Origin of the sequence: Streptomyces sp. P9-A4 (genome assembly GCF_036634195.1) — a bacterium.
Lineage (GTDB): Bacteria > Actinomycetota > Actinomycetes > Streptomycetales > Streptomycetaceae > Streptomyces.
In genome coordinates this window covers 4,860,254-4,917,924 of record NZ_JAZIFY010000001.1, presented here as the reverse complement: position 1 = coordinate 4,917,924, position 57,671 = coordinate 4,860,254, and the positions used below count along the sequence as shown (strand labels likewise).

Here is a 57,671-nt window from a genome sequence, read left to right as displayed (position 1 = left end):
TGGTCCTCGTCCGCGTCCAGGTCCAGGAACAGGTCGTAGGTCTCGTTGACGACCTCGTCGATCCGGGAGTCCGGGCGGTCCGTCTTGTTGATGCAGAGGATGACGGGCAGGCGCTGCTGGAGCGCCTTGCGCAGCACGAAGCGGGTCTGCGGGAGCGGACCCTCGGAGGCGTCCACGAGCAGGACGACCGCGTCCACCATCGAAAGGCCGCGCTCGACCTCGCCGCCGAAGTCGGCGTGGCCGGGGGTGTCGATGATGTTGATCGTGATCGGGGCCCCGCCGTCCTTGGGGTGATACTTCACCGCCGTGTTCTTGGCGAGGATCGTGATGCCCTTCTCACGCTCCAGGTCGTTCGAGTCCATCATGCGGTCGTCGAGCTGCTGGTGGGCGGCGAAGGCACCGGCCTGCTTGAGCATGGCGTCGACGATGGTCGTCTTGCCATGGTCGACGTGGGCGACGATGGCGACGTTACGGATGTCGTGGCGCGTGGGCATGGGTGCTTGCGCTTCTCTCGGATCGTGGGATGCGGCGTCAGTTCCTCGTACGCCCACCGGGCGGACGCGCCACGGCTATGTCCTATGGTACGGGGCTGCCGCGCAAGGGGCTTCCCCGGTCAAGATCCGAGAGGTCTGGTGCGGTGCCGCAAGGGTGTGGGGGGCTTGGTGCGACCGGGTCAAGGGGCCGACGCGATCCTGCCCGCCGGGGTTACCGGCGGGCAAGGATTTTGAGCTGCTTCTGAGGTTGTGACCTGTGGTTTCAGAGGTTTCAGCGATTTCGTTCGGCGCCCTTGGAGGATTCGGGCTTCTTGAAGCCGATGTCCTGGTAGCGCGGGCCCCCGAGCCCCCAGGCTCCGGCGTTCACCAGATCGGCCTTGGCGGCCACCAGCTGGGGGCGCTGGTAGAGGGGGATGGAGCCGGCGGCGGCCCAGATCCGGGCGTCGGCCTGGCGCACCAGGTCGCGGGCCTCCTCCTCGTCGAGGGTCCCCGCCGCCTGGTCGAAGAGCTGGTCGATGCGGTCGGTGCCGACCCGCGAGTAGTTCTGTTCGACCAGCAGGGAGCCGTCCGAGGCGGGCTCGGGCTTGGCGAAGATCGGCCGGGCGTCGGTCGCCGGGAAGGCGGAGGCGGGCCAGGAGTAGAGGGCCAGGTCGTAGTCGCCGGAGGCCACGTGGTCCTTGAAGAAGCTGTCGTCGGACACCTTGGTGACCTCGGTGCGGATGCCGACGGCGTCGAGCATCCGGACGATCCGGTCGCCGACCGCGCGCAGCGACTCGGAGCCGGGGCCGGAGGGCAGGACGAAGCGGAGGCTGAGCGCCTTGCCGTCCTTGCCGAGGGCCTGGGTGGCCTCGGGAGCGGTGACGGGGGCGGCGGTGCCGCGCGGGGCGTAGGCACCGGCGACGCCCTTGTCCGTCCTGGCGACCGTCTGGGCGGCGTGGGCGGCGGCGCCCGTACCGGTGTCGAGCGCCTCGGCGCGGGCGAGGAGCGCCGCGCTCTGGCGGGCGGCGGCGGGGACCGGGGCGAGGATGTTCGTACCGTTCTCGGGGCCGTTCGCGCCGATGGCGGTGGTCCGGCGGTGGCCCGGCTTGTCGTCGCCGACGATGTAGAGGCCCTCGTCGGAGGCGGTGTCGCTGTCGCTCCCCTTCTTCTTGGCGTCGGTGGAGCCCGCGTCCTTGGCACCCTCCTCCTTCTCCGCCTTCCCCTTCTCCCCCTTGCTTCCCCTCTCCTTCTCCTTCTCCGCCTTCTCCTTCTCCGCCTCGCTGCCCGCCTTGGTGCCGGTGCCCGGGGGCTTCCTGGCGGCGCCGCCGGGGACCCAGCCCGCGTCGGCGAGGAGTGCCCGCGCCTCCTTGGTGTCCTGGCCGCCCAGCGCGTCGCTGCCGTCCGCGTACGCGGCCTGTCCCGCGAGGGCCAGGTGGCTGCCGGGGGGCCGGGCCGGGAGGCCGAGCGGCTTGAGTACGGATTCGGCCAGTTCCTGGCGGTTGATGGCGCGGGCCACCGCCCTGCGCACCCGCTCGTCGGCGAGGGGGCCGGACTCGCCGTTCAGCGAGAGCTGGGTGTAGGCGGGTTCCAGTGACTTGCGGACCACGTACTTCGCGAGGGTGTCCTGCGCGCTCGCGTAGGTGGCCATGGCCTGCTGGTTCTTCTTGCGGGCGGCCTGGACCTCCTCCGCCTTCTCCTCGTCGGAGCCGTGGGCGAGGGCCCAGGACTTCAGCGCCTTGGAGGACGTGATCTGCGATCCGGGGCCGTGGGCGAGGGCGGCCTGCGCGCCGTTGCGTCCGGCTCGGGCGTCGCGGAGCGCGAGGGAGATCCGCTCGGCGGTGGACCGGTCGATCTCGGCCAGGTCGAGGGTGCCGGCGGCGAGGGCCTCCGCGCGGTCGGCGCGGGGGACGGCCTTGAGGACGAGGCTGTCGAGCTTGGCGGGCTGCCCCCACCAGCGGGGGTTGCGGGTGAGGGTGACGTCGCCGCCCTTGCGGTCGATCGTCTTCAGCAGGAACGGTCCCGCGGTGGCCTTGAGGGTGGTGCGGGCCCCGTCGTTGAAGGCGTTCGGGGAGCCCATCACCTGCTTCGGGTAGAGCGGGGTGAAGAGGGACTGCCAGTCGGCGTACGGCTTGGAGAAGGTGACCCGGACCTCCAGGTCGTTCTTGCCGCGCTCGATCTTCTCGATCCGCTCGTAGCCGGAGTTCCGGGCGGTCCAGTACGCCGTGTCCCGGCCGCTCAGGGCCCGCCACTGGGCCACGAAGTCGGGGGCGCCGATCTCGCGCCCGTCGCTCCACACGGCCTGCTGGTTGAGCTTGTAGAGGACGACCTGCTTGGGCTCCGTCTCGACGACCTGCGCGGACTCCAGGTAGTCGGGGTTCCGCTGCGCCCTGCCCCGCTCGTCGAGCGTGTAGAGGGAGGGGAGCACGGCCCCGGCGATCCGGGTGGTGGTGCCGTCGGCGTCGGCCTGGAAGGTGTTGAGGGTGGTGGGCAGTGCGTCGACGGCCCAGCGGAGGGTGCCTCCGTCGGCGACCTTGTCGCGGGTGGCGGGCGCGTTGTCCTGGGCCGCGGCCGGGGCTTCGTCACCCTCGTCGCCGGAACTGCAGCCGGCGAGGACGGTGACCGCGAGGACGGCGCTGGTGAGGGTGGCGACGGAGCGGAGCGTGCGGGAGCGGGGGCTCCTGGAGCATGTCCTCCCGCGAGGGGCGCCGATCTGGGACATGACGTGTACCCCTTCGTCCAGATTTATTCCATTTGGAGATGATCACACCTATTGCTCATACACTGAAAAGGACGGAACAGATCCGGCCACGGCGACACGGCGGCACGTCCGGAGAACCCCACTCGTGCGGCCCAACCGCCCCTGCGCACGACTTCCCAAGCGGGATGTGACGCGCGACACTCACGAAGGTGAGGCAACCATGTCCGTCCAGGACGATCTGGCGGCCGTCAAGCGCCGCCTGCAGGACCTTGAACACACGGTCGAAGAGCTGGAACACCGCGTCGGAACGGAGCGGGGCGCGCCCCACGCGCCGAGCACCGGCCGCGCCGAGAGCATGGTGACCATCCCCGACACCCCGTACGACGCCGGGAAGTGGACCGACGTCGACGACGAGGGCCTGGGAGCACGCGACCACCACGCGCCGTAGAGCCGTAGAGAGCCGAGGAGCCGAGGAGGCCCTGTTGGCCACAGGTACGGAACCGCCCGGGTCCGCGACGGGCGTGCGCTCCCCGGGGCGCGCCGCCATCGCCGCCCGCCATCTGCGCACCGACCGCTGGTGGCTGGCCCCGGCCGCCACCGCCGCCGGACTCCTCGCCTTCGTCGTGTACTCGACCTGGCGGGCCTTCTCCAACGCCGACTACTACTCCGCCCCCTACGTCTCCCCGTTCTACTCGCCCTGTCTGGCGGAGAACTGCGTGCCCATGCGGGGCGGGCCGAACTGGGAGCTGTTCGGCAGCTGGTGGGGGCTCTCCCCCGCCCTGCTGATCCTGGTCTTCCCGCTGGGCTTCCGGCTCACCTGCTACTACTACCGGAAGGCGTACTACCGGGGGTTCTGGGCCGCTCCCCCGGCCTGCGCGGTCGCCGAACCCCACAGCGCGTACACCGGCGAGACCCGCTTCCCGCTGATCCTGCAGAACCTCCACCGGTACTTCTTCTACGCGGCGCTGCCGGTGGCCGGAATCCTCACGTACGACACCGTCCTGACCTTCCGGGACACCCACTACGCCTGGGGCCACGCCGGTCTCGGGACGGTCCTCTTCCTGGTCAACATCACCCTCATCTGGGCGTACACCCTCTCCTGCCACTCCTGCCGGCACATCGTCGGCGGACGGCTGAAGCACTTCTCGAAGCATCCCGTCCGCTACCGGCTGTGGACCTGGGTGGGCCGGCTGAACGCCCGCCACATGCTCCTCGCCTGGGCCTCCCTCGTCAGCGTCGCGCTCTGCGACCTGTACGTGTACCTGCTCGCCACCGGCACCTTCGACGACCCGAGGTTCTTCTGAGATGACGCACGTCGAGCGACAGCAGTGGGACGTGGTCGTGATCGGCGCGGGCGGCGCCGGGCTGCGGGCCGCGATCGAGGCGCGCCGCGCGGGCGCCCGTACCGCCGTGATCTGCAAGTCCCTCTTCGGCAAGGCGCACACCGTGATGGCCGAGGGCGGCATCGCCGCCTCCATGGCCAACGTCCACCCGCAGGACGACTGGAAGACGCACTTCCGCGACACCATGCGCGGCGGGAAGTTCCTCAACCAGTGGCGGATGGCCGAGCTGCACGCCCAGGAGGCCCCCGAGCGGGTCTGGGAGCTGGAGACCTGGGGTGCGCTCTTCGACCGCACCCCGGACGGCCGGATCTCGCAGCGCAACTTCGGCGGCCACGAGTACCCGAGGCTCGCGCACGTCGGCGACCGCACCGGGCTCGAACTGCTCCGCACCCTCCAGCAGAAGGCCGTCGGGCTCCAGCAGGAGGACCACCGCGAGACCGGAGACCACGAGGCCCGGCTGAAGGTCTTCCAGGAGTTCACCGTCACCCGCGTCCTGAAGGACGGTGACGGGCGGGTCTCCGGGGTCTTCTGCTACGAGCGGGAGAGCGGGCGCTTCCTCGTCCTGGAGGCGCCCGCCGTCGTCCTCGCGACCGGCGGCATCGGCAAGTCCTTCAAGGTGACCTCGAACTCCTGGGAGTACACCGGCGACGGGCACGCGCTCGCCCTGCTCGCCGGGGCGCCCCTGGTGAACATGGAGTTCGTGCAGTTCCACCCGACCGGCATGGTCTGGCCGCCGTCGGTGAAGGGCATCCTCGTCACCGAGTCGGTACGCGGGGACGGCGGCGTGCTGCGGAACTCCGACGGCCGGCGCTTCATGTTCGACTACGTCCCCGAGGTCTTCAAGGAGAAGTACGCGGAGACGGAGGAGGAGGGCGACCGCTGGTACGAGGACCCCGACCGCAACCGGCGACCGCCCGAGCTGCTGCCCCGCGACGAGGTGGCGCGGGCCATCAACTCCGAGGTGAAGGAAGGGCGGGGCTCCCCGCACGGCGGGGTGTTCCTCGATGTGTCGACGCGGATGCCGGCCGAGACGATCCGGCGCCGGCTGCCGTCGATGTACCACCAGTTCAAGGAGCTGGCCGATGTCGACATCACGGCGGAGGCGATGGAGGTCGGGCCGACCTGCCACTACGTGATGGGCGGGGTCGCCGTCGACTCGGAGACGGCCGCCACCGTCGGCGTTCCCGGGCTGTTCGCGGCCGGTGAGGTGGCCGGCGGCATGCACGGCTCCAACCGCCTCGGCGGGAACTCGCTCTCCGACCTGCTGGTCTTCGGGCGCCGGGCCGGTCTCCACGCGGCCCAGTACGCGTTCTCGGGGGCGGGCGGCGGGATCGTGGCCGCCGATGTGGAGGCGGCGGCGGCCGAGGCACTGGCCCCGTTCGCCGGACCGGAGCCGGGGACGGTGCCGGGGGGCGCGTCGGGGGGCGCGTCGGGGGGCGCGTCGGGGGCCGCGGAGAATCCGTACACCCTTCACCAGGAGCTCCAGCAGACGATGAACGACCTCGTCGGGATCATCCGGCGGGCGGGCGAGATGACCGAGGCGCTGGAGCGGATCGCTGCCCTGCGGGCCCGCGCCCGCCGGATCTCCGTCGAGGGCCACCGGCAGTTCAACCCCGGCTGGCACCTCGCCCTCGACCTGCGGAACATGCTGCTCGTCGGCGAGTGCGTGGCCCGCGCCGCCCTGGAGCGCACCGAGTCCCGGGGCGGGCACACCCGCGAGGACCACCCGGCGATGGACCGCGAGTGGCGCCCGGTGAACCTGCTGTGCCACGCCGAGGACGACGGCGTCCGGCTGGAACGGACCCGTACCGAACCCGTACGCCCGGACCTCCTCGCGCTGTTCGAGCGGGAGGAACTCGCCAAGTACCTCGCGGACGACGAACTGGAAGGGGGTCCCGGCGCATGAGCACCTACGACGCGCGGTTCCGGGTGTGGCGGGGAGACCCCGGCGGCGGCGCACTGACCGACTACACGGTGGAGGTCCACGACGGGGAGGTCGTCCTCGACGTCGTGCACCGCCTCCAGGCCACCCAGGCGCCGGACCTCGCGGTGCGCTGGAACTGCAAGGCGGGCAAGTGCGGTTCGTGCTCGGCCGAGATCAACGGCCGGCCACGGCTGCTCTGCATGACCCGGATGTCGGTGTTCGCCCGGGACGAGGTGATCACCGTGACCCCGATGCGCGCCTTCCCCGTCGTCCGCGACCTCGTCACGGACGTCTCCTTCAACTACGCGAAGGCCCGCGAGATCCCGGCGTTCGTGCCGCCCGCCGGGGTCGGTCCCGGCGAGTACCGGATGCGGCAGGAGGACGTGGACCGCTCCCAGGAGTTCAGGAAGTGCATCGAGTGCTTCCTCTGCCAGGACACCTGCCATGTCGTGCGCGACCACGAGGAGAACAAGGAGGCCTTCGCCGGGCCCCGCTTCCTCATGCGGATCGCGGAGCTCGACATGCACCCGCTGGACGCGGCGGAGGAGGCCGGGATCGACCGGCGGCGGACGGCGCAGGACGAACACGGGCTCGGCTACTGCAACATCACCAAGTGCTGCACGGAGGTGTGCCCGGAGTCCATCCGCATCACCGACAACGCCCTGATCCCGATGAAGGAGCGGGTCGTGGACCGGAAGTACGACCCGCTGGTGTGGCTGGGGAGGACGATCGGCCGCCGGAAAGGCTGACGGCGGACCGGTGACGTGGCGCCCCCCGGCGCGCGAGCTCCGGCCTCCGCCCGTCAGTTCCAGTCGGCGCGGTAGGCCGCCCAGTCGCCCTCCTCGGCCGCGAAGTCGACGTACAGGGCGACGCCGAACCGCTCCCGGCCGGGGTCGGTGCGTCCGAGGCCGAGTCCGGTGCCCCGGACGGCCGCCTTCACGGTCTCCGCGTTCTCGTGGTGGCCGAGGTCGTCCTCGTGGAAGAAGGGCAGTCCCATGAGCAGGTCGGTGGTCTCGGGGGTCACTTCGAGGGCCAGGCTGGTCTGCTGGGCGACGTACCCGCCGTAGAGGCCCTCCAGCGGCATCCAGGTGTCGTACGACATGACGGCGATCTGGTCGACCCGCCGGGCGACCTCGCCGAAGAACTCCTGCGACCACCACTTCTCGCTGCCGCTCACCACGCCATTCACCGTGTGCAGGCCCGGTAGCGGGTCTATCTGGTGGGCGGCGACGGAGAGCGGCGCCTTCCGTGCCCGGGTGAGCTTCCCGAGGTCGTCGAGGAGGGAGAGGTAGTGGGGGTCGTCGGAGAGCAGCGGCTCCAGGTCGAAGTGGACCCCGTCGAATCCGGTGTCCAGGATCTGCCGGGCCGAGGTGACCACGGCCACCCGGGAGCCGGCGTCCTCCAGGCGCAGCCCGTCGGGCCCCTCGGTCGCCAGGACGTCACCGAGCCAGGCCTGCACCCGTATCCCCGGCATCGTGCGGTGGACGGCGTCGATGAACCACTTGGCGCGGGGGTACCGGGCGGCGGGCAGGGTGCCGTCGTGCTCCAGGGGTCCGGCGTGGACGTACAGGTCGCGTATGCCCGTGCCCTTGATCCGCGCGGCGAACGCGGCGACGTCCGCGTCCTTCTTCCGCCCGTCGACCCAGGCGTGTCCGAGCCAGACGGCGTCCTTGCCCCGGGTCCTGGCGTCCTCCCTGACGTCCCCCGCGTAGTTGACGCGCAGGGCGAGCGCCCCGAACAGCGGAGGCACCACCAGCACCAGGACGAGGCCGAGCACGAACCAGCGCCCCCGTCGCCACATACTCCTCAGCCGTCCACTCACCCGAGCCCCCCGAGAGTCGTCGTGTCACTGTCGTCGTGTCACTGTTCCCACCGCTCCCCACCGTAGCGGTGACTACTGACAGTGACGCTTGCCTGTGGAGAATGGTTTCGCTCCGGCTCGGGTCCGGTCGCGGAGCGACATACCCGGACATAGCCTCCCCTTTGTGACGCGAATAGCCACCCGAACCCTTCTCGCGGTGCTGGTGGCGGCGTGGTGGCTCCTCGTGCCCGCCGTCGCCCACGCCGACGACCCCGTCGAACTGTCCCGCGACGGGCAGATCACCGACCGGGTGAACGCCCTCGGCGACCGCCGCGCCTCCGTGGTCCGGGCCCTCGACCGGCTCTACGACGACCGCCGGATCCAGCTGTTCGTCGTCTACGTACGGGACTTCTCCGGCCGCACCGGCCAGTCCTGGGCCGACGCCACCGCCGAGCGCAACGGCCTCGGTGTCGACGACGTGCTGCTCGCCGTCGCCACCCACGACCGCCGGTACGGCTACTCCGCCGACCCGGACGCCCGCCTCACCCAGGCCCAGCTGAACGACGTCGCCCAAACCGCGATCGAACCGGCGCTGAGGCAGAACGACTGGGCCGGCGCCGCGATCGGCGCCGCCGACGGGTACTCCGCCGTGCTCGCCGGCCGCCCCGTGCCCGCCCCGGCCATCACCCCCGGGCCCGCCGATCCCGGCGGCGCGGCCGGCGACGGCACCTCGGCGAGCGATCTGGTCCTGCCCGTGGTCCTGGTCGGCGGCGCCGGAGCCGTGGCGGCCTACGCGTACACCAAACGGCGCAGGCGGACCGAGACCCGCACCACCCCCCAGGGCGGACAAGGCTGGGGCCCGCCGAAGGAGCCCGCGCCGCCGTCCCTCGACGAACTCGACGGGGAGGCCCGCCGGACGCTCGTCGCCACCGACGATGCCGTCCGCACCAGCCAGGAGGAACTCGGCTTCGCGTCCGCCCAGTACGACGCGGAGACGGTGCGCCCCTTCACCGAGGCCGTCGCCTTCGCCGAGGAACAGCTGACGGCCTCCTTCCGGCTGCGGCAGAAGCTCGACGACTCCTTCCCCGAGGACGACTCCACCCGCCGGAGCATGCTGGAGGAGATCCTGCGCCGCTGCGCGCAGGCGAACGCGCGCCTCGACGCCGAGAGCGAGGACTTCGACCGGCTCCGGGCCCTGGAGCACACCGCGCCCGAGGCGCTCGAATCCGTGGAGACCGCGTTCCGGGAGCAGACCGGCCGGGTCGGCACGGCCGAGGCCGCCCTCACCGCCATGCGCGAGCGGTACGCCGAGACGGCCGCCTCCCCCGTCGCCGGCGACGTCGAACAGGCGAAGGACCGGCTGGTCTTCGCGACGGCCCACGTCAACCAGGCCCGCCAGCGGATCGACACGGGTGACAACGCCGGGGCAGCCGTGCACATCCGGGCGGCCGAGGGCGCGGTGGACCAGGCCGCCCGGCTGATCGAGGCGGTGGACCGGAGGGCGCGGGAACTGGCGGAGGCGGTCGGCAAGCTGCCGGGCGCCCTCTCGGAGACGGACGCGGACCTGGCGGACGCCCGGGGCCTGCTGAAGGGAACCGCCGAAGGCGTGTCCACGGCCGATCTCCAGGGCCGGATCGCCCGCGCCGAATCGGTGGTCGCGGAGGTACGGCGGGCCGTGGACACGGGGCGGTACGACCCGATCGACGCGCTCCGCCGGGTCGAGGTGGCCGACACGGCGCTCGACGAGGCACTGGAGGGCGCGCGGGAGCGCGAGTCCGGCAGCCGGCGGGCCCGCGGGCTCCTCGACCAGGCGATGCTGACGGCCCGTTCGGCGATCGGGGCGGCCTCGGACTACATCACCACGCACCGGGGCGCGGTGGGCAGTGAGGCCCGTACCCGCCTGGCCGAGGCCCAGCGGCGCTGGGAGAAGGCGCGGGCGCTCGCCGAGGCCGACGACCCGACGGCCGCGCTCGCCGAGGCACAGCAGGCGGACTCCCTCGCCCGGCGCGCCCAGGACCTCGCCGAGCAGGACGTACGGACGTACGGGAACCCGAACGGGCTGGGCGGTGCGACAGGGGCCGGAGGAAGCGGTGGCGGCGGGCTCGGCGGCGCGGTGCTCGGCGGCATCGTCCTCGGCGGACTGTTCGGCGGGGGAAGGGGCGGCGGACCCGGGGGGTACGGCGGGGATTCGGGTGGCGGGGGGTTCGGGGGCGGTGGCTTCGGCGGCGGGCCCGGCAGCTTCGGCGGCAGTGGCACGCGCGGCCGGCGGGGCGGCGGCGGCCGCTTCTGATACCGGCGCGTTCCGCGCCCTCCCCCTCTCTTTCCGTCCCTCTCAAGGAGAAGAGCCATGAGCAAGCAGACGATCCTCGGCCGGGTCACCCAGCTGGCGAAGGCCAACATCAACGCCCTGCTGGACCAGGCGGAGGATCCGCAGAAGATGCTGGACCAGCTGATGCGCGACTACTCGAACAACATCGCGGAGGCGGAGGAGGCGGTGGCCGCGACCATCGGGAACCTCCGGCTGATGGAGCAGGACCACCAGGAGGACGTGGCGGCGGCGAAGGAGTGGGGCGGCAAGGCCCTCGCCGCCAGCCGGAAGGCCGACGAGCTGCGGAGCGGCGGGCAGCAGGCGGAGGCGGACCGCTTCGACAACCTCGCGAAGGTGGCGCTGGGCCGGCAGCTCCAGTCGGAGAAGGAGGCGCGCACGGCGGAGCCGACGATCGCCGCGCAGACCGAGGTGGTGGCGAAGCTCAGGACAGGCCTCGACCAGATGAGGGCCAAGCTGGGCGAGCTCCGGGCGAAGCGCGACGAGCTGGTGGCCCGTGCCAGGTCGGCGCAGGCGCAGAACACGATGATGGACGCGGTGAAGAACATCGACGTGCTCGACCCGACCAGCGAGCTGAGCCGGTTCGAGGACAAGGTGCGCCGGGAGGAGGCGCGGGCGATGGGCAAGCAGGAGCTCGCCGCCTCGTCCCTGGACGCCCAGTTCGAGCAGTTGGACGCGCTGGGCGACAGCGCCGAGATCGAGGCCAGGCTGGCCGCGCTCAAGGGCTGACCGGGCGGCTCCTCTCAGAACATGCTGAGCAGCTGTTCCACCGTGGGTTCCGCCGTGCCCTCGCCGTCCGGAAGGTCCAGTTCGAACCAGACGGTCTTCCCGCGCGGGGTGCGGCGCGACCCCCAGGAGGAGCTGAGCAGCCCGACCAGCTGGAGGCCCCGGCCGCCCTCGTCGGTGTCCTTGGCGCGGCGGCGGCGCGGCTGGACGAGGCCGGCGTCCCAGACCTCGCAGACGAGGGTGCGGTCGCGGAGCAGCCGCAGCCGGATCTCGCCCTCGCCGTAGCGGAGGGCGTTGGTGACGAGTTCGCTGACGAGGAGTTCGACGGTGTCGACGAGCGCTTCGAGGCCCCAGGCTCCCAGCTGGGCGCGGGCGAGTTCCCGCGCCCGGCCGACCGAGCGGGGTTCCCTGGGCAGCCGCCAGTCGCCGACGGCCTCGCTGGGCAGGCCCTGGATCCTGGCCAAGAGGAGGGCGATGTCGTCCTCGCCGTGCCCGGTGTCCAGGGTGTTCAGGACCCGGTCGCAGACGTCTTCGAGCGGTCGGGCCGGGTCGGTGAGGGCGCGCCGGAAGGCGGACAGGCCCTCGTCGAGGGGGTGGTCGCGGGACTCGACGAGCCCGTCGGTGTAGAGGGCGAGGAGAGCGCCCTCGGGCAGTTCGAGCTCCACCTCCTCGAACGGTTCGCCGCCGACGCCGAGCGGCATCCCCGGGGGTACGTCGAGCAGCAGGGCCTCTTCGCCGGGCTCGACGAGCACCGGCGGGAGGTGCCCGGCGTTGGCGAACGTGCAGCGGCGGGTGACCGGGTCGTAGACGGCGTAGACGCAGGTGGCGAGGTAGACCTCGGAGAGTTCGGGGCCGCGGGACTTGTGGGTGCGGGACTGCTGGGCGCCGATGGGGGCGCCGAGTCCGCGGGCGATCTCGTCGAGGTGGGAGAGGACTTCGGCGGGTTCCAGGTCGAGCTGGGCGAGGGTGCGGACGGCGGTGCGCAGTTCGCCCATGGCGACGGCGGCGCGCAGTCCCCGGCCCATGACGTCCCCGATGACGAGGGCAGTGCGGTGTCCGGGGAGTTCGATGACGTCGAACCAGTCGCCGCCGACCTCGGTGGCGGTGGTGCCGGGGAGGTAGCGGCAGGCGATGTCGAGTCCGGCGGCCTCGGGGTCGCCGGGCGGCAGCAGGCTGCGCTGGAGGATCAGGGCCCGCTCGTGCTCGCGGCGGTAGAGGCGGGCGTTGTCGATGCAGACGGCGGCGCGGGCGGCGAGTTCGACGGCGAGGGCGCGGTCGCGGTCGCCGAAGGGTTCGCTGCCCTTGGTGCGGGAGAACTGGACGAGGCCGACGACGATGTCGTGGGCGACCATCGGGACGACCAGGGTGCTCTGGACGAGATCGCCGTCGACGCCGGGCACGGTACGGAGGCGGCCGGTGCGCAGGGCTCCGGCGCAGGGCGAGTTGAAGGGGTAGCGGTGGACGGCCCCGACCGCGATTCGTTCGGGTCCGCAACAGCCGCTGTCGGGCTCCTGCCGTTCGTCGGTTCTGCGGGGGGTGTCGGATACGGCGCTGGCGACGGCGACCCGGCGGAGTTCGGCGCTTCCGGCCCCGTAGCCGACGTCGTGGGAGCTGCCCCAGCGGCCGGGCGGTGCCTCGTCGCCGGTCAGCAGCCCCTGGTAGAGGTCGACGGAGGCCAGGTCGCAGAAGCCGGGGACGGCGACGTCGAGCAGTTCGCGGGCGGTGGCCTCCAGGTCGAGGGTGGTGCCGATGCGGGCTCCGGCCTCGTTGAGGAGGGCGAGGTTGCGGCGGGCGCTGGCGGCTTCCCTGGCGGCGTTGTGACGGCGGGTGATGTCGATGCCGAGGCCGGCGACGCCGATCGGGCGGCCGGAGCCGCTGTGCACGCGGTAGAGGTTGACGGCCCAGTGGCGGCGGTCCCTGGCGCCGGGCGCGGCGCCGATGATCTCGAGGTCGGTGACGGACTCCCCGGTCTCCAGGACGCTCCGGAGGGCGGCGGTCATCCGGTCGGCCTCGGCCCGGCCGAGGTAGTCGTGGACGGTGCGGCCCCGGTGGTCGTCGGCGGAGCCGCCGAAGACGGTGGCGAAGCGCCGGTTGGCCCGCTTCACGGTGAGGTCCGTGCCGAAGAGGAGGAACCCGAAGGGCGATTGGCCGAATATCGCCTGGGAGGCGGCGAGGTCGGTCTCGATCCGGCGCAGGGCGCGTACGTCGACGACGATGCAGAGCGCGGCCCGTTCGCCGGACTGGGTCTCGCTGGGCATGACGTACATCTCGGCGATCCCGTGGGCCCGGTCCTCGCCGGGGACGCGGAACGGGACGAGGCCCGTCCACTCCTTGCCGTCGAGGATCTCCCGGACCTTCCGGTGGCCCCGCTCGCGCAGCTCGGTGGGCATGAAGGCCTCGACGGGGTCCTTGCCCCTGGCCTCGTCGGCGGTGACCCCGAAGAGGTCCACGGCACGTCGGCTCCACTGCTCGACGAGGCCGTCGGGCCCGATCGAGAAGGAGGCCACCCGGATGTAGTCGTAGATGGAGCCGGGCGGGCTGCTGTGCCACACGACGCCGCCACTCGCCGTCTCAGGTATCTCGCTCACGCGACCGTCCCCTCCAGCTCACCGCACCGGACCGGCCATGCCCGCAGTATTCAATACAGCGGGCCCCGACGGCACGACGTTCACGATCACAGGGTGGTCTCGTTCGTCCCGCGGCGAGTACCGGTGATCGTTGTCCCTCCCTGTTTACTCACCAGGCAGAGCCAGCTCGAACCATACGGTTTTGCCCGTCCTTCCCTTACGGGTCCCCCAGCGGCGGGCGGAACAGGCCACGAGACCGAGGCCGCGGCCCCCTTCGTCCTCGGGTCCCGGGGCCCTTTCGGTCGGCGGATCCGGAAGCGGATCGGAAACCTCCACCAGCAGCGCGGGCGGGTGCGCGGGGTCCGTTCCTTCGGGGCGGGGGCGGACGAGGCGGACCCCGATGGGTCCGGAGGCGTACCGCAGGGAGTTGGTCACCAGCTCGCTGACCAGCAGGACGGTCAGATCACCGAGGGCCGAGTCGAGTTCCCAGGACCGCAGGGTCTCGCGCACGGCATGGCGCGCCGTGCGCACGGCGTTCGCCTCCGCCGGGAAGTTCCACTCGGCGCGGTCGCCGTCGGTGTCGATCACAGCCGATCACTTCCCCAGCCGTGCGTCAGCAGGAAGGCCCACGTCCTCTTTCAACGGGTCAATCAGGACATACCCGATATTTGGGGTGGGATATCGCGCTGGGCGCAGCAGCGGGCGCACGGTGGCACGAACGGCGTAGGGAATCAGTCGCGTGCGCCCGCACCAGGGGTCGCCGGAAGCCTCAGGGCGGCCTCGGCGACGGCGGGCCGGTCCTGGTCGAGCCAGTCGACCGAGTCCAGCTCCGAGCGGGCGAGCCAGCGCAGCTCGTCGTGGTCCTCCAGCGGGCGGGGCTCGCCGGAGAGCAGCCGGGCGGTCCACACCTGGAGGACGTAACCCGGCTTGAGCGGCCATTCCCCGGGGATGCGCTCGCCCGGCTCGACCCGCACGCCGAGTTCCTCGCGGAGTTCGCGCACGAGGGCGTCTTCGGCGCTCTCGCCCGGTTCGAGCTTGCCGCCGGGCAGTTCCCAGCGGCCGGCGAGTTCGGCGGGGGCGCTGCGGCGGGCGGCGAGCAGTCGCCCCCGGTCGTACAGCGCGCCGGCGACGACGACCACGACGCTGGAGCCGGGGCCTGTGCCGGGGTCGGACCCGTGCGGTACGGCGGGTTCGGTGGTGCGTTCCGTCATGGACGCGAGCGTAGCCCGGCCGGGGAGGCGTCCGCCGGGGTCAGAGGGCGGGGCTGCCGATGCGCTCGACCAGGTAGAGCTGCTTGTGGCCGCGGTCGTCGAGACTGTCCGCGATCTTCTGCGCCTCGTCCTTGGTCGCGTACCGCCCCACCCGGTAGCGGTTGCCGTTGTCGTCCTGCCGGATGACGAGCCAGGCGAGGTCGGAGCCGCTGTCGGTCATCAGACTTCCCCTTCCGCCGGTCCGGGCGCCACCAAGCATCTCCGGGAAACCGCAATCCGCATATGCCGGAGCTTACGCCTGACCTTCACACAGCGGATACGGAATCGTACAAAGAGATACGGATCGGCCGGGAACCGACGGGGGGAGGCCGAAGGTCACACCCCGGGCACCCGCGCGGGCACGGTCGGCACCGGCATCAGGACGGGCGCGCCCGCGCCCCCGGGGTCCTTGCGGCAGACGTCACCGCAGGTGGCGTCGAGCGAGCAGCAGAGGGAGCAGACCGGCCCGGACCGTACGGGGCAGTCGGCGATGTCCGGCAGTTCGTAGGCGGTCTCGCACTCCGCGCAGAGGTGGGTGGCGCGCTCGTCGACGGCGCCGGCCGCCGGGCCGTTCACGGTGTTGGGGCGGGCCAGGTAGTAGCGCCCCTTGGTCGCCCAGGCGATCAGCGGGCAGAGGACGACGGCGAGACCGGCGGCGATGAAGGTGGAGAAGGCCTGCGCGTAGGCGCCGAAGAGACCGAAGAAGGCGAGGATCGAGACGACGGAGGCGATGACCATGGCACCGAATCCGGCCGGGTTCACGGCGTACAGGTAGGCGCGCTTGAACTCGATGTACGGGGGGCTCCAGCCGGCCCGCTTGTTGATGACGAGATCGGCGGCGACGGCCGCGATCCAGGCGATGCCGACGTTGGAGTAGAAGCCGAGCAGCTTGTTCAGGGCGGCGAACATGTTCATCTCCATCAGCGTCAGCGCGATGGCGAGGTTGAGGAAGATGTACCAGACGCGCCCGGGGTGCCGGTGGGTGACGCGGGAGAAGAAGTTCGACCAGGACAGCGAACCGCTGTAGGCGTTGGTGACGTTGATCTTGACCTGGGAGACGATCACGAAGAGCGCGGCGGCGGGCAGGGCGAAGGAGCCAAGCCAGGGCCTGAGCGCTTCGATCTGCGGGGCGATCGGCTCCAGGGCGTGGGTCCTGCCGACGGCCTCCAGGGCGACGAAGGCGAGGAAGGCGCCGCCGAGTTGCTTCGCCGCGCCGATGACGACCCAGCCGGGCCCCGCGGCGAGCACGGCGAGGTTCCACCGGCGCGCGGTGGCCTCGGTCTTCGCGGGCATGAAGCGCAGATAGTCGGCCTGTTCGCCGATCTGGGCGATCAGCGAGAGCGCGACGCCAGTGCCGAGGCCGAAGCCGAGCCAGGAGAAGCCGGCGCCCGCCCCCTCCGTACCGCCGAAGGAGGCGAAGGCGCCCCAGGCGTCGGGGGCTTCGAAGGCGAGGACGACGAAGGGCAGCACCATGCCGACGATCCAGACCGGCTGTGTCCAGGCCTGCACCTTGGCGAGCGCGCCCATGCCGCGGAAGACGATCGGGATGACGATCAGGGTCGTGAGGAGGTAGCCGAGCTCGACCGGCAGCCCGACGGCCTGGTGCATGGCCTGGGCCATGATCGAGCCTTCGAGGGCGAAGAAGATGAAGGTGAAGGAGGCGTAGATCAGCGAGGTGAGCGTCGAGCCGAAGTAGCCGAAGCCGGCACCGCGCGTGATCAGGTCCATGTCCAGGCCGTACTTCGCGCAGGCGCGGGCGATGGGGATGCCGGTGAGGAAGATGAGCGTCGCGGCGGTGAGGATCGAGGCGAGGCCGCTGCCGAATCCGTAGGTGAAGACGATCGAGGCGCCGATCGCGAAGTCGGCGAGGTAGGCGATGCCGCCGAGGGCGGTCCCGGCCACGGTCGCGGGCGACCAGCGCCGGAAGGAGTGCGGGGCGTAGCGCAGCGAGTAGTCCTCGCGGCTCTCGTCCGCGGCCAGCCTGGCGTAGCTGCGGCGCGGCCCGGGTGGCGGGGCGGCCTCCCCCGGTGCGCCGTAGGCCGGGGCGGGACTTTCGCCCGGCTCCGGGGTGGGGGTGGTGATCGTGTCCGTCATGGGGGTTCCTGTCGTCCGGCCGAGTCGCGGGTACGGACGAGGAAGCTAGGAGCCGGTCGTGACGGACGGCGGTGGCGCGAGGTTGCCGGGCGGTTACGCGAGCTGACACCCCGTTAACTCGCGGTCACGCCTCCCGGACGACGGACTCCGCTGACCGGTGGGGGTCGGCGGAGAGGCGCCGCGCGGGGCGGGCCCGTGGACCTCGGACGGACCGTCGGAGGCTCATCTCACCGGCAGGTGGTACGAGAGGCGGTAGCGGTCGGCGGGGACGACCACGTCGGCCGTCTCGACCGCGCGCCCGGAGGCGTAGTACGTGCGCTCCACGACCATCACCACATGCCCCGGCACCCCGCCCAGCGCGAGGAGTTCCTCGGCGAGGCCCGGCCGGGCGCCGACCTCCTCCATGACGTTGTCCACGACCACGTCGATGGCCGCCATCCGCTCGACGACCCCGCAGCCGCCGAGCGGGCCCTCCTCGGGGAGCATCACCGGCGTCCGCCCGGTGACGGCGAGCGGCTCCCAGGAGGTGGCGACCATCATGGGCTCGCCGCCGTCCCGGTAGACGTACCGCGTGCGCATCACCCGCTCCCCCGGTTCGATGCCGAGCCGCTCGGCCACCTCGGGGCCGGCCGGTTCCTGCTCGCTGTTCGACTCCCAGGTGCCCCGGGCCCCCTCGGCCGCCTGCTCCTGCCGGAAGGGGCTGGCGCCGGACGCCGGACGGTACCCGGAGCGGGCGATCCGGCGCGGCACCGGACGCTCCCGCACATAGGTGCCCGAGCCCGAGCGCCCCTCCACGAGCCCCTCGGCCATGAGCACCTTGCGGGCCTCCAGCGCGACGGTGTCCGACACCCCGTACTCCTCGCGGATGCGTGCCTGTGAGGGGAGACGCGCATGCGGCGGAAGCGAGCCGTTGGCGATCTTCTCCCGTAGATCGCTCGCCACGCGCAGATAGGCGGGCTGCTCACCGAACGTCACTGGACACTCCCCTCAGGTTGACTTACAGCTACAGACTGACAACCGTGGGTCGCGATCCGCAAGCATGGGCCAAAGTTTCACTCGAAGTGATGACACCGAGATCACACCTCTTGCTACCCACGGTCACACCGAGTAGGCGGCGCCACGCACGCCGAGTTGACGCGTCACACCCCTTGACCCCTATTGGTCCAGACCAATACGTTCCTGCCTGCAAGCTCCTCCGCACACCCCCTCCCGCCTCTCCGCACGCTCCCTCCCGCCTCGCACAGGAACGAGCCCATGCGTCCCAGAGCCATGACCAAGCTGACCCCCGGCTCCGACCCCTGGGCGGACTACGTGCGCCCCGTCGACGCCGCCGCCTCCGTGGACGGCGTCGGCGACACCGCCGACCAGCGCCTGGCCGGAAGCTTCAACGAGCTGCGCGAGCTGAAGGCGAAGCACCCCGGCCTCAAGGTCGTGATCTCGCTGGGCGGCTGGAGCGGCTCCGCCCACTTCTCCGACGCCGTACGCACCGACGCGGGCCGCAAGAAGCTCGTCGCCTCCTACCTCGACACCTACATCAAGGGGAACCTGCCCGTCGACGGCGCCCGCGGCGGCGCCGGAGCCGCCGCCGGAGTCTTCGACGGAGTCGACCTGGACTGGGAGTGGCCCGGATCGGACGGCGCCCCCGGGAACGTCATCCGCCCCGAGGACAGGCCCAACTTCACCAAGCTGGTACGGGAGTTCCGCACCCAGCTCGACACCTACGGCCGCTCGCTGCCGCAGCGCAGGCACTACGACCTCAGCGCGTATGCGCCCACCGCGCCCGCCAAGATCGACGCGGGCTTCGAAGTCGCCCGGATCATGCGGGACTTCGACTTCGTGAACCTCCAGGGCTACGACTTCCACGTCTCCGGCGAGAAGACCACCGCCCAGCAGTCCGCGCTCTACGCCAAGAACGACTTCAGCGTCGACCAGACCGTCAGGGCCTGGCTGCGGCGCGGCGCGCCCGCCCACAAGCTCGTGGTCGGCATGCCCTTCTACGGCCAGGGCTGGACCGGCGTCACCGGCGGCGGCGACGGCCTCGGGCAGCCCGCCACCGGCCCCGCCCCCGCGACCTGGACGGCCGGCTCGGAGGACTACAAGTTCCTCAAGGATCTGGCGAATTCGGGGACGCACAAGCTCTACCCGTCCTACGTCCGGCGGAACGGACTCGGCGGCGCGATGGTCTGGTCCCTCGACGGGGACACCCCGGACGGCGAGCTGATCACCGCCATCGACCGGGGTCTGACCCGGCGCTGACACCCCGCCCCGGCCGCCCTCCCGGCGGCCGGGGCCCCCGAACCGCGGACCGGCGCCCCGCCGCGCGCGGTGCGCCGGAACGGCGGTCGGTCACGGGCCGCCGTCCCCGGCCCGCCGCTTCCGGTCCGCACACGACGGGGCCGGGCCTCCCGAGGGAGACCCGGCCCCGTCCATACGGCGCGTCACGCGTCACGTGCCCCGCACGCCGTCGTCACGTACCGCCCCCGCACGCCGTCGTCACGTACCGCCCCCGCACCCCTCTCAGGCCGAGGTCCCCTCGCCCGCCGGGAGCGTGCCCGTCAGGCCGAGTGCGGTGCGGGCCTCCGCGCCCAGGTTCTCGGGCAGGGCGTCCCAGGCCGTGTCGTACGCCTCCCAGTAGGCGTCCGCGTCGGGCGCCGCCGCCAGCTTCGCCCACTGCTTCGAGGCCGTGTCGAGCTGCTTGCCCAGCGCCGCGACGGGGGCCGTGGAGGCGCCCGGCCAGTAGTGCTGGTCGAGGCCCGTGCGCGCCCCGTTGATCGCGGCGAGAAGCTGGACGGACCAGGCCTTGTTGGCGGCGAAGTCCTCGTCCGGGTCCGCCTCCGGCTCCTGGTAGACCACCGTCTCGATCGGGTTGACGGCGTTCAGGAACTGTTCCTGGTCGGCCGTCAGCTTGGCGGCGTCGGAGCGCACGGAGCCGCTGAAGGGGTTCTTCTTGCTGGCGAACGCGCAGGTCACCGTGCGGTCGCCACCGCGCCAGCTCTCGCGGCTCGGCAGGTAGTAGTACAGCCAGACGTCGTTGGGCACGGCCCAGGTGTCCATCGCGTACGCGGCGTTGATCGCCTCGCAGCGCTTCACCGCGATCTTGTCGATCGCGTCGTCGCCGGGCCACTTGGCGAAGCCGGTGACCTTGAACCCGCCGGTGACCTCGCCGTCGTGCGGGCGGGCGCAGTCGACGATCGTGACGTCCGTCGCGTACTCCTCCAGCTTGCCGTCGTCGCTGAAGCACTGCCCGGTCCGCAGGGAGAACGGCGACTTCGTACGGGACGCCTCGTCCACGCCCTCCTTGAAGTCGCCCCAGGCCGAGCCGATGCCGCCGGTCGCGAGGCCGACGACGAGCAGCAGACAGCTGAGCGCGGAGAGGACGATGCCCGTGATCGCCATCCCCTTGCCGTCCTGCTCCCTCTTCCTGATCTGCGGGAGGGCGATGAGCCCGAGGACCAGACCGAGGGGCGGCAGACAGCAGACGATGCCGGAGACCAGGGAGGCGATGGCGAGCCCGTTGGTGGTGCGCCGCGGCGGCTGCCCGTAGGGGAAGGGTCCCGGCCCCCCTGCCGGGCCACCGTAGGGGCCGGCCGCGTACGGCATGCCCGGGGAGGTGTACGGGCCCGGGGCGGGCCATCCGCCCTGCTGCGGCCCCCCCTCGGGCTGCTGCGGCGGCGGGGTCGGCTGGGTCGGCTCCACGGGTACGGTGCTCCTGTTGCGGCGCGTGACGCGAACAAATGATCGGGCGCGCATCGTACGCGGCGGGGCGGGCGGGACGGACAGCCGGGGCACGCCTCGGACACGGAAGGGACGGCCGCCCGCAGGCGACCGCCCCTCGTCGTGCTTGTCAGACCCTGCTCATCAGGCCGGGCCCATCGAGCCGGGCCCATCGAGCCGGACTCAGAACTGCAGACCCCAGGAGTCGATCTTCCCGGTGTCGTAGGTCGCGTTGTCCGTGACCCGCAGCTTCCACGTGCCGTTGGCGGCCTCCGAGGAGGCGTTCACGGTGTACGTGGTGTTGATGTTGTCCGCGCTGCCGCCCGTACCGAAGGCCTTCAGGGTGTACGCCGAGCCGTCGGGGGCGATCAGCTGGACCTGGAGGTCACCGATGTAGGTGTGGGCGATGTTCACCGGCACCTGGAGGGCGGCCGGGGCGTTGCCCGTGACGCCGCTGACGGTGACCGGGGACTCGACGGTCGCGTTGTCGGCGACGGCGAAGTCCGCGGTGTTCTCGAACTTCGGGCCGGTGGGCGGGGTGGTGTCGCCGCCACCGATGTACAGGAGCTTGTTCGGGGAACCGGTGCCGGGGCTGGTGACGACGTTCGGGGTGGCGGCGGCCGTCAGGGCCGCGGAGACCTGCGCCGGGGTCGCGGTCGGGTTGCCCGCGAGGTAGACGGCGGCGGCTCCGGCGACGTGCGGGGTCGCCATGGACGTACCGGAGATGGTGTTGGTGGCGGTGTCGCCGGTGCCCCAGGACGAGGTGATGGAGGAGCCCGGGGCGAAGAGGTCCAGGCCGCTGCCGAAGTTGGAGTAGCTCGCCTTGGCGTCGCCCGACGTGGTCGCGCCGACGGTGATGGCCTCGGCCACGCGCGCCGGGGAGTGGTTGGCGGCGTTGTCGGTCTCGTTGCCCGCCGCGACCGCGTAGGTCACGCCGGAGGCGATCGAGTTGCGGACGGCGTCGTCGAGGACGGAGTCGACACCGCCGCCGAGGCTCATGTTGGCCACGGCCGGCTTCACGGCGTTCCGCGTGACCCAGTCGATGCCCGCGACGACCTGCTCGGTCGTGCCGGAGCCGGAGTTGTCGAGGACGCGGACGCCGACGATCTTCGCCTTCTTGGCGACGCCGTACGACGAGCCCGCGACGGTGCCGGCGACATGGGTGCCGTGGCCGTGGCCGTCCTGCGCGGTGTTGTCGTTGTCGATGGCGTCGTAGCCGTAGGAGGCACGGCCGCCGAACTCGGTGTGGGTGATGCGGACACCGGTGTCGATGATGTACGCGGTGACGCCCTGCCCGGCGGTGTCCGGATAGGTGTAACTCTGGTTCAGCGGAAGGGCCTTCTGGTCGATCCGGTCCAGGCCCCAGGACGGCGGGGAGGGCTGGGTGCCGTCGATGTGGAAGACGCGGTTCTGGACGACGGACCGCACGGCCGGGTCGGCGGCGAGCTTCTTCGCCTGCGCCTCGGAGAGTTCGACGGAGTAGCCGTTGATCGCCGAGGTGTACGTCCGCTTGATCTTCGCGCCGAACTTGGCGGCGACGGCACGGCCCTTGGCGGTCTCCGCCCGCGCGGACTCGTCGAGGGTGACGATGTAGCTGCCCGGGACGGTGCCTTCGGCTCCGGCGTTCTCGATGACACCCTCGGGGGCGGCCGGTGAGGCGGCTGCCGGGAGGGCGGAGAGGGAGCCGAGGGTGAGGGCGGCGACGGCGATGGCCGCGGCGGTGGCGATTCCGCGACGCGATTCACGCATCACTGACATGTGAGGGGTCCTCCTCATTGGTGGTGCGCTGCTGTGGGGGTGTGGTGCTGTGGGGGGTGCGTCGTGCTGTGGGGGGTGCGCGTTACCGAGAGACATGACAGAGGCATGACAAGACGAGGCAAGTTCCACGCCGTCTCGAACATCCGGCTGCCGAGCGAAAGATTGGCTGATCCATAGGAATCCCACAAGGGCTGCCGACAGCCCGCAACACCCGCGCCACACAGCTGACATGCTGACCGGCATGACCGCCTACGTGTGCCCCCGCTGCCAGGTCCAGTCGCCCGCGGACGCGCTCACCTGGTGTTGTCCGAAGTGCCGCGGCCCCTGGGATCTGGAGTTCGCGAGCGCCCCGGTATCCCTCCCGTCACTCGCGTCACGTGTGAATTCATTGTGGCGTTACGAGGAGGCGCTGCCGCCGATGCCGTACGCGGCGGACGTGACGCTCGGGGAGGGCCGCACGCCCCTGGTCCCCCTGGTGGAGAACGCGTCAGGGGCGGTTTCGGCCAAGCTCGACTTCCTCATGCCGACGCTCTCCTTCAAGGACCGGGGCGCGGTGATGCTCGCCGCCCACGCCCTCCGCCTCGCCCGCACCGGCCGCCTCGACCGGGTCGTCGCCGACAGCAGCGGGAACGCGGGCACGGCGATCGCCGCGTACGGCGCACGGGCCGGACTCGACAGCCTCGTGTACGTGCCCGAGGGCACCTCCCCGAAGAAGCTGGAGCAGATCCGGGCGCACGGCGCGCGGGTCGTGGAGGTGCCAGGAGACCGCGAGGCGACGGCCCGCGCGGCGAGGACGGCGGCCGACGAACCCGGCACGTTCTACGCCTCGCACGTGTACAACCCGTACTTCACGCACGGCACCAAGACCTACGTCTACGAGCTCTGGGAGGAGCTCGGCGGGCGCCTCCCCGACACGATCGTCGTCCCCGTCGGCAACGGCACCCTGCTGCTCGGCGCCGCGCTCGCCGTCGACGAACTGCACCGCCACGGGCTCACCGACACCCGGCCCGCGCTGGTCGCCGTCCAGGCCGAGGCCGTATCGCCCCTGGCCGCGGCCTTCCACGCGGGGGCGGACGACCTGGAAGGTGCCGCGCCGGCCGCTCCCCGCCCCACCCTCGCGGAGGGCATCGCGATCCCGGCGCCGCCCCGCGCCCGCCAGATCCTGCGGGCGGTACGGGCGACGGGCGGCACGTTCCTGACGGTGGAGGAGGACGACATCCGCACCGCCCAGCGGGACCTGGCCCGCCGCGGCCTCTTCGTGGAGGCGACCGGCGTGGCCTGCTGGGCGGCCGTCCGTGCGGCCCCGGCACGCCCGGGTCTCACGGTGGTGCCGCTGTGCGGGGCGGGGGCGAAAACCGGTCTGACGCCGTGACGGGCGGGCCGCCGCTCGGCCGCCGCTGACGCACGGCCCCGGAACGCCGAACGGTGCGGCCTCAGGGACGGACGGTCGAACCCGCCCCTGAAGCCGCACCGGCCCTCACCGATCCCGCGCGATCATCGAACCGGCCCTCACCGATCCCGCGCGATCACCGAACCGGCTCTCGCCAACCCCACGCGATCATCGAACCGGCTCTCGCCAACCCCCCGCGGTCACCGGTCCCCGCCGATCAGAACTCGTCGGCGCCGTTGCGGAGCTCGTACGTCCAGTAGCCCGTCTTCGCGGCGGCCTCGTCGACGGCCAGGCCACCGGCCGGGGCCTTCACGACGACGCTGCCCTCGGCGGGGCCCTCGGCGGCGAAGAGGTTCACGTTGAACTCCTTCACGACCTTGTTGTCCTCGTGGGCGCCGCCGAGCGCGACGCGCACGTTGGCGTACGCGGGCGCACCGGGCTTCAGGACGATCGGGGCGGCCGGCTTGCTCTTCGCGACGGCCGGGATGTCCTTGGCGGTCTGGATCGGGCCGAAGGCGATCAGCGGGTACTCGAGGAGGGTGCAGGCGCTGCCGGAGGTGTTGGTGGCGGTGAGCACGATGTGCTCGGTCGGCACCTCGTCGGCCTTAGCCGCCGTGACCTTCACGTCGCCGGAGGCGCAGGCGCGGGCCTTGGTGGAGCCGGTGCCGCCGCCCGAGGAGCCGGTGCCGGAGCCGGTCGTGGGCCCCTTCGTACCGGAGCCGCCGGTGGTGGAGCCGGCCGTCGAGCCGCCGGTGGAGCCCGAGCCGTTCTTCGCGGTGGTCTGGTCCGCCCCGCCGGCCGCCGCGCCGGTGTCGGTGGTGGCCTGGGCCGACTTCGAGGCGCCGGCGCTCCCGGCGTCCTTGGCGCCTGCGGCATCGTCCCCGCCGCCGCAGGCGGTGAGGCCGAGCGAGAGGGCGGCGATGGCGGCGGCGGCCAGGACGGTGGACTTGTGGTGGTGGCGCATGGTGTTTCCCCCGTAGAACGCGGTCGGTCCACCCGGCGGCGCGTCCACCCGGTGGCAACCACCCGGCGGACATCCACCGGGTGATGCAACCAGCTTCCGGCCCCGCACTGCCGTCCCGCTTGCGTACCGCTAACGATCCGCTGACAGCCGCGAAAGTCGGGCCGCGGCCCGCGCGGAACCCTCCGGGAATCCGGCCGCGTCGGCGGCCAGGATCGCGCGTTCCAGCTGGTCGGCGGCCTCGTCGAGGCGGCCGATGCCGGCCAGGGCCTCACCCCGGACGATCTGCAGCTGGGCCTGGACGACCACCGATTCCGGCGGGACGAGTTCCCCCGCGCGAAGGGTGTGGGCGAGCGCCGCCTGGTGGTCCCCCACCTTCAGACAGTGCCCCGCCAGGTGCTGGAGGGTCAGGACCTGGGTCGACGGATGCCCGGTGCGGTCGGCGAGCGAGACCGCGTGCACCATGAGCAGTCCGGCCCGGTCGTGCTCGCCGGTCGCGTCCAGGACGGCGGCGTAGTTGACGTACCCGATGGCCTCGCTGATCGTGTCGCCGACCCGGGCGGCCAGACCGGGAGCCTTCTCCAGGTGGACGAGCGCCTCGGCGTCCCGGCCCTCCTCGTGCAGGATCCAGCCGAGCAGCGCCCGCACGCGGGACTGGGCGTCGGGATCGCCCACCCGCTCGGCGGAGGCGAGCCCCGCCTCCAGGAGCGGCGTCCAGCCGTCCCCGATGCGCATGAGCATCAGCGGCCACTGCACGAGGGCCAGCCGCCAGGCCCGGTCGTGCAGGCCGAGGGCGGCTGCCGCGGTGACCGCGCCCTCCAGGGCGGCGCGCTCGGCGACGTACCAGTCGAGGGCCGCCGTACGGTCCTCGAACTCGCGCGTCGCGGCGGGGCGGCGGGCGTCGGCGGGCAGCGAGTAGCAGGGCTGGGAGCCCGGCTCGGCGGCGGCGTCGGCCGCGAGTCCCGTGTACAGGTAGTGGTCGAGGAGCCGGGGCAGGCCCTCGGGATCGGCCTGTGGGGCAAGATGGCGTGCGTAGAGGCGGACCAGGTCGTGCGGCATCCAGCGGCCGGGCACCGACTCGGTGAGGAGATGGGCGGCGGCGAGCCGGTCGAGGTCGGCGGAGGCCTGCGAGGGGGAGGTTCCGGCGAGGGCGCCCGCCTCGAACCGGTCGAGGTCCGAGCCGGTGTGCAGGCCGATGGCACGGAACAGCCGGGCGGCGGACTCCGGGAGCTGCTGCACGGTGAGGTGCAGCGCGGCGGAGACACCCCGGTCCTCGACGTCGAGGAGCATCAGCCGGCCCTGCTCGTCGGCGAGTTCGCCGACCATCTCGTCGAGGGTCCAGCGCGGGCGTTCGGCGAGCCGGGCGGCCGTCACGCGCAGAGCGAGCGGCAGCCCGTCGCAGAGTCCGGCGAGCCGGGCGGCGGCGACGGGCTCCGCGGCGACCCGCGTCTCGCCGAGGACGGTGGTGAGCAGGGCGGCGGAGTCGGCCGGGGGGAGGTGTCCGAGGGGCACCGGGCGGGCGGCGTCGGAGGCGATGAGGCCGCCGAGCCGGTCGCGGCTCGTGACCAGGGTGGTGCAGTGGTCGCCGCCGGGCAGCAGGGGCCTGACCTGCTCGGAGGAGCGCGCGTTGTCGAGGACGACGAGCAGCCGGCGGTTCGCGGTCAGGGAACGGAACAGCGCGCCGCGGGCCTCGACGGCCTCGGGGATGCGCTGCGGGACCACGCCGAGGGCGAGCAGGAACTCGCGCAGGACGGCGGCGGTCTCGGGCGCGGGGGTGTCGCTGAAGCCGCGCAGGTCGGCGAAGAGCCGCCCGTCGGGGAAATCGGCGCGCCGCTCGTACGCCCAGTGCACGGCGAACGCCGTCTTGCCGACACCGGCGGGCCCGGTGACGAGGCAGACGGGTCCGTCGCCCGCGCGTACGGCCCGGTCGAGCGCGGCCAGCTCGGTGCCGCGCCCGGTGAATCCGCGCGGAGCCCGGGGCAGCCCCTCGGGTTTCGGGGCCTCGGCGGGAACGGCGGGGCGGGGCGCGGCGACGGGCTCGGCGGACCGGAGCAGCGTCGCGTACGCGTCGCTGAGCGTCTCGCCGGGGTCGACGCCCAGCTCCTCGGCGAGCAGCCGCCGGGTGCGGTGGTACCAGTCGATGGCGTCCGACTGGCGGCCGGAGCGGCCGAGGGCCAGCATCAGCGCGGCGGCGAGGGACTCCCGCAGGGGGTGCGCGACGGCTTCGGTACGGAGCACGGCGGCGGCCCTGGCGTGCTCGCCGAGTGCGCCGTACGCCTCGGCCAAGGCCTCCACGGAGGCGAGCCGCAGCTCTTCGAGGCCACCGGCGGCGGCTTCGAGGGGGCGGCTGTGGACGGTGCCGGTCAGCGCGGGCCCCTGCCAGTAGGACAGGGCCTCCCGCAGCATCCGCACGGCGTCGGCGGGCCGGCGCTGCACTCCCGCGAGCCCCACGAGTTCCTCGAACCGGTGCACGTCCACGAGTGACTCGGGCATGCGCAGCACGTACGCCGACCCCTGCGTGGCCAGCTCGACGCCGTACGCCTCCGCACCGTGCTCGGCCAGCAGCGCCCGCAACCGCGAGACATGCCCCTGCAGCACGGTCTTGGCGTGCGTGGGCGGTTCTTCCTCCCAGAGGGCGTCGATCAGCTGCTGGACGTTGACGGCACTGTTGGGCCGCAGCAGAAGCATCACGAGGAGGCTGGACCGCTTGGCGGGCCCCAAGGCTACGTCCCCGTCCTCCGTCACCAGCGCAACGGAGCCGAGCAGCCGGAACTCCACCAGTACACCTCCGGTATCCCTCTCCCCCATTTCCCCAGCAGTCGAGGATACGTGTCCCCCCGCCCCGCGCCTCCACGGGTCGGACGGCCTTTCGCCGGACGGGTCGGACGCTTCCCGCTGGTGTGTCCGGCCTCCGCAGGTCCTTACGGGTGTCCTGCCGCCTCGCTGCGGACCGCTCCCAGTCGCGCCTGCTCCTCCTCGACGATCTGGCGGGCGATCGCCGTGTCCGAGACGTCGACCGCGTCCGGTGTCGACTCGGCGACCGCGCTATGACGTGCGTACTCGTCGAACAGGCGGGTCTTGTTCTTCAGCAGCTTCACCATCCGCTCGTCCACCGCGCCCATGGTGAGCAGTCGGTGTACGCGGACCGAACGCACCTGGCCCATGCGGTGGGCCCGCGCCACCGCCTGATGCTCGATGGTCGGCTTGATCTGAGGTTCGCAGATGATCACGACCGACGCCGCCTGCATGTTGAGCCCCACCCCCGCCGACTCGATCTGCGCCACCAGCACCGCATGCCCCGGCTCGGCGGCGAACTCGTCCACCAGCTGCTGACGGCGGGCCGGCGGCACGCTCCCCGAGAGCGGACCGAACACCTGACCGCCACCAGGGCTCCGTGCGCCGTCCAGTGTGTCCTTCACCGCCGCCAGGACATCCTTGAAGCTGGAGAAGACCACCACCTTCATCCCGTTCTCGGCGGCGTCCTCGACGATCTCGCGCAGCCGGTTCAGCTTGGCCGACTTCTCGGGGCGCGCGTACGCCGCTCTGCGCATCGCCATGAAGTTGCCCGCGCTCACGGCCTCGCGGTAGGCCTCTTCGTCCGACGCGCTCAGTTCCTCCCACTCGTCCGTGTGCTGGAGCCCGGGGAGTTCGGTCAGGACGTCCTGCTGGTTACGGCGCAGATAGACCGGCGCGACGGCCTTCCGGAAGGCCGTCGAACCGGCTACTCCGTTACGGTCACCGACAGCCTCGGCCACGTGGGGCTGGAGGATCTGCACAAGGCTGCGAAACTCGGCGACCCGGTTCTCCATGGGCGTGCCGGTCATGAAGAGAACACGTTCACAGCGCCCGGACCATTCGGTCACGACCTGGGAGCGACGCGTCTTCGGATTCTTCACGTAGTGCGCCTCGTCGACGACCAGCATCCCGAGCTCGCCGCTTCCGGGAGCCGGGAAACCACGCAGGGAGTCGAAGGTGGTCACCCCCACGCCGCCCCGCCCCTTCCAGTCGTCGAACGCCTCGTGCCGGTCGGGGCCGTGAAGGGGTGCCACGCGCAGCTTGCTGCGTGCCTCGATCTCACGTGTCCAGTTGATCAGGACGCTGGCCGGGCAGACGACCATGAAATGGCTCTGCCCCTCGGCGGCGAGATGTGCCAGGGCGGCGATGGCCTGGATGGTCTTGCCGAGCCCCATCTCGTCGCCGAGAATCACTTTGCGCTGCGCCAGAGCGAAACGTGCCCCGAAGGCCTGATAGCCGCGCAGCGACACCCGTCGGTGGGTGTCGTCGAGCGTCTGGTCGCGGACCCGCCCGGCGACCTCGTCGGGCAGGAACCCCTCGGCGGCGGCGGTGTCGGGTCTGCGGCCGGAGATCTCGGCGAGGAGGCTGTAGTACTCAGCGGAACGAAGCTCGAAGTCGACCCAGGCCGCGACCTCGGTCGAGGTACCGCGGAGCAGATCCACCGAGGCCTGCGCAAGCAGCTCCGGCACACCGCCCTGTGCCGCCTCCTCGGTCAGCCCGCGGACCTGTGCGGCGGCCTCCAGTGCCTGAGCTCGCTTGGCCTGCCCCACCAGCAGCATCCGCAGCCGCCCGGCGACCGGCGCGGCCTCGGCCAGCAGCGGACCGAGCCGCTCCGTAAGAGCCACGGCCGTATCGACGGCTCGCCGCGCATCGGGGCCCGCTTCGACCAGCACGTGCAGAGCCATGACGAGTGAGGTGGTCAGCGGCTCAGGCCGATCCACGTCGATGTGGACGGTGATGGTCTCCCCGACGGCGTCCGAGATCTGACGTGCTGCCGCGAGGACCTGATCGGCGGTCCGCTGCCCCACGCCAGGAATCTGCCGCAACCGGTAGGAACCGGCGTCGAGTACCTGCCGGACCGACCGCAGACCGCTGCTCTCGACTTCCCCGAGCCTCAGCCGCCCCTCGGTGACCTCCTTCAGCCGGGCCACCGGGATGGCGTCCAGCGCCTGATCCGCCGCCGCGTCATGGATCGGCTGGAGAGCCGCCCGAACCGCCTCGACGGCACGCCCATGGTCACCGACCACCGCCCGCGCCGCCTCGCACAGCCGCCCTCCCGCGGCAACGGCCTCCCGCTCCCTGCGCCCCATTCCGCCCCGACCCTCTCGCTATGTCCCCGCATACTCCCACCACTGACCCCGGGCACCGACCGGGAAGGAGTGACGGGCGGCGATGGCCCTGGCGAGCCTGGGATCGACGGCGCGGTCGGTTCTGGCGAGTGGACGCCAGCCGCACATACGGAATCTCCGGCACCGGCCTGGACCGGGAACCCGACTGGACCGCGCCCTGGGAGCACCTGGCCGAGGAGTCCCGCACCCGGTCCCTGCTGGAAGCCTCCGCAGCCCCCGCCGGCGACGACATCTTCGTCGCCCCCACGTGGATCGACCGTACCGACCTGCGGACCTACCCTCCCGCCTACGGTGAGCCGGGGTAGCCACACGCCGAGCGCTTCGCCCGTCATCTCGTCGACGACGAAGTCACGATCCTGTCATTCGCGATCACTTTGTCCCGATCGTGGTCGCCCCTGGTCACTCGGAGAAACGGACGGGGAACAACGGAGGACCAAAGAGGCAACGGGCAACACCGTCGAACCCCGATTCTCCACCCGTGCGCCGTGCCAGACTCGCTCTTGGATGCGAAGCGAAACCACGTCGTCACAGTGGGTGTTCTCGGTCGGGTTGGTGTCGACCTGTGATCGCCGGATGACGGCTCCCGTGAGGGCGGACGGCTCTCGCGGTCACTGTTCAAGGGGAGGTTGATCATGAGCACGACATTACGTTTCGGCCCGGAACTTCGCCGTTTACGAGTGGAGGCGGGGCTGACTCTGACCGAGTTCTCCGTGGCGCTCAACTACGACAAGGGGCACCTCAGCAAGGTCGAGCGCGGGGAGCGTTCCGCGTCGCCCGAACTGGCCCGCCGGTGCGACGCCTTCCTCGGCGCGGACGGCGACCTACAGCGCCTGGTCACCCGTCCCGAGTCGGACTCGGACTCAGGCACCGCGGAATCCCCCACCGGTCCGAGCCGCTGGCTCGTCGCGCGCCGGGCGGTCCTCTCGGCAGGTACGGGAGCGCTGATCGACCTCGGCCTGAAACTCGGCGGCCAGGCGGTGTCCTCCACCGACGACCCCCTCCTGTTCTCCTTCCGCATGCAGTTCGACCAGCTGCGGAAGCTCGGCCAGTCCACCGCGCCCAAGGTCCTGCTGCCCCTGCTGGAGACACAGACCCGCATGGTTGCCGGGCTGGCCGCCGAGGCCCGGTCCACCTCCCGGCCCCCCGCGCTCCTGCTCGCCTCCCGGTTCGCGGAGTTCACCGGCTGGATGGCCCAGGAGGCCGGGGACAGTGACGCGGCACTCGGCTGGACGGGCGAGGCCGCCGAACTGGCGCGCGCCGGCGGTGACCCGTACCTCGGTTCCTACGCACTGGTGCGACGCGCCCTGGTCACGATGTACGACGGGGACGCCGCCGGCACGGTCGCCCTGGCCCGCCGGGCCCAGAGCAGCGAACTCCCGCCGCGCATCCGGGGACTCGCGGCCCAACGGGAGGCCCAGGGGCACGCGCTCGTCGGCAACGAAGTCGACTGCCTCCGCAGCCTCGACAGGGCGCGGGAACTCCTCGCCGGCGACGACGCCCGCAACGGCACCGAGCCCGTGATCGGCACGTCCCATGTGAGCGATCCGGCAGCGATGTCGACCGGATGGTGCCTGCACGATCTCGGCCGCCCCAAGGCCGCCGCCGAGGTACTCGACCGGGAGTACCGCCGCATCCCGCCGCACGCGCTGCGCACCCGCGCCCGGTACGGCTTCCGCAGGTCCCTGGCCCATGCCGCTTCCGGAGAGGTCGAGCACGCGTGCACGATCGCCGCGGAACTGCTCGGCGTCATGCCGGCCGTTCCGTCGGCGACGGTGAACAGCGACGTCCGGCGTCTCTCACGGGAACTCGCCCGGTTCCGGAGCAGCCGCGCCGTACGCGAACTGCAGCCCGCGCTGGCACGCGTACTCGCTCCCGCGCACGACTGACAGCCGTTCCACAACTGACAGCCGCTCCACGACCGACACCGGCTCGAGCCGCCCGGCTCGCCGGATCCCTGGTCCCGGTCCCGGCCCGTCCGGACCTGCGGATCTCCTGATCCCCGCCCGACACCTCACGCCGAGCACCCCTCGCTTCCTTCGGGCTGCCCGCGACCGGTGAACCGCCAGGCGGCGCACCTTCCTCCGTACGCCTCCGATGGCTGCGCCATGCCGCCACGAGGTCACGCCCCCCTCTCCGTCCCCCGTTCCTCTCACAAAGGGAATCAGCCATGTCCGATGTCTTCATCAACTACCGCACAGGCGACGAGGAATCTGCCGCGACCCTGATCGCCCGCGAGCTCCTCCGGCGGTTCGGCCGCGAGCACATCTTCTTCGCCAGCAATTCGATCGAGCTCGGACGCCGCTACCCGGCCGCACTGGACGGGGCGGTGGAGAAGTGCGACGCGCTCATCGCGGTGATCGGCCCGCGCTGGGCGAAGGTGCTGGGGCCCGACGGTCGCCCCGCCCTCGAAGCCGAGCAGGACTGGACCCGCCGCGAGATCCGGACCGCGCTCGACCGCGGAATCCTGGTCATCCCCGTGCTCGTCGGAAAGGCCACGCGGATCGACCACGTCCTCCTCCCGGAAGACCTGCGTGAGCTGGCGGACTGCCAGTACAAGCGCTTCGACCACCGCAACAGCGACGCGGACCTGGCGGTGCTCGGCGACGCCCTGGCCCGGCAGCTGCCCGAGCTGGGCAAGGTGGACCGCGGCGCCCACGTGGCGCCGGACAGCCCGGATCCGAAGTCCCGCAAGGGGTCGGCCAAGGACGCGGGGCACACCAGGATGCGGACGCGCGACGTCGAGCAACGCGTGCGCGGCGGCATCGGAAACCTCAACGGCGACCTCGGCACGTTCGTCAACGAGCCGCAGGGGCCGGTGAACACCGGTTCGGGGCCCCAGTACAACGCCCCCCACTTCGAGGGCGACAACACCGGCGTCCAGTTCACCGCAGGCGACAACAGCAGCACGGTCCACCAGCGCTTCGGACGCGAACACGGGCCCTCGGACGACCGACGGTGACCGCGTCGGACCGCGTCACCGTCAACGATGCGCGTGGCCCGGTGAACAACGGCCCGGGGCCCCAGTACGTCTTCTACGGCGCCGGCGTCGCCTGGAGGAGCCGCAGAAGCGCGGAATCCCTGCGGATCGTCCGCGAGGACCGGTTTCATCTGGCCGAGCGGTTCGCCTCGCCGGGGAAGTTCCGCGTCGCCGCCGACCTTCTGGAGAAACCCGGCTCGGTGGTGCTGCTCGACGCCCAGCCCGGCACCGGCCGTCGGGCCGCGGCGATCATGCTGCTGCACCAGCTCGGCGAGGACGGCGAAACCGATGAGGAAGCCATCCGGTTCGAGGAGCTTTCTCCCGGCAAGCCCAAGGACGGGGACGAGGAACCCGCTCCCCCCGGTGCGGGTGACCGCTTCCTCCTCGACCTCTCCCGGATCACCGACGAGGAGGCGTACACCGAGGCCCAGCGCCGCTTGGCCGGGCTCCGGTCACAGGTCCATGAGGTCGGGGCCCACTTGGTCGTCGTCCTGCCCTCGGGCCTGGCGCACGCCCATCCGCCGGAGCTCGCACCGTACACGGTGAGGCTGGAACGCCCCCGGGGCATCGCCGTCATCACCCGGTGCCTCCGGATGGACCTGATGCCTTTCGTCCCCGAGGACCTGCGGCGCCCCGGACTCCAGCTTCTGTACGACCGCTCCCCCATGCGGGAACTGGCCCGGCTGGCGGGCCTGGTGAGGACCGCTCGCGACAGCGGCCGGTTCGGCTCCGACTTCGCGAGCTGGCTCGACCAGGCCCTGCACGCGGTGAAGGACCGTGCCACCGAGGTGGGCAAGCGCGTGAACACGGCCCGTACCGCGCCCGAGCGGGCCCTGCTGCTCGCGGCTGCCGTGTTCGAGGAGGCGCACGCCGACACCGTCCACGAGGCGTGGCGCGGGCTGCTGAAGACGGTGGGGCACGAGGAAGAGGCGAGCACCGACCTCGAACGGATCGACTTCGGACAGCGGTTGATAACCCTCGGGATCGAGCGGGACCCGGACGGACGGCTCCGCTTCGAGCAACTGGCCTACGCCGACGCGGTCCGCACGTACTTCTGGGCGAACTTCCCCGGGCTGCGCGAGAAGCTCGCGGAATGGATCGGCGTGACCACCGGGCTCCCCGGTCTGACCACCGACGACCGGGTGAACATCGTCGTTCGCTTCGGCGAGCGCGCGCTGGCCACCGGGCGGCCCGACCACCTCTTCGACCTCGCGGTCCTGTGGGCGGACGGCGCGACCGGGGCGTCCGGCGACGCCCGAGCCGTAGCGGCGCTCGAACTCGGCCTCAGCCACGAGGGGTTCGGAGCCTGGTTCCGCAGACGGATGTACGACTGCGTGAACTCCACCTCCTTGTCGGACGGCGTCGTCCGCGCCCTGACCGCCGCGTGCGTCCGGAGTCTCTCCTCGACCCACCCCGATCAGGCCGTGGTGCGGCTGCGGCACCTCGCCGCACGGGAAGGGGAGGCGGCCCGCGCGGCCGAGGAGGCGCTCTTCGGGCTCGTCGGCGACGACCGCCGGCTCTACCGGTTGCTGGTCGACCGGCTACGGGGCCCGGCACGCCGGGAGTCCCGCGCGGCCGAGCCTCCTCTTCGGCTCCTCACCGAGCTGCTGAGAAGCGACCGGGTACCGGACCCACCACGGTGGCCGGACCTGTTCCTGGGCTGGGAGGCGGTGTTCTCCCAGCCGCCCACGAAGCTCTGGGACGTCCTGGTGAAGAGCTGGCTCGACACCGCGGCCGACGACCGTACGCGGGAGATGGCGCTGGACCTGATGGTCGGAGCGACACGCGGCCGCACGATCGCCCTCCACCGCCTCTACGCCATCGCCTGCGACTGGGCAGGCGCGGCCCGCGACCCGGTCCGGACGGCCGTCGCGGCCCGACTGTGGCAGCACATCGACCAGGCGCAGTACGCCCGCGCCGACCGTACGCAGCGTGCGGGCGACGGACCACGGACCACGGAAGAGGCACCATGAGACTCCGCTTTCCCAGCCTGCTGCTCGTCGCTCTCTGCGGCCTCGCACCAGCTGTGCTCGGCAACCTCCTGCACTGGTCGGCGTGGCTGTGGGGCTTCATGTCCATGGGTGCGGCCTCGGGCTCACTGCTGCTCGTGCTGGCGTTCCTCGGCAGTGGCCACCCGCAGGCCGATCCTTACGGACCCGGGGAGCCCGAGCCGCCCGCGGCGCCCACCGAGCAGCCGTACCAGGAGACGCGGGTGATCGACGCGGCGCTGCCGAGCGCCGTGGACGGCTACGACTTCCTCTTCTCCGCCACCGTGTGGTGGCGGCCGGTCCCCGACCACACCGGCCGGTCCGACGGCTCCTCCCCGGCCCTCGCCGCGTCCGCGGTCGTCAGCCGGGCCCAGGAGATCGTCCGTCGCGAGCAGCCAGGCCAGGCGAGCTCGGCGCGGTTCCTCCTGGAGGGCGAGCTGAGCGTCCCGCTCCCGGACCGGAGCGGACGGGTGATGGCCCTGGCGGCCGATGCGACGCTGACGCTCGCCCCCGCCGACCGCGATCGCCTGCGGAAGCTGAGCGACCTGAGCAAGGACGAGGAGATCTGGGAGTACGAGCGCCAGCACGAGCGCAACAAGCGGCGCTACCTCGGTGACGACGTGCTCCAGAGCGCGGGCAGTGCGGTGGTCTGGTGGCTGGCCCGGCACGAGAACGAGATCGATAAGGCGGTCGACATGATCGGACCGCTCGCCCAGATCGCCGCGGCCGCCAACGACGAGGAAGTGCCCGAACTCTTCCGTCACCTGCTCGTCCCACCCGCGGGCGCGCGGAACGAAGCGACCGTCGGCGGCCCGCAGTGGGGCGGCCCCGGCCCGGGAACAGGGCCGTTCGACCGCGAGGCGGAGGTCGGGGCCGCCGATCAGCTGGTTGTCTGGCTGGCGGCGGTGGGCGTAAAGCCCGGCATGGACGAGTACACGGTGCTCGTGAACCGTGTCGTGATGAACCTGGAGATGGCCGAACTGTACGAGGCCGCCGACGAGATCAGACGGAACCTCCTCCCGGCTCCCGACCAGGGCACCGGCCCCGGCGAGGACGAGGCCTCGGACACCGATACGGACGAAGACGACACAACGTCCCAGTACTTCTGGGAACCCACCCACCAACCGCACCGCCCCACGGCACCTCGCGCACACGACGAGGACGAAAGCTGATCAGGCAGGCAGGTACGCCCACGGGGCCCGACTCCGAAGAACCGGGCCCCGTGGGCACGTCGCGCGTCTGACCGGGCGGATCAGACGTTGAAGCGGAACTCCACCACGTCGCCGTCCTGCATGACGTATTCCTTGCCCTCCATGCGGGCCTTGCCGGCGGCGCGGGCTTCGGCTACCGAGCCGGTGGCGACCAGGTCCGCGAAGGAGATGACCTCCGCCTTGATGAAGCCCTTCTGGAAGTCGGTGTGGATCACGCCGGCCGCCTCCGGGGCCGTCGCGCCCTGCTTGATCGTCCAGGCGCGGGATTCCTTCGGGCCGGCCGTCAGGTAGGTCTGGAGGCCCAGGGTCGCGAAGCCGACGCGGGCGAGGGTCGCCAGGCCCGGCTCCTCGGCGCCGACCGACTGGAGGAGCTCCATGGCGTCCTCCTCGTCCAGCTCGGCGAGGTCCTGCTCCAGCTTCGCGTTGAGGAAGATCGCCTCCGCCGGGGCGACCAGCGCGCTCTGCTCCGCCTTGAACGCGTCGTCCGTCAGCTCGTCCTCGTCCACGTTGAACACGTAGAGGAAGGGCTTCATGGTGAGGAGGTGGAGGTCGTGGAGCAGCTCCGCCTTCTCCGAGCCCTGCACGATGCCCTGGGAGAAGAGGGTGTCGCCCTTCTCCAGGATCGCCTGGGCGGCCTCGACCGCGGCCACCTTCGGCGCCGTGTCCTTCTTGATCCGCATCTCCTTCTGGAGGCGCGGCAGGACCTTCTCGATCGTCTGGAGGTCCGCGAGGATCAGCTCCGTGTTGATCGTCTCGATGTCGTCCTTCGGCGAGACCTTGCCGTCGACGTGCACGACGTTCTCGTCCTTGAAGGCGCGGATGACCTGGCAGATCGCGTCCGACTCGCGGATGTTCGCGAGGAACTTGTTGCCGAGGCCCTCGCCCTCGCTCGCACCGCGCACGATGCCCGCGATGTCGACGAAGTCGACCGTCGCCGGAAGGATGCGCTGCGAGCCGAAGATCTCCGCGAGCTTCGTCAGGCGGGCGTCCGGGACGCCGACGACGCCGACGTTCGGCTCGATCGTGGCGAACGGGTAGTTGGCCGCCAGCACGTCGTTCTTGGTCAGGGCGTTGAACAGGGTCGACTTGCCGACATTCGGCAGACCGACGATTCCGATCGTGAGCGACACGGTGGCGACTTCCTGAAGTGTGGACGGGGGGCCGATCCCCCAGTTTACGGGCGGGCCGAACCAGCCAGTGACGCCGACCTTCGGTCGTTCTCGGGGGCAAGGTCACCCAAAGGGCGTGTCCCGGACCCGGTTCCCGCCCCCTCCCGACCTACGTTGGTGGGGTGGAGCAGCACAGGACAAGTCAGCCGCAAGGCCGCCGACGGCCGCAAACCCCCGCCACGCCGCCGGTCGCACCGCCCGGCGCGCTCGTGGAGGGCGCGGCCGTGTACCGGGTGACCGGCCGGACCCGGCGCGGTCCCGGCGGCGCCCGCGTCGAGCGGGCCGGTGCCCCCGGGGCCGTCGGCAAGGCCGGTGCCCGAGCGCCCGGCGCCCGGTCCGTGCCGCCCTTCGTCCTCGCCCTCCGACGCCTGCCCTCGCCCCGTCTCACCGGCCTCGGCGCCGGGCTCTTCGCCGCCGCCGTCATGCTGGTCCTCGGCCTGCTCGACCTGCTGCTGTTCGACGGCTCCCCCGTCGTCTACGGGCTGCTCTTCCTGCCCGTCAGCGCGCTCACCGCGCTCTGGGTCCGTACCGCCGACCTCGTCACCGCCCCCATCGGCGTCCCCATCGCCTTCGCCGTCGGCGTCATCCCCGTCGCGGGCGGCACCGGCGGCTTCGGCGGCCAGGCCATGGCCGTCGTCACCGCCCTCGCCGTACACGCCGGGTGGCTGTACGGCGGCACCCTCGTCGCCGGGGTCATCGCGAGCGTACGGAAGGTCCGGGAGATGGGACGGCGCCAGCCGCCCCGCACCCGGCCCGCGAGCGCGGCTGGAGCGGGTGGGGCGGGGGCCGGTGGTACGGGGGGCGGTGCGGCCGGTGGTTCTCCGGGGGCTGCCGGTGGCGCCTCCGCGGATCCCTCCGGCGCCGGTAAGGCCGATCCCGGCGCGGGTCCCGCCCGGGGCGGGGCCCCGCGCCGCCGCCCCGTCGCCTGACCAGGCGGCCGGGCCGGAGTGTCAGTCGGGCGCCCACGCAGTCAGGCTGCCGGGCGGTCACGGGGGCCCGGCGGCCGGCCTGTCGGGCCGCCCGCCGGTCACGCGTAAGCCCGCCTCATCCCCTCGCCCCCCTCACCCCGTCCCCGCCGCCATCCCCGCCCCCACGATCCCCGCGTTGTTCTGCAGTTCCGCCGGGACGATCTCCGCCCTGATGTCCTCGATCAGTGGCAGGAACTTGTCCGCCTTCCGGCTCACCCCGCCGCCGATGATGAACAGCTCCGGCGAGAAGAGCATCTCCACGTGCGCCAGGTACTTGCGGAGCCGGCGCGTCGCCCAGTGTTCCCAGGTGAGGTCCTCGTCCTCCTTGGCCTTCGTCGACGCCCTGGTCTCGGCGTCGTGGCCCTTGAGTTCCAGGTGGCCGAGCTCCGTGTTCGGGACGAGGCGGCCGTCGACGAAGAGGGCCGAGCCGATGCCGGTGCCCAGCGTCAGCAGGATCACGGTGCCCCTGCGGCCCCGGCCCGCGCCGAAGGTCATCTCGGCGATGCCGGCCGCGTCCGCGTCGTTCAGGACGGTCACCGGGAGGCCGCCCAGGCGCTCGCTCAGGAGGGTGCCCGCGTCGACGCCGATCCATGACTTGTCGACGTTCGCCGCCGTACGGATCGTGGAGCCCGTGACCACCCCGGGGAAGGTCACCCCCACCGGTCCGGTCCAGCCGAAGCGCTCCACGACCTCTACGACGCAGCCCGCCACACCGTCGGGTGTGGCGGGCTGCGGGGTCAGCACCTTGTGGCGCTCCTCGGTGAGCGCTCCGCGCTCCAGGTCCACAGGGGCGCCCTTGATGCCCGAGCCGCCGATGTCCACTCCGAAGACGTTCATGGACCCACGGTACGGGCTGGGGCGCGGGGCTACTCCTTGACCGGGGAGGTCGCCAGCAGCTTCGCCGCCTCGGCGCGCAGGTCCTTGTTGCGGAGTTCCTTGGGCAGCGAGAACGTGAGGGACTCGTCGGCCGTCTTGACGATCTCCACGTCCGCGTAACCGCGCTCGGAGAGCCATTCCAGGACTTCCTGCACCAGGACGTCCGGGACCGAGGCGCCCGAGGAGAGGCCGACGCTGGTGACGCCCTCGAGCCAGGCCTCGTCGATCTCGCTGGCGAAGTCGACCAGGTACGCGGCGGGGACGCCGGACTGCTTGGCGACCTCGACCATGCGGATCGAGTTCGAGGAGTTCTTCGAGCCGACGACGATCACCAGCTCGGCCTGGCCGGCCAGCTCCTTGATCGCGATCTGGCGGTTCTGGGTGGCGTAGCAGATGTCGTCGGACGGCGGGGAGATCAGCTGCGGGAACTTCTCCTTCAGCGCGTCGACCGTCTCCATCGTCTCGTCGACCGAGAGCGTGGTCTGCGAGAGCCAGACCACCCGGGCCGGGTCGCGGACCTCGATCTTGGCCACGTCGTCGGGGCCGTCGACCAGCTGGATGTGGTCGGGGGCCTCGCCGGAGGTGCCGATGACCTCCTCGTGGCCCTCGTGGCCGATGAGGAGGATGTCGAAGTCGTCGTTGGCGAACCGGACGGCTTCCTTGTGCACCTTGGTGACCAGCGGGCAGGTGGCGTCGATGGTCGCGAGCCGGCCCTGCCGGGCCTCCTCGTGGACGGTCGGGGCGACGCCGTGCGCGGAGAACATCACGATGTTGCCCGGCGGCACCTCGGTCGCCTGGTCGACGAAGATCGCGCCCTTCCGCTCCAGCGTCTGGACGACGTACTTGTTGTGGACGATCTCGTGGCGTACGTAGATCGGCGCACCGTACTGCTCCAGGGCCTTCTCCACGGCGATCACGGCACGGTCCACGCCCGCGCAGTAGCCGCGGGGAGCGGCGAGCAGGACACGCTTCGGGCGGTTCGTCGCGGGGGCGTTCGCGGGCGTCGACGCGGGCGTTGCAGTCATGCGTCCCATCGTAAGGCCGCGTCGGTGAGCGGTTTGATCGGTGCCGTGGCCGAAACTGTGCCCATGGCCGAGGAATCGCAGGTGACGGCGCGCGGGGAAGACGCCGAACATACCGGGCTTCGACGGAACCTCGGGTTCCGCGACCTGGTCGTCTACGGACTGCTCTTCATCGCCCCGATGGCGCCCGTGGGCGTCTTCGGCACGCTCGACGCCAAGTCCCGCGGCGCGGTCGCACTGGTGTACCTCGTGGCCACCGTCGCCATGGCGTTCACGGCGTTCAGCTACGCGCAGATGGTCCGGGTCGCACCACAGGCCGGATCCGTCTTCACGTACGCGAGCAAGGGCCTCGGAGAAGGGCCGGGATTCATCGCCGGCTGGATGGCGATGCTCGACTACCTGCTCATCCCGGCCGTCGCGTACCTCTTCGCGGGCATCGCCATGGAGGCGCTCGTCCCCGAGGTGGACCGGTGGGTGTGGACGGGGATCGCCGTCGTCGTCACCACGCTCCTCAACCTGTGGGGCGTACGGGCCGCCGCGCGCGTCGGCTTCGCGGTGCTCGCGATGGAGATCGTCGTCCTGCTCGTCTTCGTCGTCTCGGCCGTGGTGGTGCTCGTACGGGACGGGGCACAGCGCGACTGGTGGTCGCCGCTCACCGGCGACGCGTCCTTCTCGCTCTCGGCCGTCCTCGGCGCCGTGTCGGTGGCCGTGCTCTCCTACCTGGGCTTCGACGCCATCGCCTCCTTCGCCGAGGAGGTCACCGGCGGCTCGGCGAAGGTGGCGCGGGCGGTGCTGTTCTGCCTGGCCCTCGCGGGCGTCCTGTTCATCGCCCAGTCCTGGCTGGTCGCCCTCCTCGAACCGGTCTCCTCCGCCGAACTCGCGGCGGACCCCGGCAAGCAGGGCTCGGCCTTCTACGACGCGGTCGACCTCTCGGTCGGCGGCTGGCTGCACGACCTCGTGGCCGCCTCCAAGGCGATCGGCGCTGCCTTCGCCGCGCTCGCCGGACAGGCGGCCGGCGGCCGGCTGCTCTTCGCGATGGGCCGCGACCGGCGCCTGCCGCACGTGCTCGCCCGGACGGACGGGGGCGTGCCGCGGGTGGCGCTCCTCGTGGCGGCGACGGTCACGATGGTCGCGGCGGTGTGGGCGGCCCGGCGGGACGACGGCCTCGACCACCTGGTGTCGGTCGTCGACGTCGGCGCGCTGACCGCCTTCGTCCTGCTGCACGCGAGCGTGGTGGGCTGGTTCGCGGTACGGAGGGCGGAGGGCCCGCCGAACGTGCTCAAGCACATCGTCCTCCCGGTGGTCGGCGCGGGAATCCTGATCGCGGTCATCGTGGAGGCCTCGGCGGCGGCGCAGGTGGTGGGCGTGGTGTGGCTGGGGGTCGGACTCGTCGTCCTGGCCGTACAGGGCACGACGCGGACGCCACGGACGACGCGGCGGGGCTGAGCGGCCGGGGGGGTGGCGTACGCCGGCGCGTGTCGGGCCCGCTGGGGCGGGATGCGCCTGCCGGGCCGTACGAGCCCGCCGTGGCCGTACGAGCCCGCCGGGACGGATCCACCCGCCGTGGCCGTACGAGCCCGCCGGGACGGATCCACCCGTGAGCCGTACGCCCCCGCCGGGACGGACGCACCCTGGGCCGTACGCCCCCGCCCCGACCTCATGCGCCCGTCCCGCCGCGCGCCCCTGACGTTGTCGTACCGCGCCGTTACGCTCGGTCCATGGCTCTGACTACGTCCGCCGAAGCACCGCTTCCCGTCGGTGAGGTCTCCCGGCTGATCGGAGGGTGGATCGACCGGCTCGGGGCGATCTGGGTCGAGGGGCAGATCACCCAGCTCTCGCGCCGCCCCGGCGCCGGGGTCGTCTTCCTGACGCTGCGCGATCCCTCGCACGACATCTCCATCGGCGTCACCTGCTACCGCCAGGTCTTCGACGCCGTCGCGGACGTCGTGTCGGAGGGCGCCCGGGTCGTCGTGCGCGCCAAGCCCGAGTGGTACGCGCCGCGCGGGCAGCTGTCGCTGCGGGCCGTGGAGATCAAGCCGGTCGGCATCGGCGAGCTGCTCGCCCGGCTCGAACAGCTGAAGCGGAGCCTCGCCGCCGAGGGGCTCTTCGCCCTCGACCGGAAGAAGCCGCTCCCCTTCCTGCCGCACCGGATCGGGCTCGTCTGCGGCCGTGCCTCGGCCGCCGAGCGGGACGTCCTGGAGAACGCGCGGCGCCGCTGGCCCGCCGTCGCCTTCGAGGTGCGGAACGTGGCGGTGCAGGGCGTGAAGGCGGTTCCGCAGGTCGTCCAGGCGGTCAAGGAGCTCGACGCCCACCAGGACGTGGACGTGATCATCGTCGCCCGGGGCGGCGGCAGCGTCGAGGACCTGCTGCCGTTCTCGGACGAGCAGCTCGTCCGCGCCGTCGCCGACTGCCGTACGCCGGTGGTCTCGGCCATCGGGCACGAACCCGATTCGCCGCTGCTCGACCTGGTGGCCGATCTGCGCGCCTCGACCCCGACGGACGCCGCCAAGAAGGTCGTCCCGGACGTCGGCGAGGAGCTGGACCGGGTCCGTGGGCTGCGGGACCGCGCCCTGCGGACCGTACGGGGTCTCCTCGACCGGGAGGAGCGCGGACTCGCGCACGCGCTCGCGCGGCCGGTCATGGAGCATCCGCAGCGCATGGTGGAGGTCCGCGAGGACGAGGTGGCCGCACTCCTCGCCCGCAGCCGGCGCGTCCTCGGGCATCTGCTCGACCGGGCGGACTCCGAGCTGTCGCACACGCGGGCGCGGGTCCGCGCGCTGTCGCCCGCGGCGACGATGGAGCGGGGGTACGCGGTGCTCCAGCGGGTGGACGGGACGGTGGTCCGCGCCCCGGAGGAGGTCGCGGAGGGCGAGGAGCTGCGGGCCAGGGTCGCGGAGGGCGAGTTCGCGGTCCGGCGCTTGGCCGACTGACGGAGAGCGGCCGGTACCGGCCGCGGTAGCAGGCATCGAGAGAGAACCGGACACGGAGGATGGAGCGACACATGGCAGCGGGAACGGACGCGGACGCGGGTACCGGTACGGAATCGGGCGCGGGCACGGCAACGGCCACCGCCGCGGACGAGGCGGCGCTCGGGTACGAGCAGGCGCGGGACGAGCTGATCGAGGTCGTACGGCGGCTCGAAGCGGGCGGAACGTCCCTGGAGGAGTCCCTCGCGCTCTGGGAGCGCGGGGAGGAGCTGGCGAAGGTCTGCCGCCGCCGTCTGGAAGGCGCGCGGGCCCGGCTGGACGCCTCGCTCGCGGCGGAGCGCGCCACCGAGGAGGCCGAATAGCCCCGCACCCGGGGAACGGCCGACGAATCCCGCGAGCCGGGGGCCGACCGGACCGGGGCAGGGGCGGACCGGGGCGGGACCGGGACCGACCGGGGGGACCCGACCCCCCGACCAGGCGTGCAGACAGGCGGCCAGACCAGGGCAGGCCACCGACCGGACCGGGCCAGCAAGCCGCCGACCGGCCGAGGCGGACCGCCGACCGACCGAAGCGGACCACCGACCGACCCGGCCGGACCACCGCCCACCCCCACCCTGGCCTCGCACGCCCCTTCGGCATAGACTCCGAGTGAAGCGGATCACTATCCGGATGGATTAGTTGAAGTTTCACCAATCATGCGCGTACTGTCGAGGACATCGCTCGAACCGCCTTCGAGCGGCCCCCTTGTGCAGTCCGGAAGGTACGCAGCATGTCTCTCGCCCTTGACCCCGCCGCCCAGGATCTCCTCTTCCGTGAGGCCCGCACCGCCAACACGTTCACCGACGAGCCGGTGACCGACGAGCAGGTCCAGGCGATCTACGACCTGGTCAAGTTCGGCCCCACCGCCTTCAACCAGAACCCGCTGCGCATCACGCTGGTCCGCTCCCCCGAGGCCCGCGAGCGCCTGGTCAAGCACATGGCCGAGGGCAACCAGCCCAAGACCGCCACGGCCCCGCTCGTCGCGATCCTCTCCGCCGACAACGAGTTCCACGAGGAGATCCCGGCCCTCCTCCCGCACTTCCCGCAGGCCAAGGACATGTTCTTCTCGGAGCGTCCGGTCCGCGAGCGGTCCGCCGTCCTGAACGCCGCCCTCCAGGCCGCGTACTTCATCGTGGGCATCCGCGCCGCCGGCCTGGCCGCGGGCCCGATGACCGGCCTGGACTTCGCCGGTCTCCAGAAGGAGTTCCTGGACGACGACCACACCCCGCTGATGGTCGTCAACATCGGCAAGCCGGGCGAGGACGCCTGGTTCCCGCGTTCCCCGCGCCTGTCCTACGACGAGGTCGTCACCACCGTCTGAGCCCCGCGGCACGCCCCGCGGCACGCCCCACGGCACGCCCCACGGCATGCCCCACGGCACGGGAAAGGCCCCGCACTCCTCCGAGTGCGGGGCCTTCCCCGTACATCTCCGATGCCGTTACCGGCTCCGGCTCACGCCTGCTTCGACCTGAGCGAGCCCGCCATCTCCGCGAGCCGCTCGAACGACGCCGTTCCGGTGACCACCGTCGTCGCCCCGTCCTCCGTACGGACGAGCGCGTCGTACTTCGGGCCCTCCCAGCGCTGCCAGACCTGGCCGGCCACCGTCTCGGTCTTCCCGGTGTTCTTCGCCCGCTGGGTGACCTCGGGCACGAAGGTCCCCGGCGCCGCCGTCGACTGGTGGATCGCGACGTACTGGGTGTCCGGGGAGAGGAAACCGAGCTGCCAGGCGTTGGCCTTCTCGCGCTTGTACGAGACGACCGTCGCCTTCCACCCGTCGCCCAGGCCCTCGGGGGCCAGCACCGGATACGGTGCCGCCCGCTGAGCCGTCAGGAGCTCGACCCGGTAGTCCTTCGCCTTGACCGGTTCGGCGCTCTCATCGTGCGGAATGAAGAGATACATCACTCCCGCGGCGACCAAGATCACCCCGAGGGACTGGAACATCCCGCGTACCGTCTGCCTGCCTCGCATACCTGCCACGCGCACCATGGTCGCATCAAGGGTCCGTGCTCATACGTGGGCCCCTCTGCTCATTTTGTCGACGTACCGATAGAGTCGCAGCACCCTCCCTTAACCGGCCGTCGCCGTACAGAAAGGTGCGTTCCGATGACCGAGCAGCAGAATCTGCCGCCCGAGCTCGTGGTTTCTCCCGAAGCTCCCGACCGCAACCTCGCCCTCGAACTGGTCCGCGTCACCGAGGCCGCCGCCATGGCCGCCGGCCGCTGGGTCGGCCGCGGCGACAAGATCGGCGCGGACGGCGCGGCGGTCAACGCCATGCGGACCCTGATCTCCACCGTCTCGATGAACGGCGTCGTCGTCATCGGCGAGGGGGAGAAGGACGAAGCGCCCATGCTCTTCAACGGCGAGCGGGTCGGCGACGGCACCGGCGCCGAGGTCGACATCGCCGTCGACCCGATCGACGGCACCACGCTCAACGCCAAGGGCATGCCGAACGCGATCGCCGTGCTGGCCGCCGCCGACCGCGGCACCATGTTCGACCCGTCCGCGGTCTTCTACATGGACAAGCTGGTCACCGGCCCCGAGGCCGCCGACTTCGTCGACATCAACGCCCCCGTCTCGGTCAACATCCGCCGGGTCGCCAAGGCGAAGAACTCCTCGCCCGAGGACATCACGGTCGTCATCCTGGACCGCCCGCGTCACGAGGGCATCGTCAAGGAGATCCGCGAGACCGGCGCCCGGATCAAGTTCATCTCGGACGGCGACGTCGCCGGTTCGATCATGGCCGTCCGCGAGGGCACCGGCGTCGACATGCTCATGGGCGTCGGCGGCACCCCCGAGGGCATCATCTCCGCCTGCGCCATCAAGTGCCTCGGCGGTGTGATCCAGGGCAAGCTGTGGCCGAAGGACGAGGCGGAGCGCCAGAAGGCCATCGACGCGGGTCACGACCTGGACCGCGTGCTCTCCACGAACGACCTGGTCGGCGGGGACAACGTCTTCTTCGTCGCCACCGGCATCACCGACGGCGAGCTGCTGCGCGGCGTGCGCTACCGCGCCGAGACCGCGACCACGCAGTCCCTCGTCATGCGCTCGAAGTCCGGCACGATCCGCCAGATCGACTCCACGCACCGGCTCTCGAAGCTGCGCGCGTACAGCAAGATCGACTTCGACCGGGCGAAGTAGCCCGCCGGGTCGGACCGACCCACGCGACGGTACGAAGAGGGGCGCCCCCATGTGCGGTGGGGGCGCCCCTTCCCGTACGGACCGACGCGGACCCTCGTACAGCCCGGTGAAGTGCTCCCGGCCCGGGCTCCGTCAGCCCGCCTGGGCGATCCGCTCCGTCGCCGCGGCCTTTCTCAGCTCCACCTCGCGCCGGCGGCGCCGGGCGAGCGCGACGCGGCGCTCCGCGGCCGTGAGGCCGCCCCACACTCCGTACGGCTCGGGCTGGATCAGAGCGTGCTCGCGGCACTCGACCATCACGGGGCAGCGTCCGCAGACCCTCTTGGCCGCCGCCTCACGCGCCAGCCGCGCGGCGGTCGGCTCCTTGGACGGGGCGAAGAAGAGCCCGGCCTCGTCCCGGCGGCACACCGCCTCCGCGTGCCATGGACCGGCCTCGTCCTCCCGGGCAGGGGCGCGCTGAGGGGGTACGGCGGCGACCTGGAGGGGCTGATGCGGCGGTTGCAGCACGGTCTACTCCTGACGACGGCTTCGCGAGCGAGCGGCGATGCACCAGCCCTACCCGCTGTGCGCGCGCCTATGCACTGCGTGCGCCGTCGTTCCGCACTGCGGAGACCCGAGGACGAATTCCGGTCATCCCCGGGGCCGTACTCCGGGGGTCAGTGGCCGAGATGCTTGCGCAGCCTGTCCTGGAGGTCGGTGATCCACTTCCCGCGCTTGGGTCTCGCCTCGACGTTCCCGAAGACCGAGTAGCCGTTGATGACGACGACCGGGGCCTGCGGGTCGACGCCCTCCAGGGTCACGACCTCGAAGTTGCCGAAGATCCCGCTGCCGCTGCCGCGCAGGCTGATGTTCTCCGGGACGCGCACCTCCACGTTGCCGAAGATCGACGTCGCGTTGATGGTGGTGAGGCGCTGGGCGAAGATCGCCTCGGTCAGGTCGATCTCGACGTTCCCGAAGAGCGCGAAGGCGTTCGTCCGGCGGCTCACCCGCCAGCGGCCCTTGCGGGTGGTGCTGGAGAAGATCGCGACCAGGTTGTCGGCCGGGCCCTCGGCGTCGTCCGGCCCGTACGCGTACGCCGGCGCGGACTCCTGGTGGGTCCGCGCGCCCGGCAGATCGCGGACGATCGGCTCCAGCTCCCCGACGGTCTTCGCCCGGTACACCGCGTCGATCCGGTCCGAATGCTCCTCGGCGTCGAGCCGCCCCTCGGCCAGGGCGTCCCTGAGGATGTCCGCGATCCGGTCCCGGTCCGCGTCCGAGGCGCGCAGCGAGCCCTGCGGATCGGCGAAGTCGGTCTCGGCCGGAGCGGATTCGGCGGGCGACGCCTGCCGCTGCGGCTGCGGCTGCTGTTCGGGTTCGGGCTTCTTTTCGAGGTCCACGGATGCAGCCTAGCGAAACGCGATAGATCGCGACCAGGGGGCGGGCCGTGGCCTGTGGACAAATGGCCGACGGCGGTCGCGGCGGCCGGCCCGGCGGCGTCCCCGGCCGCCAAGTGAGCCTTACCTCACAGGACCGGTCCCCCGCCGTCGCTCTACGCTGGAAGGCGCACTGCCAACGGAGGCGGTGCGCCGTCTTGCCGAGTGAGGAATGGCCCCCATGCCAGAGTTTGCGTACTCCGATCTGCTCCCCCTGGGAGAGGACACCACGCCCTACCGCCTGGTGACCTCCGAAGGTGTCTCCACCTTCGAGGCCGACGGCCGTACGTTCCTCAAGGTCGAGCCGGAGGCGCTGCGCACGCTCGCCGCCGAGGCGATCCACGACATCCAGCACTTCCTGCGCCCGGCGCACCTGGCCCAGCTGCGCCGGATCATCGACGACCCCGAGGCCTCCTCGAACGACAAGTTCGTCGCGCTCGACCTCCTCAAGAACGCGAACATCGCCGCCGCCGGCGTCCTGCCCATGTGCCAGGACACGGGCACCGCGATCGTCATGGGCAAGCGCGGCCAGAACGTGCTGACCCCCGGCCGCGACGAGGAGGCCCTGTCCAAGGGCATCTACGACGCGTACACGAAGCTGAACCTCCGCTACTCGCAGATGGCCCCGGTCACCATGTGGGAGGAGAAGAACACCGGCTCGAACCTGCCCGCGCAGATCGAGCTGTACGCGACGGACGGCGGCGCGTACAAGTTCCTCTTCATGGCCAAGGGCGGCGGCTCCGCCAACAAGTCCTTCCTCTACCAGGAGACCAAGGCGGTCCTCAACGAGGCCTCCATGATGAAGTTCCTGGAGGAGAAGATCCGTTCGCTCGGCACGGCGGCCTGCCCGCCGTACCACCTGGCGATCGTCGTCGGCGGCACGAGCGCCGAGTTCGCGCTCAAGACCGCGAAGTACGCCTCCGCGCACTACCTGGACGAGCTGCCCTCCGAGGGCTCGGCCGAGACCGGCCACGGCTTCCGCGACAAGGAGCTGGAGGAGAAGGTCTTCGAGCTGACGCAGAAGATCGGCATCGGCGCGCAGTTCGGCGGCAAGTACTTCTGCCACGACGTCCGCGTCGTGCGCCTCCCCCGCCACGGCGCCTCGCTGCCCGTCGCCATCGCCGTGTCCTGCTCGGCCGACCGCCAGGCCGTCGCGAAGATCACCGCCGAGGGCGTCTTCCTGGAGCAGCTGGAGACGGACCCGGCGCGCTTCCTGCCGGAGACCGAGGACTCCCACCTCGACGAGGCCTCGGACGTCGTGAAGATCGACCTGAACCAGCCGATGGACGACATCCTCGCCGAGCTGACCAAGTACCCGGTCAAGACCCGGCTGTCCCTCAACGGCCCGCTGGTCGTGGCGCGCGACATCGCGCACGCCAAGATCAAGGAGCGCCTGGACGCGGGCGAGGAGATGCCGCAGTACCTGAAGGACCACCCGGTCTACTACGCGGGCCCGGCGAAGACCCCCGAGGGGTACGCCTCCGGTTCCTTCGGCCCGACGACGGCCGGCCGGATGGACTCGTACGTGGAGCAGTTCCAGGCGGCCGGCGGCTCGAAGGTCATGCTGGCCAAGGGCAACCGGAGCAAGCAGGTCACGGACGCGTGCGACGCGCACGGCGGTTTCTACCTCGGCTCGATCGGCGGCCCGGCGGCGCGGCTCGCGCAGGACTGCATCAAGAAGGTCGAGGTCGTCGAGTACGAGGAGCTCGGCATGGAGGCGGTCTGGAAGATCGAGGTCGAGGACTTCCCGGCGTTCATCGTCGTGGACGACAAGGGCAACGACTTCTTCCAGAACCCGGCGCCGGAGCCGACGTTCACGCACATCCCGGTGCGCGGCCCGGGTCTCGGCTGATCGCTCAGGACTGCGGCGAAGCCCTCGTTCCCCCGCCGGGGAGCGAGGGCTTCGCCGTTTCCCGGACCGGTCCCACGGGTCCCCGCGCCGCGCTCGCGACGATCTTCGCTCAGGAACTCGGAGCTGCCGACCCCGGCCATCGCGGACGTGCGCGACCTGGTCGGCGGCCACGCCGAGCGCGCCTTCAAGCTCCCGGACTACGGCGGCAAGCTGTCCCAGCCCTGCCGTGCGCTACCGCGCGTTGATGTGGAAGTCCATCCGCTGGTAGTCCCCGTCGGGGGTCGAACGGATGTAGCCGCGGGCGTTCTTGAAGTCGCCGGTGCCGCCCGTGACGGCCAGGTCGAAGGCGGCCGGCACGCCCGCCGAGGTGTCGAAGGTCGTCAGCGCCTGGCCGGTCAGCTGCCCGCCCGGTCCGCCGTCCAGCTCGAAGGTGCCGACGCAGTTCGTCTCCACCGTCTTCCCGGACACGCGGACCACGGCGCAGAACACCCCGTCGCGGCCCACGTTCTCGCCGCCCTTGGTCTTGGAGAGGTCGTCGGCGAAGGTGAAGGTCTCTCCGACCTTGGACGGCGGCCCGCTCGACGCCCCGCCCGGGGCGGGGACCTCCTTGGCGTAGAGCGTGAACTCGAACCCACTGCCGTTGTCGGCGGCGACGGGCGCGACGGCGCCGAACGCCACGGCCGCGGCCGTGCAGACGCCGAGCACACCGATCCTCCTGAAGCTCCGGGACATGTCCTGCCTCCTCGCGGGTGGTGGATCTCCCCCTCGGCCCGCTTCACATTCTCCGGCGCACATCCCGGCTCCGCCCGTTCGGGCCGTGGCACCGCGTAGGACCGCGACCGTCGAGCGGTCGACACCGCCGACCGGGCCGTGCGCCCGCTCCGTAGAGCCGCGTCGCTCGGTCCGGTGACCGTGTCGAGGGACTGGTGGCGGCCCGCTCGATCGCGTTCGAGATCATGGCCGTATGGCAGAGAGAACACCAAGAGGCCCACGCACGCTCCGGGTCGTCTTCCCGGCCCTGGCCGCTTTGGTCGCGGCCGGGAGCCTCACCGGTTGCGGCGGCCCCGAACCCATGCCCGAGGTGCGGCAGGGGGACCGGCCTTCGGGGGTTCCTTCGGCCGGGGGGTCCTCGGCCGAAGGGGGTGCGGCGGCGGTCGCCGAGGCCGGGGCGGTCGTCGGGGGACGTGGGAGTGCTTGTGCGCTGCCCGTTTCCTTCTCCGCGGCGGCGGAGTGGGTGGCCAAGACCGTCGCGGGGGCCGACGATCCCGAGTTCGCGGCGCTCACGCGTCAGGGGCCGGCCACCGTCCGGTGCGAGGTGGACGCCAAGCCGGCCGGGCATCTCGGGTACCTGCGGGTGTGGACGGCCGGGAAGGGTCCCGCGCGCGTGGCCCTGGAAGGCTTCGTCAAGGGCGAGCCGAACGGCTCGAAGGCCGTCTACCGGGAGACCCGTGCCGGGCAGCTGGCCGCCACCGAGGTGACGTACACGGTCTTCAACAAGTTGATGGAGGAGTCCAAGGAGGAGCGAGCGTTCGCCGTCGCCACTCCGAAGGGGACGGTGATCGTGCACCTCGGCGGGCTGGACACCGACGAGCACCGGGCGATGCTTCCGGCGTACGAGCTGGCCCGTACGACGCTCAAGCCGCTCTGAGGCCCTCGGAGGGCCCCGGGCAGGGCCGTGGCCCCCGTCCTTCTCGGGCGGGGGCCACGGCGTTCCACGACGTACGTGCGTGCGTGCGTGCGTGCGGTTACACGAACTTCTGGCTCGCCGAACCGTCGCAGTTCTGGAGCCTGACCGGCTGCCTCGTCCCGCTCTGGGCCAGGCAGAGCCCGGTCGCGTCGGCGGGGTGGATCGTGGCGCCGTCGCGGACGAACTTCTGGTTCGCGCCGCCGTGGCAGTTCCAGATGACGAGCGCCTTGCCCGCCGCGTAGCCGGAGGCGGGCACGTCCAGGCAGCGGTCCTGGGTCAGCTGGGTGTGGACGGTCCGGCGGGCGGAGTCGTACCACCAGCCCTGGTTGCGGCCACCGTGGCAGCCCCAGCCGAGGACGGCGGTGTTGTTGGCCGAGGAGGCCGCGTCCACGTCCAGGCAGTCGCCCGTCGCCTGGTTCTTCAGCGGCCGGTAGGCGTCGTCCCAGGCGACCGGGAAGAGGGTCGGCGTGCCCGAGGAGTCGACGTCGGCGCAGCTCGCCTCACGGGCGCCGGAGTTGTAGATCTGGGTGAGGCAGGAGGCGAAGGCGGCGTGCCCGCGCGCGTTGGGGTGGAAGGACTGCCGCACCGAGTTCTCGTCCGGGGTGCCCGGCTTGGTGAGGTCGATGTAGAGTCCGCGCGCCCAGGTGTCCTCCATGCAGACCTCGTGGCCGTGGAAGAGCCGCGAGTTGTCGAGGAAGACGGCCCCGGTGGAGGCGGCTGCCGAGCGCATCCCGCGCTCGAAGGCGGGAACGGCGGTGTTGCGGCCCCAGACGGTGTCGGAGTCGTAGCCGAGTCCGCCGCAGATGAGCTTGCCGGGGAAGTTCGGGTTGTCGTTGAAGTCGGGGCCGATGGGGCTGGGGTAGCCCATGACGACGAGCTTGTAGTCGCCGTCGGCGTAGCCGGCGTCGCGCATGACGGTCTTGAGGTCGCGCACGGTCTGCTCGACCTTGGGGACGAGTCCGTCGACGCGGGCCTGCCAGCCGGGGGCGTACTTGGGCTCGCAGGTGCCCTGGAGCAGCAGGTAGCGCTGGACGCAGTCGGTCATGACGGGCCCGAACTGCAGGTCGTCGTTGGCTCCGGCGACGAGCAGGACCATCTTGATCCGGGTGTTGCGCGCCTTGATCGCGAGGTTGTCGCTCTGGACCAGCTCGTCGGCGTACTGCTTGGAGCCGCCGATCCGGATGTTGCCGGTGTACGCGCCGGAGCAGGCCACGTTGAACGTGAGGTCCGCGGGGATTCCGGTGCGGTGGATGGCCGCGTCGGGCGAGCGGTGGCACCAGTTGGTGGGACCGTTGGTGGGGGACTCGTACGTGCCGACGCCCTCACCGGAGATCTCGCTGTCGCCGAGCGAGATCAGGCCCGTCCTGCGCTGGGCGAGCGGTCGCTCGGCCGGGTCGCCGTAGATCTTGGTGGCCTCGGCGGCTCGGATCGCCTCGAGGTCGGGCGGGAGGGGTACGGAAGTGACGGCGGCGGCCGTACCGGTGTCGGCCGCTCCGGCGGGAGCGGCGGCGGTCATCGTGCCGAGCGCGGCGGCAGCCGCGGCGACGACGGCGATGGGCCAGCGGAGTCTGTACCTGGTGCGCTTCATTGCGCCTCCTGGAAGTGGGGTTACCCACGGTTTTTACTGGCCGGTAAGCGTGTTGGGAATACATCGAACGAGACAAGTGCTCATCTTTTTCGGGGGATTGGGGTCGCCCCCGATGGGCACAGCCGGAAGGTTGGAGAAAATGAACGACGCAGCGGGCTACCGGATCGAGCACGACTCCATGGGCGAGGTGCGGGTCCCCGCGCACGCCAAGTGGCGGGCGCAGACCCAGCGGGCGGTGGAGAACTTCCCGGTCTCCGGACAGCGGCTCGAACGCGCCCACATCGAGGCCCTGGCCCGGATCAAGGCCGCCGCCGCCAAGGTGAACGCCGAGCTCGGAGTGATCGAGAAGGACCGCGCGGAGGCGATCGTGTCGGCGGCGCGGGAGGTCGCCGAGGGCCGCTGGGACGAGCAGTTCCCCGTCGACGTCTTCCAGACCGGCTCGGGCACCTCGTCCAACATGAACACCAACGAGGTGATCGCCACCCTCGCCACCGAGCGGCTCCCCGAGGGGCGCGAGGTCCACCCCAACGACCATGTGAACGCCTCGCAGTCCTCCAACGACGTCTTCCCCTCCTCCATCCACATCGCGGCCACCGCCGCCGTCACCCGCGACCTGGTCCCCGCCCTCGACCATCTAGCCGATTCCCTGGAGCGAAAATCGGCCGAATTCGCGACGGTCGTGAAGTCCGGCCGTACGCATCTGATGGACGCCACCCCGGTCACCCTCGGCCAGGAGTTCGGCGGCTACGCGGCGCAGGTCAGGTACGGCGTCGAGCGGCTGCGCTCCGCACTCCCCCGGCTCGCCGAACTCCCTCTCGGCGGTACGGCGGTGGGCACCGGCATCAACACCCCGGCGGGCTTCTCGCCGGCCGTCATCGCGGAGGTCGCCCGCGCGACCGGGCTGCCGCTGACCGAGGCCCGCGACCACTTCGAGGCACAGGGCGCGCGCGACGCGCTGGTGGAGACGTCCGGGCAGCTCCGTACGATCGCGGTCTCGCTCACCAAGATCTCCAACGACCTGCGCTGGATGGCCAGCGGCCCCCGCACCGGCCTCGCCGAGATCAACCTCCCCGACCTCCAGCCCGGCTCCTCGATCATGCCGGGCAAGGTGAACCCGGTGATCCCCGAGGCGGTCCTGATGGTCGCCGCGCAGGTGACCGGAAACGACACCACGGTGGCGGTGGCGGGCGCGGCCGGGAACTTCGAGCTCAACGTGATGCTGCCGGTGATGGCCAAGAACCTCCTGGAGTCCGTACGGCTGCTCGCCAACGCCTCCCGGCTGCTCGCCGACCGCACGGTGGACGGGATCACCGCGAACGTCGAGCGGGCGCGGGAGTACGCCGAGTCCTCGCCGTCCGTGGTCACCCCGCTGAACAAGTACATCGGGTACGAGGAGGCCGCCAAGGTCGCCAAGCGGTCGCTGGCCGAGCGGCGGACCATCCGCGAGGTGGTGATCGACTCCGGTTACGTGGAGCGGGGCGACCTGACCGTCGAGCAGTTGGACGAGGCGCTGGACGTGCTGCGCATGACGCGGCCGTGACGGCGGGGGCACCCGACGGGCCGGCCCCGGCCGGCCCCATGTGACCCGCCGGTAGCGACCGGCCGGTAGCCGACTCCCCCGTGATCCGTACCGCAGCGGTCGTGGGAGCGCGCCCCTAAGATCTGCGCATGACAGGATCGGGCGGCTCTCAGCACTGGGCGCCTGGGGATCACATCCTCTGGCGCTACCGCGGCAACGGCACCGGAGCGGTGCACATCTGCCGGCCGGTGACGGTCGTGCGGGACACCCCGGAGCTGCTCGCGGTCTGGATGGCGCCCGGCACGGAGTGCGTCCGGCCGGTGCTCGCCGACGGCACCTCCGTCCACGACGAACCGCTCGCCACCCGCTACACCGCCGCCCGCACCACGGAACGCGCGCGCTGGGCCGGCAGCGGGGTGCTGAAGCTGGCACGGACCGGCGAGCCGTGGTCGGTGTGGCTGTTCTGGGAGCGCGGCTGGCGCTTCCGCAGCTGGTACGTGAACCTGGAGGAGCCGCGGGCCCGTTGGGCCGGCGGTGTCGACTCCGAGGACCACTTCCTCGACATCTCCGTCTACCCCGACCGCAGCTGGCTGTGGCGGGACGAGGACGAGTTCGCGCAGGCCCAGCGGTCCGGCCTGATGGGTCCGGAGCAGGCCGAGCGGGTGCGTTCGGCCGGGCAGCGGGCGGTGGACCGGATCAAGGCGTGGGAGGCGCCGTTCGGGGAGGGCTGGGAGGACTGGCGGCCCGATCCGCGATGGCGGGTTCCGGAGCTGCCGGCCGACTGGGACCGCACTCCGGCGCACACGGCACCGTGAGACCCTTGATGCGCCCCCGGGGTGCAAACGTAGGATCGTCCTCCGCGTGGCGGAGGCGGACCGGACGGCCCGTCGGACCGACCCGACAGCACGTCAAAGACCGAGCACAGCACAGGACCTGACCAGAAGTCATCCACGAGGGGGAGAGCAGTGCCGGACGTCTGCCCGGATGTGCCGCCCCCCGCCGTCGCCGCGGTTCGCGGAGCCTCCACATCCGCCGTACACAAGGGGTTTATCCCTGCCGAAGGCGCGGCATCGGCGAGAAGAGCGAGTGCATCGCACCACCGGCCCGGACGGACGGAACCCCACGCGTGACGGAGCATCCCACCTCCCACGAAGGCCGGCAGCCCCTGGCTGCCCGGCCGCAGGAACGTGCGCGCCCCCGCCAGGAGGCGCCGGCCGGCCTGCCCTCCGAGGTACCCGCCCAGCCGGGTGGTCCGGCGGGTCCGGCGGTCCCACCGGCCTCGGGCGCGGGCCCCGGGGCGGAGGCACCCGCGCCGCCGCCACCGGCTGCCCCCGGTGGCCCCAACGGTGCCGGTGCGGTCGCCGTCGCCGTGTCCCCGCAGCTGCCCGGCGGGTCCAGGGGCGGGGACGGCGCGACCCGGCGCGAGGGCGAGCGGCTGCGGTTCGTCGGGGCGGCCACCCGGCGCATCGCGCGCGGCATCGACCTGGACGAGATCGTGCTCGGTCTGTGCCGGGCGAGCGTGCCGACCTTCTCCGACGAGATCCTGGTCTATCTGCGCGACCCGCTGCCGGTGGGCGACGAGCGCCCGGTGGCGCCGTTCGTGCTGCGGCTGCGCCGCACGGACCGGCTGCGGTTGAGCGATCTGGAGGGTGAGGAGCTCGTCCTCGTACCCGATCCCGATCCGACCCCCGCGGCCGAACTCTGCGAGGTGCGCAACGGAGGGGCGCTGGCCGAGGTGCTGCGCGGGGTGCGGCCGGTGTTCGGCGACTCCGCCGCGGCCAAGGCCGCGCTGACCGAGCTGCTCGGCCCCGAGCATCCGCTGCCCGGCGGGCTGCGGGCGGTCCTCGCGCCGCTGCGCGGCCGGCGCCGGGTGATCGGCGCCGCCGTGTTCCTGCGCCGTCCCGAGCGGGCCGGTTTCGAGCCGAACGACCTGCTGGTCGCGGCGCAGCTGGCCACGCACACCGCGCTCGGCATCGACAAGGCCGTGCTCTACGGCCGTGAGGCGTACATCGCGGACGAGCTCCAGCGGACGATGCTGCCGGACTCGCTGCCGCAGCCGACCGGCGTCAAGCTCGCCTCGCGCTACCTCCCGGCCGCCGAGACGGCCCGGGTCGGCGGCGACTGGTACGACGCGATCCCGCTGCCCGGCAGCCGGGTCGCGCTGGTCGTCGGCGACGTCATGGGCCACTCGATGACCTCGGCGGCGATCATGGGCCAGCTGCGCACCACCGCGCAGACCCTGGCCGGGCTCGACCTGCCGCCGCAGGAGGTCCTGCACCATCTGGACGAGCAGGCGCAGCGGCTCGGCCAGGACCGGATGGCGACCTGTATGTACGCGGTGTACGACCCGGTCTCGCACCGGATCACCGTCGCCAACGCGGGTCATCCGCCGCCGATACTGCTCCATCTGGGTGGCCGTGCCGAGGTGCTGCGGGTGCCGCCCGGCGCCCCGATCGGGGTGGGCGGGGTGGACTTCGAGGCGGTCGAGCTGGACGCCCCGGCCGGTGCCACGCTGCTGCTGTACACGGACGGGCTCGTCGAGTCCCGGCTGCGGGACGTGTGGACGGGCATCGAGCAGCTGCGGGAGCGCCTCGCGGCGACCGCGCAGCTGACGGGTCCGGACCACTCGCCGCCGCTGGAGGCGCTCTGCGACGACGTCCTGGACATGCTGGGTCCGGGTGACCGGGACGACGACATCGCGCTGCTCGCGGCCCGGTTCGACGGGATCGCGCCGAGCGACGTGGCGTACTGGTTCCTGGAACCGGAGGATGCCGCTCCGGGGCGGGCCCGGCGGCTCGCCCGGCGGGCGCTGGCCCGCTGGGACCTGGAGGAGCTGACCGACTCGGTCGAGCTGCTGATCAGCGAGGTCGTGACGAACGCGGTGCGGTACGCGGAGCGGCCGGTGACCCTGCGGCTGCTGCGGACGGACGTGCTGCGCTGCGAGGTCGGCGACGACTCGCCGCAGCTGCCCCGGCAGCGGCGGGCGCGGGACACCGACGAGGGCGGGCGCGGCCTGTTCCTGGTGAACCGGCTGGCCCGGCGGTGGGGGGCGACGCGGCTCTCGGGCGGCAAGGTGGTCTGGTTCGAGCTGGCCACGAACCGCGGCTGAGGGCCGTTCCCGGCACTCGTGCC

The 57,671-nt window shown here is 72.0% G+C and carries 46 protein-coding genes (1 of these 46 cut by a window edge); 24 read left to right on the top strand and 22 right to left on the bottom strand.

The features are described from left to right. Together typA and V4Y03_RS22310 are read right to left on the bottom strand one after the other, a co-directional pair. Positions 1–494, bottom strand: partial view of a translational GTPase TypA gene (gene typA / locus V4Y03_RS22315; RefSeq protein WP_317873509.1) — the beginning only. Its footprint begins 1,408 nt before the window's first position; only the first 494 of its 1,902 coding nucleotides appear in the window; the start codon lies at positions 492–494; its stop codon lies beyond the left edge, outside the window. A gap of 271 nt (positions 495–765) precedes the next feature. Beyond that, entirely contained in the window at positions 766–3,192 is a 2,427-nt protein-coding gene (locus V4Y03_RS22310) for an ABC transporter family substrate-binding protein (RefSeq protein WP_332436085.1), read from the bottom strand. A gap of 199 nt (positions 3,193–3,391) precedes the next feature. Between V4Y03_RS22310 and V4Y03_RS22305 the strand changes: the two genes are divergently transcribed. From V4Y03_RS22305 to V4Y03_RS22290, 4 genes are read left to right on the top strand one after another with little or no spacing between them, the layout of a single operon-like run. Further along, positions 3,392–3,619, top strand: a complete 228-nt coding sequence (locus V4Y03_RS22305; RefSeq protein WP_317873507.1) for a hypothetical protein — start codon at positions 3,392–3,394, stop codon at positions 3,617–3,619. A gap of 34 nt (positions 3,620–3,653) precedes the next feature. Beyond that, complete coding sequence (locus V4Y03_RS22300; RefSeq protein ID WP_317873506.1) at positions 3,654–4,475, top strand: hypothetical protein; 822 nt, start codon at positions 3,654–3,656, stop codon at positions 4,473–4,475. Between the two features lies 1 nt (position 4,476). Beyond that, positions 4,477–6,420: a fumarate reductase/succinate dehydrogenase flavoprotein subunit gene (locus tag V4Y03_RS22295; RefSeq protein ID WP_332436084.1), complete on the top strand. Its 1,944-nt coding sequence runs from the start codon at positions 4,477–4,479 to the stop codon at positions 6,418–6,420. Continuing rightward, complete coding sequence (locus tag V4Y03_RS22290; protein ID WP_332436083.1) at positions 6,417–7,187, top strand: succinate dehydrogenase/fumarate reductase iron-sulfur subunit; 771 nt, start codon at positions 6,417–6,419, stop codon at positions 7,185–7,187. Before V4Y03_RS22295 ends, V4Y03_RS22290 begins: the two co-directional genes overlap by 4 nt. Positions 7,188–7,240: 53 nt before the next feature. Here V4Y03_RS22290 and V4Y03_RS22285 read toward each other — a convergent pair whose 3' ends face one another. Then, the gene (locus tag V4Y03_RS22285; protein WP_317873503.1) at positions 7,241–8,239 is read right to left on the bottom strand and encodes a hypothetical protein; all 999 of its coding nucleotides are present in this window, start codon (positions 8,237–8,239) and stop codon (positions 7,241–7,243) included. 184 nt (positions 8,240–8,423) lie between these two features. Here V4Y03_RS22285 and V4Y03_RS22280 point away from each other — a divergent pair, with 184 nt between their 5' ends. After that, a complete protein-coding gene (locus V4Y03_RS22280; RefSeq protein ID WP_332436082.1) occupies positions 8,424–10,529 on the top strand; it encodes a TPM domain-containing protein in 2,106 nt (701 codons plus the stop codon). 57 nt (positions 10,530–10,586) lie between these two features. Further along, positions 10,587–11,294, top strand: coding sequence for a PspA/IM30 family protein (locus tag V4Y03_RS22275; RefSeq protein WP_332436081.1), 708 nt, complete (start codon positions 10,587–10,589; stop codon positions 11,292–11,294). A gap of 14 nt (positions 11,295–11,308) precedes the next feature. Here V4Y03_RS22275 and V4Y03_RS22270 read toward each other — a convergent pair whose 3' ends face one another. The 6 genes from V4Y03_RS22270 to V4Y03_RS22245 all read right to left on the bottom strand — a co-directional run bounded on the left by V4Y03_RS22270 (position 11,309) and on the right by V4Y03_RS22245 (position 18,177). Beyond that, the gene (locus tag V4Y03_RS22270) at positions 11,309–13,879 is read right to left on the bottom strand and encodes a SpoIIE family protein phosphatase (protein WP_332436080.1); all 2,571 of its coding nucleotides are present in this window, start codon (positions 13,877–13,879) and stop codon (positions 11,309–11,311) included. 144 nt (positions 13,880–14,023) lie between these two features. Then, complete coding sequence (locus V4Y03_RS22265; protein WP_317877211.1) at positions 14,024–14,446, bottom strand: ATP-binding protein; 423 nt, start codon at positions 14,444–14,446, stop codon at positions 14,024–14,026. A gap of 143 nt (positions 14,447–14,589) precedes the next feature. After that, entirely contained in the window at positions 14,590–15,069 is a 480-nt protein-coding gene (locus V4Y03_RS22260) for a (deoxy)nucleoside triphosphate pyrophosphohydrolase (protein ID WP_332436079.1), read from the bottom strand. A 40-nt stretch (positions 15,070–15,109) separates the two neighbouring features. Continuing rightward, on the bottom strand, positions 15,110–15,289 hold the full coding sequence (locus V4Y03_RS22255) for an SPOR domain-containing protein (protein WP_317877213.1): 180 nt from the start codon (positions 15,287–15,289) through the stop codon (positions 15,110–15,112). A gap of 155 nt (positions 15,290–15,444) precedes the next feature. Further along, positions 15,445–17,202, bottom strand: a complete 1,758-nt coding sequence (locus tag V4Y03_RS22250; RefSeq protein WP_332436078.1) for a purine-cytosine permease family protein — start codon at positions 17,200–17,202, stop codon at positions 15,445–15,447. 222 nt (positions 17,203–17,424) lie between these two features. Beyond that, the gene (locus tag V4Y03_RS22245; protein ID WP_332436077.1) at positions 17,425–18,177 is read right to left on the bottom strand and encodes a GntR family transcriptional regulator; all 753 of its coding nucleotides are present in this window, start codon (positions 18,175–18,177) and stop codon (positions 17,425–17,427) included. A 279-nt stretch (positions 18,178–18,456) separates the two neighbouring features. Here V4Y03_RS22245 and V4Y03_RS22240 point away from each other — a divergent pair, with 279 nt between their 5' ends. Next, complete coding sequence (locus V4Y03_RS22240) at positions 18,457–19,458, top strand: glycoside hydrolase family 18 protein (RefSeq protein WP_332436076.1); 1,002 nt, start codon at positions 18,457–18,459, stop codon at positions 19,456–19,458. A gap of 261 nt (positions 19,459–19,719) precedes the next feature. Here V4Y03_RS22240 and V4Y03_RS22235 read toward each other — a convergent pair whose 3' ends face one another. Together V4Y03_RS22235 and V4Y03_RS22230 are read right to left on the bottom strand one after the other, a co-directional pair. Further along, a complete protein-coding gene (locus tag V4Y03_RS22235; protein WP_317878429.1) occupies positions 19,720–20,898 on the bottom strand; it encodes a DUF4190 domain-containing protein in 1,179 nt (392 codons plus the stop codon). A gap of 201 nt (positions 20,899–21,099) precedes the next feature. Next, the gene (locus tag V4Y03_RS22230) at positions 21,100–22,674 is read right to left on the bottom strand and encodes a S8 family peptidase (protein WP_317878428.1); all 1,575 of its coding nucleotides are present in this window, start codon (positions 22,672–22,674) and stop codon (positions 21,100–21,102) included. A 229-nt stretch (positions 22,675–22,903) separates the two neighbouring features. Between V4Y03_RS22230 and V4Y03_RS22225 the strand changes: the two genes are divergently transcribed. Beyond that, entirely contained in the window at positions 22,904–24,046 is a 1,143-nt protein-coding gene (locus tag V4Y03_RS22225; RefSeq protein WP_332436075.1) for a threonine synthase, read from the top strand. Between the two features lie 235 nt (positions 24,047–24,281). Here the strand turns inward: V4Y03_RS22225 and V4Y03_RS22220 are convergent, their stop codons facing one another. The 3 genes from V4Y03_RS22220 to V4Y03_RS22210 all read right to left on the bottom strand — a co-directional run bounded on the left by V4Y03_RS22220 (position 24,282) and on the right by V4Y03_RS22210 (position 30,130). Then, positions 24,282–25,028, bottom strand: a complete 747-nt coding sequence (locus V4Y03_RS22220; RefSeq protein WP_332436074.1) for a DUF4232 domain-containing protein — start codon at positions 25,026–25,028, stop codon at positions 24,282–24,284. A gap of 129 nt (positions 25,029–25,157) precedes the next feature. Further along, complete coding sequence (locus tag V4Y03_RS22215) at positions 25,158–27,803, bottom strand: AfsR/SARP family transcriptional regulator (RefSeq protein WP_332436073.1); 2,646 nt, start codon at positions 27,801–27,803, stop codon at positions 25,158–25,160. 143 nt (positions 27,804–27,946) lie between these two features. Then, complete coding sequence (locus V4Y03_RS22210; protein WP_332436072.1) at positions 27,947–30,130, bottom strand: DEAD/DEAH box helicase; 2,184 nt, start codon at positions 30,128–30,130, stop codon at positions 27,947–27,949. A 128-nt stretch (positions 30,131–30,258) separates the two neighbouring features. On the opposite strand from V4Y03_RS22210, the gene V4Y03_RS22205 reads away from it, so the two are divergent. The 5 genes from V4Y03_RS22205 (at position 30,259) to V4Y03_RS22185 (ending at position 36,306) form a co-directional block, all read left to right on the top strand. Beyond that, the gene (locus tag V4Y03_RS22205) at positions 30,259–30,474 is read left to right on the top strand and encodes a hypothetical protein (RefSeq protein WP_317876834.1); all 216 of its coding nucleotides are present in this window, start codon (positions 30,259–30,261) and stop codon (positions 30,472–30,474) included. A gap of 327 nt (positions 30,475–30,801) precedes the next feature. Then, a complete protein-coding gene (locus V4Y03_RS22200) occupies positions 30,802–32,055 on the top strand; it encodes a helix-turn-helix domain-containing protein (protein WP_332436071.1) in 1,254 nt (417 codons plus the stop codon). 281 nt (positions 32,056–32,336) lie between these two features. Next, the gene (locus V4Y03_RS22195; RefSeq protein WP_332436070.1) at positions 32,337–33,128 is read left to right on the top strand and encodes a toll/interleukin-1 receptor domain-containing protein; all 792 of its coding nucleotides are present in this window, start codon (positions 32,337–32,339) and stop codon (positions 33,126–33,128) included. Continuing rightward, complete coding sequence (locus V4Y03_RS22190; protein ID WP_332436069.1) at positions 33,125–35,119, top strand: hypothetical protein; 1,995 nt, start codon at positions 33,125–33,127, stop codon at positions 35,117–35,119. Before V4Y03_RS22195 ends, V4Y03_RS22190 begins: the two co-directional genes overlap by 4 nt. Further along, positions 35,116–36,306, top strand: coding sequence for a hypothetical protein (locus V4Y03_RS22185; RefSeq protein ID WP_332436068.1), 1,191 nt, complete (start codon positions 35,116–35,118; stop codon positions 36,304–36,306). Before V4Y03_RS22190 ends, V4Y03_RS22185 begins: the two co-directional genes overlap by 4 nt. Positions 36,307–36,386: 80 nt before the next feature. On the opposite strand, the gene ychF is transcribed toward V4Y03_RS22185, so the two are convergent. Continuing rightward, positions 36,387–37,475 carry a redox-regulated ATPase YchF gene (ychF, locus tag V4Y03_RS22180; RefSeq protein ID WP_317876838.1) on the bottom strand — a complete coding sequence of 363 codons (1,089 nt, stop codon included), beginning with the start codon at positions 37,473–37,475 and terminating at the stop codon, positions 36,387–36,389. Positions 37,476–37,738: 263 nt separating this feature from the next. Here ychF and V4Y03_RS22175 point away from each other — a divergent pair, with 263 nt between their 5' ends. Continuing rightward, on the top strand, positions 37,739–38,443 hold the full coding sequence (locus tag V4Y03_RS22175; protein ID WP_443079815.1) for a DUF6542 domain-containing protein: 705 nt from the start codon (positions 37,739–37,741) through the stop codon (positions 38,441–38,443). Positions 38,444–38,575: 132 nt separating this feature from the next. Here V4Y03_RS22175 and ppgK read toward each other — a convergent pair whose 3' ends face one another. Further along, positions 38,576–39,319, bottom strand: coding sequence for a polyphosphate--glucose phosphotransferase (ppgK, locus tag V4Y03_RS22170; protein ID WP_332436067.1), 744 nt, complete (start codon positions 39,317–39,319; stop codon positions 38,576–38,578). A 29-nt stretch (positions 39,320–39,348) separates the two neighbouring features. Beyond that, positions 39,349–40,392 carry a 4-hydroxy-3-methylbut-2-enyl diphosphate reductase gene (locus tag V4Y03_RS22165; RefSeq protein WP_443079814.1) on the bottom strand — a complete coding sequence of 348 codons (1,044 nt, stop codon included), beginning with the start codon at positions 40,390–40,392 and terminating at the stop codon, positions 39,349–39,351. 54 nt (positions 40,393–40,446) lie between these two features. On the opposite strand from V4Y03_RS22165, the gene V4Y03_RS22160 reads away from it, so the two are divergent. From V4Y03_RS22160 to V4Y03_RS22145, 4 genes are all read left to right on the top strand, one after another. Beyond that, on the top strand, positions 40,447–41,826 hold the full coding sequence (locus tag V4Y03_RS22160) for an APC family permease (RefSeq protein ID WP_332436065.1): 1,380 nt from the start codon (positions 40,447–40,449) through the stop codon (positions 41,824–41,826). A gap of 272 nt (positions 41,827–42,098) precedes the next feature. Next, positions 42,099–43,310, top strand: a complete 1,212-nt coding sequence (xseA, locus tag V4Y03_RS22155) for an exodeoxyribonuclease VII large subunit (protein WP_317877070.1) — start codon at positions 42,099–42,101, stop codon at positions 43,308–43,310. A 71-nt stretch (positions 43,311–43,381) separates the two neighbouring features. Then, positions 43,382–43,669, top strand: a complete 288-nt coding sequence (locus V4Y03_RS22150) for an exodeoxyribonuclease VII small subunit (RefSeq protein WP_332436064.1) — start codon at positions 43,382–43,384, stop codon at positions 43,667–43,669. Positions 43,670–44,076: 407 nt separating this feature from the next. Further along, positions 44,077–44,667: a malonic semialdehyde reductase gene (locus tag V4Y03_RS22145; RefSeq protein WP_332436063.1), complete on the top strand. Its 591-nt coding sequence runs from the start codon at positions 44,077–44,079 to the stop codon at positions 44,665–44,667. 131 nt (positions 44,668–44,798) lie between these two features. On the opposite strand, the gene V4Y03_RS22140 is transcribed toward V4Y03_RS22145, so the two are convergent. Continuing rightward, positions 44,799–45,332 carry a DUF4245 domain-containing protein gene (locus V4Y03_RS22140; RefSeq protein WP_317877073.1) on the bottom strand — a complete coding sequence of 178 codons (534 nt, stop codon included), beginning with the start codon at positions 45,330–45,332 and terminating at the stop codon, positions 44,799–44,801. Positions 45,333–45,449: 117 nt separating this feature from the next. On the opposite strand from V4Y03_RS22140, the gene glpX reads away from it, so the two are divergent. After that, positions 45,450–46,484 carry a class II fructose-bisphosphatase gene (gene glpX / locus V4Y03_RS22135; RefSeq protein WP_317877074.1) on the top strand — a complete coding sequence of 345 codons (1,035 nt, stop codon included), beginning with the start codon at positions 45,450–45,452 and terminating at the stop codon, positions 46,482–46,484. Positions 46,485–46,616: 132 nt separating this feature from the next. Here the strand turns inward: glpX and V4Y03_RS22130 are convergent, their stop codons facing one another. Continuing rightward, positions 46,617–46,988, bottom strand: a complete 372-nt coding sequence (locus V4Y03_RS22130; RefSeq protein WP_317877075.1) for a WhiB family transcriptional regulator — start codon at positions 46,986–46,988, stop codon at positions 46,617–46,619. Between the two features lie 149 nt (positions 46,989–47,137). After that, entirely contained in the window at positions 47,138–47,857 is a 720-nt protein-coding gene (locus V4Y03_RS22125) for a DUF1707 SHOCT-like domain-containing protein (protein ID WP_317877076.1), read from the bottom strand. Between the two features lie 217 nt (positions 47,858–48,074). Between V4Y03_RS22125 and V4Y03_RS22120 the strand changes: the two genes are divergently transcribed. Next, on the top strand, positions 48,075–49,745 hold the full coding sequence (locus V4Y03_RS22120) for a fumarate hydratase (RefSeq protein WP_079044472.1): 1,671 nt from the start codon (positions 48,075–48,077) through the stop codon (positions 49,743–49,745). A 231-nt stretch (positions 49,746–49,976) separates the two neighbouring features. Here the strand turns inward: V4Y03_RS22120 and V4Y03_RS22115 are convergent, their stop codons facing one another. Then, entirely contained in the window at positions 49,977–50,477 is a 501-nt protein-coding gene (locus tag V4Y03_RS22115; protein ID WP_317877467.1) for an allene oxide cyclase barrel-like domain-containing protein, read from the bottom strand. A gap of 232 nt (positions 50,478–50,709) precedes the next feature. Between V4Y03_RS22115 and V4Y03_RS22110 the strand changes: the two genes are divergently transcribed. Further along, entirely contained in the window at positions 50,710–51,393 is a 684-nt protein-coding gene (locus V4Y03_RS22110; RefSeq protein WP_332436060.1) for a lipoprotein, read from the top strand. Positions 51,394–51,490: 97 nt separating this feature from the next. Here V4Y03_RS22110 and V4Y03_RS22105 read toward each other — a convergent pair whose 3' ends face one another. Then, complete coding sequence (locus V4Y03_RS22105) at positions 51,491–53,020, bottom strand: ricin-type beta-trefoil lectin domain protein (protein ID WP_332436059.1); 1,530 nt, start codon at positions 53,018–53,020, stop codon at positions 51,491–51,493. 139 nt (positions 53,021–53,159) lie between these two features. On the opposite strand from V4Y03_RS22105, the gene V4Y03_RS22100 reads away from it, so the two are divergent. The 3 genes from V4Y03_RS22100 (at position 53,160) to V4Y03_RS22090 (ending at position 57,648) form a co-directional block, all read left to right on the top strand. Beyond that, positions 53,160–54,560 carry a class II fumarate hydratase gene (locus V4Y03_RS22100; protein WP_332436057.1) on the top strand — a complete coding sequence of 467 codons (1,401 nt, stop codon included), beginning with the start codon at positions 53,160–53,162 and terminating at the stop codon, positions 54,558–54,560. Between the two features lie 128 nt (positions 54,561–54,688). Next, positions 54,689–55,354, top strand: coding sequence for a cytidylyl-2-hydroxypropylphosphonate hydrolase (gene fomD / locus V4Y03_RS22095; RefSeq protein ID WP_317877470.1), 666 nt, complete (start codon positions 54,689–54,691; stop codon positions 55,352–55,354). Positions 55,355–55,665: 311 nt separating this feature from the next. After that, a complete protein-coding gene (locus V4Y03_RS22090; RefSeq protein ID WP_332436055.1) occupies positions 55,666–57,648 on the top strand; it encodes an ATP-binding SpoIIE family protein phosphatase in 1,983 nt (660 codons plus the stop codon). The last annotated feature ends 23 nt before the right edge of the window (positions 57,649–57,671 follow it).

Bases quoted from the DNA above. Each gene is read 5' to 3' on its own strand.
- V4Y03_RS22310 (WP_332436085.1), bottom strand. From the start codon at position 3,192: ATGTCCCAGATCGGCGCCCCTCGCGGGAGGACATGCTCCAGGAGCCCC.
- V4Y03_RS22305 (WP_317873507.1), top strand. From the start codon at position 3,392: ATGTCCGTCCAGGACGATCTGGCGGCCGTCAAGCGCCGCCTGCAGGAC.
- V4Y03_RS22295 (WP_332436084.1), top strand. From the start codon at position 4,477: ATGACGCACGTCGAGCGACAGCAGTGGGACGTGGTCGTGATCGGCGCG.
- V4Y03_RS22290 (WP_332436083.1), top strand. From the start codon at position 6,417: ATGAGCACCTACGACGCGCGGTTCCGGGTGTGGCGGGGAGACCCCGGC.
- V4Y03_RS22285 (WP_317873503.1), bottom strand. From the start codon at position 8,239: ATGTGGCGACGGGGGCGCTGGTTCGTGCTCGGCCTCGTCCTGGTGCTG.
- V4Y03_RS22275 (WP_332436081.1), top strand. From the start codon at position 10,587: ATGAGCAAGCAGACGATCCTCGGCCGGGTCACCCAGCTGGCGAAGGCC.
- V4Y03_RS22260 (WP_332436079.1), bottom strand. From the start codon at position 15,069: ATGACGGAACGCACCACCGAACCCGCCGTACCGCACGGGTCCGACCCC.
- V4Y03_RS22255 (WP_317877213.1), bottom strand. From the start codon at position 15,289: ATGACCGACAGCGGCTCCGACCTCGCCTGGCTCGTCATCCGGCAGGAC.
- V4Y03_RS22250 (WP_332436078.1), bottom strand. From the start codon at position 17,202: ATGACGGACACGATCACCACCCCCACCCCGGAGCCGGGCGAAAGTCCC.
- V4Y03_RS22240 (WP_332436076.1), top strand. From the start codon at position 18,457: ATGCGTCCCAGAGCCATGACCAAGCTGACCCCCGGCTCCGACCCCTGG.
- V4Y03_RS22230 (WP_317878428.1), bottom strand. From the start codon at position 22,674: ATGTCAGTGATGCGTGAATCGCGTCGCGGAATCGCCACCGCCGCGGCC.
- V4Y03_RS22225 (WP_332436075.1), top strand. From the start codon at position 22,904: ATGCTGACCGGCATGACCGCCTACGTGTGCCCCCGCTGCCAGGTCCAG.
- V4Y03_RS22220 (WP_332436074.1), bottom strand. From the start codon at position 25,028: ATGCGCCACCACCACAAGTCCACCGTCCTGGCCGCCGCCGCCATCGCC.
- V4Y03_RS22210 (WP_332436072.1), bottom strand. From the start codon at position 30,130: ATGGGGCGCAGGGAGCGGGAGGCCGTTGCCGCGGGAGGGCGGCTGTGC.
- V4Y03_RS22200 (WP_332436071.1), top strand. From the start codon at position 30,802: ATGAGCACGACATTACGTTTCGGCCCGGAACTTCGCCGTTTACGAGTG.
- V4Y03_RS22195 (WP_332436070.1), top strand. From the start codon at position 32,337: ATGTCCGATGTCTTCATCAACTACCGCACAGGCGACGAGGAATCTGCC.
- V4Y03_RS22185 (WP_332436068.1), top strand. From the start codon at position 35,116: ATGAGACTCCGCTTTCCCAGCCTGCTGCTCGTCGCTCTCTGCGGCCTC.
- ppgK (WP_332436067.1), bottom strand. From the start codon at position 39,319: ATGAACGTCTTCGGAGTGGACATCGGCGGCTCGGGCATCAAGGGCGCC.
- V4Y03_RS22165 (WP_443079814.1), bottom strand. From the start codon at position 40,392: ATGGGACGCATGACTGCAACGCCCGCGTCGACGCCCGCGAACGCCCCC.
- V4Y03_RS22160 (WP_332436065.1), top strand. From the start codon at position 40,447: ATGGCCGAGGAATCGCAGGTGACGGCGCGCGGGGAAGACGCCGAACAT.
- xseA (WP_317877070.1), top strand. From the start codon at position 42,099: ATGGCTCTGACTACGTCCGCCGAAGCACCGCTTCCCGTCGGTGAGGTC.
- V4Y03_RS22150 (WP_332436064.1), top strand. From the start codon at position 43,382: ATGGCAGCGGGAACGGACGCGGACGCGGGTACCGGTACGGAATCGGGC.
- V4Y03_RS22145 (WP_332436063.1), top strand. From the start codon at position 44,077: ATGTCTCTCGCCCTTGACCCCGCCGCCCAGGATCTCCTCTTCCGTGAG.
- V4Y03_RS22140 (WP_317877073.1), bottom strand. From the start codon at position 45,332: ATGGTGCGCGTGGCAGGTATGCGAGGCAGGCAGACGGTACGCGGGATG.
- glpX (WP_317877074.1), top strand. From the start codon at position 45,450: ATGACCGAGCAGCAGAATCTGCCGCCCGAGCTCGTGGTTTCTCCCGAA.
- V4Y03_RS22120 (WP_079044472.1), top strand. From the start codon at position 48,075: ATGCCAGAGTTTGCGTACTCCGATCTGCTCCCCCTGGGAGAGGACACC.
- V4Y03_RS22115 (WP_317877467.1), bottom strand. From the start codon at position 50,477: ATGTCCCGGAGCTTCAGGAGGATCGGTGTGCTCGGCGTCTGCACGGCC.
- V4Y03_RS22110 (WP_332436060.1), top strand. From the start codon at position 50,710: ATGGCAGAGAGAACACCAAGAGGCCCACGCACGCTCCGGGTCGTCTTC.
- V4Y03_RS22105 (WP_332436059.1), bottom strand. From the start codon at position 53,020: ATGAAGCGCACCAGGTACAGACTCCGCTGGCCCATCGCCGTCGTCGCC.
- V4Y03_RS22100 (WP_332436057.1), top strand. From the start codon at position 53,160: ATGAACGACGCAGCGGGCTACCGGATCGAGCACGACTCCATGGGCGAG.
- fomD (WP_317877470.1), top strand. From the start codon at position 54,689: ATGACAGGATCGGGCGGCTCTCAGCACTGGGCGCCTGGGGATCACATC.